Origin of the sequence: Streptomyces sp. NBC_01546 (genome assembly GCF_045208355.1) — a bacterium.
Classification (GTDB): domain Bacteria; phylum Actinomycetota; class Actinomycetes; order Streptomycetales; family Streptomycetaceae; genus Streptomyces.
The window spans coordinates 6,452,171-6,509,841 of sequence record NZ_CP109379.1; the positions used below are offsets into that span (position 1 = coordinate 6,452,171).

Here is a 57,671-nt window from a genome sequence, read left to right on the forward strand (position 1 = left end):
GTGATCAGCTCGAGGAGCTCCACGGTGCCCAGTCCCTGCTTGGCGCCCTCGGCGGCGGGGGCCGCCATCAGGACGGGGTGGAAGGTGCCGCGGGCCACGGCGCGCTCCAGGTCGTCGACGAGGGTCTTGATGTCGATGTCCTCGCCGCCGAGGTACCGGTCCATGAGGCTCTCGTCCTCGCTCTCGGCGATGATCCCCTCGATGAGGCGGGATCGGGCGCCGGAGATGAGGGCGAGCTCGGCGGGGTCCGGATCGCGCTCGGCGCGCTCGCCGGAGGAGTACTCGTAGACGCGCTGGGAGAGCAGGCCGAGGAGGCCGGTCACGGGGGCGTGGCCGTCGGGGCCGGCGGGGCCGTGCAGGGGGAGGTAGAGCGGGATGACGGCGTCGGGGTCGTCGGCGCCGAAGATCTCGCCGCAGATGTTGGCCATCTGGGTGTAGTCGGCGCGGGCGGCCTCCAGGTGGGTGACGACGATGGCGCGCGGCATGCCGACGGCCTCGCACTCGTCCCAGACCATGCGGGTCGCGCCGTCGATGCCGTCGGAGGCCGAGACGACGAAAAGGGCCGCGTCCGCGGCGCGCAGACCGGCCCTGAGCTCTCCGACGAAGTCGGCGTATCCGGGGGTGTCCAAGATGTTGATCTTGATTCCGCCCCATTCGACGGGGACGAGGGACAGCTGGACGGAACGTTGTCGGCGGTGCTCGATCTCGTCGTAGTCGGAGACCGTGGCACCGTCCTCGACCCGGCCGGCCCGGTTGACCGCTCCGGCGGTCAGGGCGAGGGCTTCGACCAGCGTGGTCTTGCCCGATCCGCTGTGGCCGACCAGCACGACGTTCCGTACGGAGGAGGGGCGGTCGGCCGTCAGTGCCCTGCCGGCGGCTCCGGCTTGGTGTGAGGTGGCTCCCATGATTCTCGTGCCTCCCGGTGGTGACGGTGAGGAGGGTGGATTCGTTCGAGGAAGCTGATTCCTTCTAGGAGGGCTGCTTTCCTCGAAGAGGGCTGCATTCTTCTAGGAGGGCTGCATGCTTCGAGGGAAAAAGCGGGGCTATTCGAGCTTTGCACTGGTGTCACACCGCGTCCATACGTCGTACCGGTGGCGTACGGGGAGGGGTGCGCGAGGGGGTCCGTGACGTGAAGCACGTCTTACGCGGCACGAACCGGTGGGTGCGCGGCGTGCGGGGGGCGGCGCGCTGGCTACGATGGGCCAGCCGGTGGCCGTGGTGGCCGTGCGGCCCAGCGACCCTCCGGGAAGGCCATGCTGAACAAGTACGCGCGTGCATTCTTCACGCGTGTTCTCACGCCATTCGCCGCTTTTCTGCTCCGGCGGGGGGTGAGCCCGGACGCGGTCACCCTGATCGGCACGGCCGGAGTGGTGGCGGGAGCGCTGGTCTTCTTCCCCCGGGGAGAGTTCTTCTGGGGCACGATCACCATCACCCTCTTCGTCTTCTCCGACCTGGTGGACGGGAACATGGCCCGCCAGGCCGGCGTCTCCAGCCGGTGGGGGGCCTTCCTCGACTCCACCCTCGACCGGGTGGCGGACGCGGCGATCTTCGGCGGACTCGCGCTCTGGTACGCGGGCTCCGGCAACGACAACGCGCTGTGCGCGGTGACGATCTTCTGCCTGGCCAGCGGCCAGGTGGTCTCCTACACGAAGGCGCGCGGCGAGTCGATCGGGCTGCCGGTGGCCGTCAACGGCCTGATCGAACGTGCCGAGCGGCTGGTGATCTCGCTGGTCGCGGCCGGCCTGTCCGGGCTGCAGACCTTCGGCGTGCCGTCCTGGATCGGGGTGCTGCTGCCGATCGCGCTGTGGATCGTGGCGATCGGCTCGCTGGTCACGCTGATCCAGCGGGTGGTCACCGTACGCCGTGAGTCGGCCGAGGCGGACGCCGCCGCGGCCGCCGCCGAGGGCGGGACTGCCTGATGGGCGCAGCGCAGGACAAGCTGGTCGACGGGCTGTACGGGCTCGGCTGGGCCGGGGTCAAGAAGCTGCCCGAGCCGGCCGCGGTGGCCCTGGGCCGGCGGATCGCGGACTTCGTGTGGAAGCGGCGCGGCAAGAGCGTGCTGCGGCTGGAGTCGAATCTGGCCCGGGTGGTGCCGGACGCGACGCCGGAGCGGCTGCGCGAGCTGTCGCACGCGGGCATGCGCTCGTACATGCGGTACTGGATGGAGTCCTTCCGGTTGCCGGCCATGGACACGAAGCGGTTCAGCACGGACGTCGAGTTCAAGGACGAGCACCTGCTGCGCGAGGCCCTCGACTCCGGGCGCGGAGTGGTCGTGGCCCTGCCGCACCTCGCCAACTGGGACCTCGCCGGGGCCTGGGCCATCGGCCACATGGGGGCGCCGTTCACCACGGTCGCCGAGCGGCTCAAGCCCGAGACCCTCTACGACCGGTTCGTGGCCTACCGGGAGAGCCTGGGCATGGAGGTCCTGCCGCACAGCGGCGGCGCCGCCTTCGGCACGCTCGCCCGCCGCCTGCGCTCCGGCGGCCTGGTCTGCCTGGTCGCGGACCGGGACCTGTCGGCCTCCGGGGTCGAGGTGGACTTCTTCGGCTCGCCGGCGCGCATGCCGGCCGGGCCGGCGCTGCTGGCCCAGCAGACGGGGGCGGTGCTGCTCCCGGCGACCCTGCACTACGGGGACACGCCGAAGATGTACGGCCGGATCCACCCCGAGGTGGAGGTTCCCAAGGCGGGGACCCGGATCGAGAAGACCGCGGCCATGACGCAGGCCCTGGCGGACGCCTTCGCGTGGGGCATCGCCGAGCACCCGGAGGACTGGCACATGCTTCAGCGGCTGTGGCTCGACGACCTGGAGGAGCGCCCGTAGTGAAGATCGGCATCGTGTGCCCGTACTCGTGGGACGTGCCGGGCGGCGTCCAGTTCCACATCCGGGACCTGGCCGAGCACCTGATCCGCCTCGGCCACGACGTGTCGGTCCTGGCCCCGGCGGACGACGAGACCCCGCTGCCCCCGTACGTGATCTCGGCGGGCCGCGCCGTGCCGGTGCCCTACAACGGCTCCGTCGCCCGCCTGAACTTCGGCTTCCTCTCCGCCGCGCGGGTGCGGCGCTGGCTGCACGACGGCACCTTCGACGTGATCCACATCCACGAGCCGGCCTCGCCCTCGCTGGGACTGCTGTCCTGCTGGGCGGCGCAGGGCCCGATCGTGGCGACCTTCCACACCTCGAACCCGCGCTCGCGGGCGATGATCGCGGCGTACCCGATCCTCCAGCCGGCCCTGGAGAAGATCAGCGCCCGGATCGCGGTGAGCGAGTACGCCCGGCGCACGCTGGTCGAGCACCTCGGCGGGGACGCGGTGGTGATCCCTAACGGTGTCGACGTGGACTTCTTCGCCTCCGCGGAACCCAATCCCTCCTGGTCCGGCCAGACGCTGGGCTTCATCGGCCGCATCGACGAGCCGCGCAAGGGCCTGCCCGTGCTGATGGCGGCCTTCCCGAAGATCGTGGCGGCCTGCCCGGACGTACGGCTGCTCGTCGCCGGCCGCGGTGACGAGGAGGAGGCGGTGGCCTCCCTCCCGGCAGACCTCCGCTCCCGCGTCGAATTCCTCGGCATGGTCTCGGACGAGGACAAGGCCCGGCTGCTGCGCAGCGTCGACGTGTACGTCGCCCCGAACACCGGCGGCGAGAGCTTCGGCATCATCCTGGTCGAGGCCCTGTCGGCGGGCGCGGCGGTCCTGGCGTCCGACCTGGACGCCTTCGCGCAGGTCCTGGACCAGGGCGGCGCGGGCGACCTCTTCACGAACGAGAACGCCGACGCCCTCGCGACCGGCGCGATCGCCCTCCTGCGCGACCCGGCCCGCCGCGCGGAACTCAGCGCCCGCGGCTCGGCGCACGTCCGCCGCTTCGACTGGTCCACGGTCGGCGCGGACATCCTCGCGGTCTACGAAACGGTCACGGACGGCGCGGCGGCGGTCGCCACGGACGAACGCATCCCCCTCCGCACCCGCCTGGGCTTCTCGCGGGACTCGTCCGCCTGAGGGGCCGGTAAAGTCGCGGCCCGTGATCGAAACCCTTGTCTGGATTGCCCTGGCTCTCGGTGTCATCGGGGTCTACCTCAGCTGGACCGCCGGCCGGCTCGACCGGTTGCACTCGCGGATGGACGCCTCGCGGGCCGCGCTGGACGCGCAGCTCGTGCGGAGGGCCTCCGTGGTGGTGGAAGTGGCCGCCTCCGGAGTGCTCGACCCCGCGTCCTCCCTGGTGCTGTACGAGGCCGCGCACGCCGCGCGGCAGGCCGAGGAGGAGCACCGGGAGGTCGCCGAGAGCGAGCTCAGCCAGGCGCTGCGCGCGGTGTTCGCCGATGCCGACCAGGTCGAGGTGCTGAAGGCCGCGCCGGGTGGGGCCGCGGCCACCGAGGAGCTGGCGGCGGCCGTCCGCCGGGTGCCCATGGCGCGCCGGTTCCACAACGACGCCGTACGGGCCGCCCGCGCCCTGCGCAGGCACCGCAAGGTCCGCTGGTTCCGGCTGGCCGGGCACGCGCCGTTCCCGCTGGCCTTTGAAATGGACGACGAGCCTCCGGCGGATCTCGCCGAGAGGCCGGTCTAGGGCCGCAGGGGACAAGTGAAGGGGCCACAAGCTCCACATTGGCCCTTGTAGTGGACTGATCAGTGGGGTTTCCTCGGCAGAGTAGTGCCAGTAGCACCCGTCTTCCTTTCGAGTGAGGTCAATCCGTGAGCACGCTTCCCACCACCCCCCAGTCCGCTGAGTCGGCCATCGGCACCTCGCGCGTCAAGCGCGGCATGGCCGAGCAGCTCAAGGGCGGCGTGATCATGGACGTGGTCAACGCCGAGCAGGCGAAGATCGCCGAGGACGCCGGCGCCGTGGCCGTCATGGCCCTCGAGCGGGTCCCCGCCGACATCCGCAAGGACGGCGGCGTGGCGCGCATGTCGGACCCGAACATGATCGAAGAGATCATCGAGGCCGTCTCGATCCCCGTCATGGCCAAGTCCCGCATCGGCCACTTCGTCGAGGCCCAGGTCCTGCAGTCCCTCGGCGTCGACTACATCGACGAGTCCGAGGTCCTGACCCCGGCCGACGAGGTCAACCACTCCGACAAGTGGGCCTTCACCACCCCCTTCGTCTGTGGTGCCACCAACCTGGGCGAGGCCCTGCGCCGCATCGCCGAGGGCGCGGCCATGATCCGCTCGAAGGGCGAGGCCGGTACCGGCAACGTCGTCGAGGCCGTTCGCCACCTGCGCCAGATCAAGAACGAGATCGCCCGCCTGCGCGGCTACGACAACAACGAGCTGTTCGCCGCCGCCAAGGAGCTGCGCGCCCCGTACGAGCTCGTCAAGGAAGTCGCCGAGCTCGGCAAGCTCCCGGTCGTGCTGTTCTCCGCCGGTGGCGTCGCCACCCCGGCCGACGCCGCCCTGATGCGCCAGCTCGGCGCCGAGGGCGTCTTCGTCGGCTCCGGCATCTTCAAGTCGGGCGACCCGGCCAAGCGTGCCGCCGCCATCGTGAAGGCCACCACCTTCTACGACGACCCGAAGATCATCGCGGACGCGTCCCGCAACCTGGGCGAGGCCATGGTCGGCATCAACTGCGACACCCTCCCCGAGGCCGAGCGCTACGCCAACCGCGGCTGGTAATCACCTCATGACGAACACCCCCGTTATCGGCGTCCTGGCTCTCCAGGGTGATGTACGGGAGCACCTGATCGCCCTGGCCGCGGCGGACGCCGTGGCCAGGCCGGTCCGGCGTCCCGAGGAGCTCGCCGAGGTAGACGCCCTGGTGATCCCCGGCGGCGAGTCCACGACCATGTCGAAGCTCGCCGTGCTGTTCGGCATGCTCGAGCCGCTGCGCGAGCGCGTGCGGGCCGGCATGCCGGTGTACGGCACCTGCGCCGGCATGATCATGCTCGCCGACAAGCTCCTGGACGGCCGTGAGGACCAGGAGACCCTGGGCGGCATCGACATGATCGTCCGCCGCAACGCCTTCGGCCGCCAGAACGAGTCCTTCGAGGCGGAGATCGACTTCGCGGGCATAGCGGGCGGCCCGGTCCAGGGCGTCTTCATCCGCGCCCCGTGGGTCGAGTCCGTCGGCGGCGCCGCCGAGGTGCTCGCCACGTACGACGGCCACACGGTCGCCGTGCGCCAGGGCAACGTCCTCGCGACGTCGTTCCACCCCGAACTGACCGGCGACGACCGAGTCCACGCGTACTTCGTCGACATGGTGCGCGCCGGGCTGTAATCAGCTCCCGGTAGGATCGGGGACGAACACTGTTGGTGACGCGAAGGAGACAGGCAGATGTCCGGCCACTCTAAATGGGCTACGACGAAGCACAAGAAGGCCGTGGTTGACGCCAAGCGCGGCAAGCTCTTCGCGAAGCTGATCAAGAACATCGAGGTCGCGGCCCGCATGGGCGGCGCCGACATCGATGGCAACCCGACGCTCTTCGACGCCATCCAGAAGGCCAAGAAGAGCTCGGTCCCCAACAAGAACATCGACTCCGCGGTCAAGCGCGGCGGCGGCCTCGAGGCCGGCGGCGCCGACTACGAGACGATCATGTACGAGGGCTACGGTCCGAACGGTGTCGCGGTGCTCATCGAGTGCCTCACCGACAACCGCAACCGCGCCGCCTCCGACGTGCGCGTGGCCATGACCCGCAACGGCGGCTCGATGGCCGACCCGGGCTCGGTCTCGTACCTGTTCAACCGCAAGGGTGTCGTCCTCCTGCCCAAGGGCGAGCTCTCCGAGGACGACGTCCTGGAGACGGTGCTCGAGGCCGGTGCCGAAGAGGTCAACGACCTCGGCGAGAGCTTCGAGATCATCAGCGAGGCCACCGACATGGTCGCCGTCCGTACCGCTCTCCAGGACGCGGGCATCGACTACGACTCGGCCGACTCCAACTTCCTGCCGACCATGCAGGTCGAGCTGGACGAAGAGGGCGCGCGCAAGATCTTCAAGCTGATCGACGCGCTGGAGGACAGCGACGACGTGCAGAACGTCTTCGCCAACTTCGACGTCTCGGACGAGGTCATGGAGAAGGTCGACGCCTGAGCGGGGCGCTTGTATGGGACGGGCCGACAGGACACACCCTGTCGGCCCGTCGCTTTGTCAGTGGCGCCCGATAGCCTGCACGGACAGACACGGACAGGCGATCGAAAAGATCGAAAAGAGGGGGCGGCGGTGCGCGTACTGGGTGTGGACCCGGGGCTGACGCGATGCGGTATCGGCGTCGTCGAGGGTGTCGCCGGCCGCCCCCTGACCATGCTCGCGGTGGGGGTCGTACGGACCCCCGCGGACGCCGAGTTGGGCAACCGGCTCGTCGCCATCGAGCAGGGCATCGAGGAATGGCTCGACACCCACCGGCCCGAAGTCGTCGCCGTGGAACGGGTGTTCAGCCAGCACAACGTCAGCACCGTGATGGGCACCGCCCAGGCGAGCGCCGTCGCCATGCTGTGCGCGGCCCGGCGCGGGATACCGGTCGCGCTGCACACCCCGAGCGAGGTCAAGGCCGCCGTCACCGGCAGCGGCCGGGCCGACAAGGCCCAGGTCGGAGCCATGGTGACCCGGCTGCTCAGGCTGGACGCACCGCCGAAGCCCGCCGACGCCGCCGATGCCCTCGCCCTCGCCATCTGCCACATCTGGCGGGCCCCCGCCCAGAACCGCCTCCAGCAGGCGGTCGCCCTGCACGCCTCTGGCTCGAAAGGCCGTACCCGATGATCGCCTTCGTCAGCGGCCCGGTCGCCGCGCTCGCCCCCACCCTGGCCGTGATCGAGGTCGGGGGAGTGGGCATGGCCGTGCACTGCACGCCGAACACCATCGCCGGCCTGCGGATGGGCGAGCAGGCCCGGCTGGCCACCTCGCTGGTCGTACGGGAGGACTCGCTCACCCTCTACGGCTTCGCCGACGACGACGAGCGGCAGGTCTTTGAACTGCTCCAGACCGCGAGCGGGGTCGGGCCGAGGCTGGCGCAGGCGATGCTCGGGGTGCACAGCCCGGACGCGCTGCGGACGGCTGTCTCGACGGGTGACGAGAAGGCGCTGATGGCGGTGCCGGGGATCGGCAAGAAGGGGGCGCAGAAGCTGCTCCTGGAGCTGAAGGACAAGCTGGGGGCCCCGCTGGGCGCGAGCGGCCTGGTCGGCGCGCAGCGGGCCGTGGCCGCCGGGCCCGCGCCGTGGACCGAGCAGCTGGCCGCGGCGCTGATCGGGCTCGGCTACGCGTCCCGTGACGCCGAGGAGGCCGTCTCCGCGGTGACCCCGCAGGCCGAGGCCGCCATCGCCGCCGGCGGCTCGGCCCCTGTCCCGCAGCTCCTGCGCGCCGCGCTCCAGTCCCTGAACCGAGCCCGCTGACCCGCCCGCGCGGCGCCGCTGCCGGGGGCCGGCCCCCGGACCACCGTACGAACCGAGAAGGCAGACTGACACCGTGAACTGGGACGACGAGAGCGACCGCATTGTCGCGCCGGCAGCCGACGGGGAGGACACCGCCGTCGAGGCGGCGCTGCGTCCCAAGGACCTCGGCGAGTTCGTCGGTCAGGAGAAGGTCCGCCAGCAGCTGGACCTCGTCCTCAAGGCGGCCCGCCAGCGCGGCGCGACCGCCGACCACGTCCTGCTCTCCGGCGCCCCCGGCCTCGGCAAGACCACCCTGTCGATGATCATCGCGGCCGAGATGGGCGCGCCCATCCGCATCACCTCCGGCCCCGCCATCCAGCACGCCGGAGACCTCGCCGCGATCCTCTCCTCCCTCCAGGAGGGCGAGGTCCTCTTCCTCGACGAGATCCACCGCATGTCCCGGCCCGCCGAGGAAATGCTCTACATGGCCATGGAGGACTTCCGCGTCGACGTGATCGTCGGCAAGGGGCCCGGGGCCACGGCGATCCCGCTGGAGCTGCCCCCGTTCACCCTCGTCGGGGCGACCACACGGGCCGGACTGCTGCCGCCCCCGCTGCGCGACCGCTTCGGGTTCACCGGGCACATGGAGTTCTACGCCCCCGAGGAGCTGGAGCGCGTCATCCACCGCTCCGCCCGCCTCCTCGACGTCGAGATCGACGTCGACGGCGCCGCCGAGATCGCCGGCCGCTCCCGCGGCACCCCGCGCATCGCCAACCGCCTGCTGCGCCGGGTCCGCGACTACGCCCAGGTCCGCGCCGACGGTGTGATCAACCGTGAGGTGGCCGGTACCGCCCTCCAGGTGTACGAGGTGGACGCGCGCGGGCTCGACCGGCTGGACCGGGCCGTCCTGGAGGCGCTGCTCAAGCTCTTCGGCGGCGGGCCCGTGGGCCTCTCCACGCTCGCCGTCGCCGTCGGCGAGGAGCGGGAAACCGTGGAGGAGGTCGCGGAGCCGTTCCTCGTCCGCGAAGGGCTGCTCGCACGCACCCCGCGGGGGCGCGTCGCGACGCCTGCCGCCTGGGCCCACCTGGGGCTCGTGCCGCCCCAGCAGCACGGGAGCGGATCAAGCGGACAACAGGGCTTGTTCAGGGCCTGACGGCGCGGACGTTCGCACCCTCAGGAACCCCGGTGCCATGCTGGGCGTTGTTCCATCGGTGCGGACTCGCCTAGACTCCGCCGATGCCGCCCTTTCAGGTCGGCATGCCCACCCCCGTAGAAAAGGCCGCCGTCCGCGTGCGGTCGTGCGAAGGATCTCCGTCCCGTGAATATCGTGACACTCCTCCCGTTCATCGTGCTCATCGGGGCGATGTTCCTGATGACCCGCTCCGCGAAGAAGAAGCAGCAGGCGGCCGCGCAGATGCGCGACCACATGACGCCCGGCACCGGGGTCCGCACCATCGGCGGCATGTACGCCACGGTGAAGGAGATCGGCGACGACACCGTCACCCTTGAGGTGGCTCCCGGCGTCCACGCGATCTTCGCGAAGAACTCCATCGGCGCCGTCCTCGACGACGCGGAATACAACCGCATCGTCCACGGCGCGACCGATGATCTGACCATCGACACGCCGGTCGTCCCCGACGACGCCTCCTCCCTCACCGAGAAGGACGCGGACGAGACCCCGAAGCTGGACCTCGGCAAGAAGGACGAGCCGAAGGACGAGCCCAAGGGCGACGAGCCCAAGGACGGCAAGGCGGACGGCGAGCCCGGCGCGAAGTAGCGCACGGGCCGGGGACCGCGAGGGCGCCTGATCGGCGGCCGTCGCGGTCCCGGTCAGTGACCCACTTCTGCGGGGGGCAGGGGTCCCCACCACACATTTCGTGGCCGTCCGTGCGCTGACCCGGCGCAGGCGGTTGGACAGGGAGAAACGACAAGGTGGCAGCACCGAAGAAGGGCCGGCGGCCCACGGGGGCTCAGGGGAGGCCGGGGCGCGCCCTGGCGATCATCCTGATCGCGATGGTGGCGCTCACCGCGGGGATGTTCCTCTCCAAGCAGACGACTCCCCGGCTCGGCATCGACCTCGCCGGCGGCACGAGCATCACGCTCAAGGCCAAGAGCGAGCCCGGCAAGCCGGACGCGATCAACGAGACCAACATGAACACGGCGGTCGGCATCATCGAGCGCCGTGTCAACGGTCTCGGCGTGCAGGAGGCCGAGGTCCAGACGCAGGGCCGCGACCACATCATCGTGAACATCCCCAAGGGGACGAACGAGCAGCAGGCGCGCGAGCAGGTCGGTACCACCGCCCAGCTGTACTTCCGCCCGGTCCTCGCCTTCGCCGACGGCACCCCCGCCGCTCCCGAGGGCACCCAGAGCCCGAGCCCCTCCGCGAGCGGCTCGCAGGCCCCCAAGGCCGGGGACGGCAAGTCCCCGTCGGCCACCCCGTCGTCCAGCGCCACTTCCCAGGGCCGTGCGCTCAGCGAGGCCCTCAAGGCCCCGAACGCCCCCACTCCCACCCCCTCGGGTAGCGAGTCGAAGAAGGCAGACGACAACAAGGCCACCGCGACCCCGTCGGGCTCCCCGTCGGGCGCGCCGTCGCCGTCCACGCCCCCGTCGGCCGAGGAGACCGCGGCCGCCGGCCTGCAGGACGCCTTCGCGAAGCTGGACTGCTCCAACGAGGAGCAGCGCGCCGCCGCCGGCAAGGGCGTCAAGCCCACGGACCCGATGGTCGCCTGTGGCCAGCGCGGCACCGCCTGGGGCAAGTGGATCCTCGGCCCGGCCCAGGTCGACGGCCAGGACGTGAAGGACGCCAAGGGCGTCATCGACCCGCAGCGCGGTGCCTGGATCGTCACGATGCAGTTCACCGACAAGGGCGCCGATAAGTTCGCCAAGATCACCGGTGAGCTCGCCACCAAGCAGATGCCGCAGAACCAGTTCGCGATCGTGCTCGACGGCCAGGTCATCTCCGACCCGTCCGTCAGCCAGGCGCTGACCGGCGGCAACGCCGAGATCTCCGGCGGCTTCACCCAGCAGTCCGCGCAGGACCTGGGCAACATGCTCTCGTACGGCGCCCTGCCGCTCTCCTTCAGCGAGGACAGCGTCACCACCGTCACGGCCGCCCTCGGCGGTGAGCAGCTGAAGGCCGGCCTGATCGCCGGTGCCATCGGCCTGCTGCTCGTGGTGATCTACCTGCTGGTGTACTACCGGGGCCTGGCGTTCGTCGCCATCGTCAGCCTCCTGGTCTCCGCGATCCTCACCTACACGATCATGGCGCTGCTCGGCAAGGGCATCGGGTTCGCGCTGAACCTGCCCGCCGTCTGCGGTGCGATCGTCGCGATCGGCATCACGGCGGACTCGTTCATCGTGTACTTCGAACGCATCCGGGACGAGATCCGCGAGGGCCGCACCCTGCGTCCGGCCGTCGAGCGTGCCTGGCCGCGGGCCCGGCGCACCATCCTGGTCTCCGACTTCGTGTCGTTCCTGGCGGCCGCGGTGCTGTTCATCGTCACCGTCGGCAAGGTGCAGGGCTTCGCCTTCACGCTGGGTCTCACCACCCTGCTCGACGTGGTCGTGGTGTTCCTCTTCACCAAGCCGATCATGACGCTGCTGGCGCGTACGAAGTTCTTCGCCAGCGGTCACCCGTGGTCCGGGCTGGACCCGAAGCGGCTCGGTGCCAAGCCGCCGCTGCGCCGGTCCCGCCGTACCGCCGCACCCGCCCCCGTCGACGCAAAGGAGGCGTGAGAGATGTCGAAGCTGGGAGATCTCGGCGCCAGGCTGTACCGCGGTGAGGTCGGCTACGACTTCGTCGGCAAGCGCTTCATCTGGTACGGCGTTTCCATCCTGATCACCATCACGGCGATCGCGGCCCTGGCCATTCAGGGCCTCAACATGGGCATCGAGTTCAAGGGCGGTGCCGTCTTCACCACTCCGAAGACGGCCGTCTCGATCGCCAAGGCCACGGAGGACGCGGAGAAGGCCTCGGGCCACGACGCGATCGTCCAAGAGCTCGGCACCGGCGGCCTGCGGATCCAGATCTCCGGTCTGGACACCGACTCCGCGACCGACGTGAAGAAGCAGCTCGCCACCGACCTCAAGGTCACCGAGGCCGACATCAACGCGGACCTGGTCGGCCCCAGCTGGGGTGAGCAGATCGCCAACAAGGCCTGGACCGGCCTCGGCATCTTCATGGTCCTCGTGGTGATCTACCTGGCCATCGCCTTCGAGTGGCGGATGGCGGTCGCGGCACTGATCGCCCTGATCCACGACCTCACGATCACCGTCGGCATCTACGCGCTGGTCGGCTTCGAGGTCACCCCGGGTACGGTCATCGGTCTGCTGACGATCCTCGGTTACTCGCTCTACGACACCGTCGTCGTCTTCGACGGTCTCAAGGAGGGGTCGAAGGACATCACCAAGCAGACCCGCTGGACGTACAGCGAGGTCGCCAACCGCAGCATCAACGGCACGCTGGTCCGCTCGATCAACACCACGGTCGTGGCGCTGCTCCCGGTCGCGGCCCTGCTCTTCATCGGCGGCGGCCTCCTGGACGCCGGCATGCTGAACGACATCTCGCTGTCGCTGTTCGTCGGCCTCGCGGCCGGTGCGTACTCCTCGATCTTCATCGCGACCCCGCTGGTCGTGGACCTCAAGGAGCGCGAGCCGGCGATGAAGGCCCTGAAGAAGCGGGTGCTCGCGAAGCGGGCGGCCGCGGCGGCGAAGGGCGAGTCCGCGGACGAGGGCTACGAGTCCGGGGACGAGCCGCAGGTCGTGGCGCAGGGCCGACAGGGACGGCGCCGGTGACCGAGCTGCTCTCCGCGGACGTTCGCGAGCTGCTGCTCGGCCGGATCAAGGACGTGGCGGACTACCCGAAGCCGGGCGTGATGTTCAAGGACATCACCCCGCTGCTGGCGGACCCGAAGGCGTTCGCGGCGCTGACGGACGCGCTGGTGGAGCTGGCCGGGCAGTACGGCGCGACGAAGATCGTCGGGCTGGAGGCGCGCGGGTTCATCCTGGCGGCTCCGGTGGCCGTACAGGCCGGGATCGGCTTCGTGCCGGTGCGCAAGGCCGGGAAGCTGCCGGGGGCGACGCTGGCGCAGTCCTACGAGCTGGAGTACGGCACCGCGGAGATCGAGGTCCACGCGGAGGATCTGTCGGCCGGCGACCGGGTCATGGTCATCGACGACGTGCTGGCCACCGGTGGCACCGCCGAGGCGTCGCTCTCGCTGATCCGGCGGGCCGGCGCGGAGGTCGCCGGGGTGGCGGTCCTGATGGAGCTGTCCTTCCTGCCCGGTCGGGCGAAGCTGGCCGGTGCGCTGGGTGAGGCTCCGCTGGATGCGCTGATCGTGGTCTGACGTTCTCGCTTGCCGAGCGGCGGGTATCCGGGACATCCCGGGTACCCGCCGTTTCGCGTGTGCGGCGCCGCTGCCGGGAGTCCGGCCTGCGGCCCAGCCGGAAGGAGGCTCGGCGAACGAGGGAGCGGAACCCTCGCTACGATGGGTTATCCGGACCGGACACGGGCACCGGATCCTCCCCCGGACTCCGTCTGGGGGGACCCCCGTGAGGAGCGCTCTTGCCAGACGAGGTCCAGCCACTCTCCGCCGCGCAGCCAGACCCGCAGGCCGAGCAGGCCGCGGCGCCCGCCGCCACGCCCCCGCCGGCCCCGCCGGTCAAGCCCGCGCCGGCGAAGTCGGCCGGGTCCTCCAACCGGGTGCGCGCCCGGCTCGCCCGGCTCGGCGTCCAGCGCACCAACCCGTACAACCCGGTACTGGAGCCCCTGCTCCGCATAGTCCGCAGCAACGACCCGAAGATCGAGACGGCGACGCTGCGCCAGCTGGAACAGGCCTACCAGGTCGCCGAGCGCTGGCACCGCGGCCAGAAGCGCAAGAGCGGTGACCCGTACATCACCCACCCGCTCGCGGTGACCACCATCCTCGCCGAGCTCGGCATGGACCCCGCCACCCTGATGGCCGGTCTGCTCCACGACACCGTCGAGGACACCGAGTACGGCCTCGAAGACCTGCGCCGCGACTTCGGCGACGCCGTGGCCCTCCTCGTCGACGGCGTCACCAAGCTCGACCGGGTCAAGTTCGGCGAGGCCGCCCAGGCCGAGACCGTCCGCAAGATGGTCGTGGCGATGGCCAAGGACCCCCGGGTCCTCGTGATCAAGCTCGCCGACCGCCTGCACAACATGCGCACCATGCGCTACCTCAAGCGGGAGAAGCAGGAGAAGAAGGCCCGCGAGACCCTCGAGATCTACGCCCCGCTGGCGCACCGGCTGGGCATGAACACGATCAAGTGGGAGCTCGAGGACCTCGCCTTCGCGATCCTCTACCCCAAGATGTACGACGAGATCGTGCGGCTCGTCGCCGAGCGCGCCCCCAAGCGCGACGAGTACCTCGCCGTCGTCACCGACGAGGTGCAGACCGACCTGCGCGCCGCGCGCATCAAGGCCACCGTCACCGGCCGGCCCAAGCACTACTACAGCGTCTACCAGAAGATGATCGTCCGCGGCCGTGACTTCGCGGAGATCTACGACCTGGTGGGCATCCGCGTCCTCGTCGACACCGTACGGGACTGCTACGCGGCCCTGGGCACGGTGCACGCGCGATGGAATCCGGTCCCCGGCCGGTTCAAGGACTACATCGCGATGCCCAAGTTCAACATGTACCAGTCGCTCCACACGACGGTCATCGGGCCCAGCGGCAAGCCGGTCGAGCTCCAGATCCGCACCTTCGACATGCACCGCCGTGCCGAGTACGGGATCGCCGCCCACTGGAAGTACAAGCAGCAGACCGTCGCCGGCACCTCCAAGGTCCGCACCGACGTCCCGCAGGCCGCCAAGGGCAGCGCCGGCCAGGACACGGTCAACGACATGGCCTGGCTGCGCCAGCTGCTGGACTGGCAGAAGGAGACCGAGGACCCAGGCGAGTTCCTCGACTCGCTGCGCTTCGACCTCTCCCGCAACGAGGTCTTCGTCTTCACGCCCAAGGGCGACGTCATAGCGCTGCCCGCCGGGGCCACGCCCGTGGACTTCGCGTACGCCGTCCACACCGAGGTCGGCCACCGGACCATAGGGGCCCGGGTCAACGGCCGCCTCGTCCCGCTGGAGTCCACGCTCGACAACGGCGACCTGGTCGAGGTCTTCACCTCCAAGGCGGAGGGTGCCGGACCGTCCCGCGACTGGCTCGGCTTCGTCAAGTCCCCGCGCGCCCGCAACAAGATCCGCGCCTGGTTCTCCAAGGAGCGCCGCGACGAGGCCATCGAGCACGGCAAGGACGCCATCGCGCGGGCCATGCGCAAGCAGAACCTGCCGATCCAGCGCATCCTGACCGGCGACTCCCTCGTCACCCTCGCGCACGAGATGCGCTACCCCGACATCTCCTCCCTGTACGCGGCGATCGGCGAGGGCCACGTGGCCGCGCAGGGCGTCGTACAGAAGCTGGTGCAGGCCCTCGGCGGCGAGGAAGCGGCCAACGAGGACATCGAGGAGAGCGTCCCGCCCTCCCGGACCCGGGGCACGCGCCGCAAGAACGCCGACCCGGGCGTGGTCGTCAAGGGCGTCGACGACGTGTGGGTCAAGCTGGCCCGCTGCTGCACCCCGGTGCCGGGGGACCCGATCGTCGGCTTCGTCACGCGCGGCAGTGGCGTATCGGTTCACCGGGCGGACTGCGTCAACGTGGACTCCCTCTCCCAGGAGCCCGAGCGGATGCTGGAGGTCGAGTGGGCACCCACCCAGTCCTCGGTCTTCCTGGTCGCCATCCAGGTCGAGGCCCTGGACCGGTCCCGCCTGCTGTCGGACGTCACCCGCGTCCTGTCCGACCAGCACGTCAACATCCTCTCGGCCGCAGTCCAGACCTCCCGCGACCGCGTGGCCACCTCCCGCTTCACCTTCGAGATGGGCGACCCCAAGCACCTGGGCCACGTCCTGAAGGCCGTTCGGGGTGTGGAGGGCGTCTACGACGTCTACCGTGTGACTTCGGCCCGCCGGCCGTAGCCACACGCACGAGGGCCCCGGTACGCATCCGCGTACCGGGGCCCTCGTGCGTGCACAGTGGCCAGTTCTCAGCCGCCGAACTCCTCCAGACCCTTCAGGGCCTGGTCCAGCAGGGCCTGACGGCCCTCCAGCTCGCGCGAGAGCTTGTCGGCCTTCGCGTTGTTGCCCGCGGCGCGCGCCGCGTCGATCTGCTCACGCAGCTTGTCGACCGCCGCCTGGAGCTGGCCCGTCAGACCGGCCGCACGCGCCCGAGCCTCCGGGTTCGTACGACGCCACTCGCCCTCCTCGGCCTCCTGGATGGCCCGCTCCACCGTGTGCATCCGGCCCTCGACCTTCGGCCGGGCGTCCCGCGGCACGTGGCCGATGGCCTCCCAGCGCTCGTTCAGGGTGCGGAACGCGGCACGGGCCGCCTTCAGGTCCGTGATCGGGACGAGCTTCTCGGCCTCGTCGGCCAGCTCCTCCTTCAGCTTCAGGTTCTCCCCCTGCTCGGCGTCGCGCTCCGCGAACACCTCGCTGCGCGCCGCGAAGAACACGTCCTGCGCACCGCGGAAACGGTTCCACAGGTCGTCCTCGGACTCGCGCTGAGCCCGGCCCGCCGCCTTCCAGTCCGCCATCAGGTCGCGGTAGCGGGCGGCCGTCGGACCCCAGTCGGTCGACTTCGACAGCGACTCGGCCTCGGCGACCAGCTTCTCCTTGACCTTGCGGGCATCCTCGCGCTGCGCGTCCAGCGAGGCGAAGTGCGCCTTGCGGCGCTTGGAGAACGCGGAGCGGGCGTGCGAGAAGCGGTGCCACAGCTCGTCGTCCGACTTGCGGTCCAGCCGGGGCAGACCCTTCCAGATGTCCACCAGGGCACGCAGCCGCTCGCCCGCGCTGCGCCACTGGTCGCTCTGCGCCAGCTGCTCGGCCTCGACGACCAGCGCGTCCTTGGCCGCGCGGGCCTCGTCGGTCTGCTTGGCCTTCTGGGCCTTGCGCTCCTCGCGCCGCGACTCGACGGTCTCGACCAGCTTGTCCAGCCGTACGCGCAGAGCGTCGAGGTCACCCACGGCATGGTGCTCGTCGACCTGCGTACGCAGGTGGTCGATCGCGGTCTGCGCGTCCTTGGCGGACAGATCGGTGGTCCGCACCCGCTTTTCGAGGAGGCCGATTTCGACCACCAGGCCCTCGTACTTGCGCTCGAAATAGGCCAGGGCCTCCTCAGGGGTGCCCGCCTGCCACGAACCGACGACTTTCTCGCCATCGGCAGTACGCACGTACACGGTGCCCGTCTCGTCGACTCGGCCCCACGGGTCGCTGCTCACAGCGCCTCCTCCACCTGATGCCTTGCGAGGGGTTCACCCCCTGGGCATCGTCCACAGTTTCCTGGGGCGGGCCGCGCCCGCCCTGCACAACGCCAACATAGGCGACCGCCGGGCCGGCTGTCCGCATCCCGCACGACGGAATATCGACGTACGGGCGGGATGCGGGCCGCAGGGCCCGGGGCGGCTGCTTCCGGTCAGTTCTGGGTGACGGTGCCCTTCTCGATCTTCACTTCGTTCTTCGGGGCCCCGTCCTGGCCGCCGTCGGCCGTACCGACCTTGGCGATGTCCTCCAGGACCTTCAGGCCCGCCGCGTCGATCTTGCCGAACGGGGTGTACGAAGGCGCCAGCGGGCTGTCCTTGTAGACCAGGAAGAACTGGCTGCCGCCCGAGCCGGGCTGGCCGGTGTTGGCCATCGCGACCGTGCCGGCCGGGTAGACCACCTGGCCCTGCTCGTTCGCCTTGCCCAGCGAGTCCAGGTTCTCGTCCGGGATCGTGTAGCCGGGGCCGCCCATGCCGGTGCCCTCCGGGTCGCCGCACTGGAGCACGAAGATCCCGCCCGACGTCAGCCGGTGGCACTTGGTGTTGTCGAAGTAGCCCTTGTCGGCGAGCGACTTGAAGGAGTTCACGGTCTGCGGGGTCTTCGCCGCGTCCATCGCGAAGTTGATGTCGCCCGCGCTGGTCTTCAGGGCGAAGGTGTACTTCGCCTTCTGGTCGATGGCCATCTCGGGCGACGGGGACTGCTTCGGCGACGGCGAGGCCGACGGGTTCGCGGCCGGGTCGGCCGCCTGGTCCTTCTTGTCCTTGTCGAACACGCCGCCCACGATGAGGCCGACCAGCGTCGCGACCACCACGGCCACCGCCGCGCCGATCATCGCCCCCCGTCGGCGCGTCTTCTGCCGGGCCTCGGCCCGGCGCTTCTGCTGGCGCTCGTACTTCTCCCTGGCGAGCTGTCGCCGCCGCTGATCGCTCGTGACCACCGGGTCGTCTCCTTGTGCGTCTCTGGTACCACTGTCCGGGCTGGGTTAGGCCGTACCGTATATGGGTTCGCTGTGTGATGAGGGGCGCCGGTAGGCTCTGAGCAGCAGCATTCCGATCTGCAGCCTCCCGCCGGACGACGATTGAGGACGAACGTGCTGATTGCCGGGTTCCCCGCCGGGGCCTGGGGGACCAACTGTTACCTGGTCGCCCCCGCCGCCGGTGAGGAGTGCGTGATCATCGACCCGGGCCACCAGGCCGTCCAGGGTGTCGAGGAGACGCTGAAGAAGCATCGGCTCAAGCCCGTCGCCGTCGTGCTGACCCATGGCCACATCGATCATGTGGCCTCGGTCGTCCCGGTGTGCGGAGCACACGACGTACCGGCCTGGATCCACCCCGAAGACCGCTACATGATGAGCGACCCGGAGAAGGCCCTCGGCCGCTCCATCGGGATGCCGCTCATGGGCGAGCTGACCGTGGGCGAGCCGGACGACGTCCGCGAGCTGACCGACGGCGCCGCCCTGAAGCTGGCCGGAATGGACTTCTCCGTGGCGCACGCGCCGGGGCATACCAAGGGGTCGGTGACCTTCCGGATGCCGGAGTCCCCGGACGTTCCGTCCGTGTTCTTCTCCGGTGATCTGCTCTTCGCCGGCTCCATCGGACGCACCGACCTGCCCGGCGGCTCCCACGCCGAGATGCTCGAGTCGCTGGGCCGTGTGTGCCTGCCGCTCGACGACTCGACCGTGGTGCTGTCCGGCCACGGTCCCCAGACCACCATCGGCCGCGAGCGCGCGACCAACCCGTATCTGCGGGAGGTCGCCGCGGGCCTGGCAGCGGACCCGACAGCCGCTCCACGACGAGGAATGTGACGAGAGTTTCGTGAGCACCTTCAAGGCCCCCAAGGGCACGTACGACCTGATCCCGCCGTACTCGGCCAAGTATCTGGCTGTCCGCGAGGCGATCTCCGGCCCGCTGCGCAAGTCCGGCTACGGATACATCGAGACGCCCGGTTTTGAGGACGTGGACCTCTTCGCGCGTGGTGTCGGTGAGTCCACCGACATCGTGACGAAGGAGATGTACACCCTCACGACCAAGGGCGGCGCGAACCTGGCGCTGCGCCCGGAAGGCACCGCCTCCGTGTTGCGCGCGGCGTTGGAGGCCAACCTGCACAAGGCCGGCGGCCTGCCGGTCAAGCTCTGGTACTCCGGCTCGTACTACCGCTACGAGCGCCCCCAGAAGGGCCGGTACAGGCACTTCTCGCAGGTCGGTGCAGAGGCCATCGGCGCCGAGGACCCGGCGCTGGACGCCGAGCTGATCATTCTGGCCGACCAGGCGTACCGCTCGCTGGGTCTGCGCAACTTCCGGATCCTGCTGAACTCGCTGGGCGACGCGGAATGCCGCCCGGTGTACCGGGAGGCGCTCCAGGGGTTCCTCCGGGGCCTGGACCTGGACGAGGAAACTCTGCGCAGGGCTGAGATCAACCCGCTGCGAGTGCTCGACGACAAGCGTGAGGCCGTTCAGAAGCAGCTGGTCGGCGCGCCGATGCTGCGGGACTACCTGTGTGACGCGTGCAAGGCGTACCACTCGGAGGTCCGTGAGCTGATCACTGCTGCGGGCGTGGTCTTCGAGGACGACGAGAAGCTGGTGCGCGGGCTGGACTACTACACCCGCACCACCTTCGAGTTCGTCCACGACGGTCTGGGCTCGCAGTCCGCGGTGGGCGGCGGCGGCCGCTACGACGGCCTGTCCGAGATGATCGGCGGACCGGCGCTGCCGTCGGTGGGCTGGGCGCTCGGTGTGGACCGCACGGTGCTGGCGCTCGAGGCCGAGGGCGTGGAGCTGGACATCCCGGCTGCTACCAGCGTCTTCGCGATCGCGCTGAGCGACGAGGCCCGGAAGGTGCTCTTCGGGGCTGTCACCGAGCTGCGCAAGGCGGGCGTCGCGGCCGACTTCTCGTACGGTTCGAAGGGCCTCAAGAGCCACATGAAGAACGCCAATCGGTCCGGAGCGCCGTTCACCGTCGTCGCGGGCGAGCGTGACCTTGCCGAGGGCGTCGTCCAGCTGAAGGACATGGAGTCCGGCGAGCAGACGGCCGTGCCCGTCGCCGACCTGGTCGCCACCGTGCAGGCCCGGCTGGTCTGACGGTCGGTTCCTGCCGGAAGGGCGGGACGGGGAATCCCCCGTCCCGCCCTTCCTTATCTCCATCGAACGGTGAACACACAGCCCCGTACGGCACAATGGCCGGTGCTTGTTGACCTTGCAGATGTGGAGCGGGCGGTATGACGACACGAGGTACGGACGCGGACGCCGCCCCGAAGACGATCGGGGGCAGTCGGGCGCTGGCCCTGCTGCTGGTGATCACGGGGGCCGCGGGTCTCCTCGCCGCCTGGGTGATCACGATCGACAAGTTCAAGCTGCTCGAGGACCCGAACTTCACCCCCGGCTGCAGCCTGAACCCGATCGTCTCCTGCGGCAACATCATGAAGAGCGACCAGGCCGCCGTCTTCGGCTTCCCGAACCCCATGCTCGGACTGGTCGCCTACGGCATGGTGATCTGCGTCGGCATGAGCCTGCTCGCCGGCGCCCGGTTCCGCCGCTGGTACTGGCTGACGCTGAACGCGGGAACCCTCTTCGGCGTCGTGTTCTGCGCCTGGCTGACCTACCAGTCGCTGTACAACATCAACTCGCTCTGCCTGTGGTGCTGCCTGGCCTGGGTCGCCACGATCGTGATGTTCTGGTACGTCACCTCGCACAACGTGCGCCAGGGGCTGCTGCCCGCGCCGGGCTGGCTGAAGAGCTTCTTCGACGAGTTCACCTGGGTGCTCCCGGTGCTGCACATCGGGATCATCGGGATGCTCGTCCTGACGCGCTGGTGGGACTTCTGGACCTCCTGACCGGGGGCGGCGGGACTGTCGGTGGCCTCGCATAGGCTTCCGGTGTGGAACCAGACCTGTTCACCGCCGCTGCCGAAGACCGCCAGGAGAAGGACCCCTCGACCTCTCCGCTCGCCGTCCGGATGCGCCCGCGCACCCTGGACGAGGTCGTCGGCCAGCAGCACCTGCTGAAGCCCGGATCACCGCTGCGGCGGCTGGTCGGGGAAGGGGCCGGAGGCCCCGCCGGTGCCTCCTCGGTGATCCTCTGGGGCCCACCGGGCATCGGAAAGACGACCCTCGCCTATGTGGTCAGCCAGGCCACGAAGAAACGGTTCGTGGAGCTGTCCGCCATCACGGCGGGCGTCAAAGAGGTACGGGCGGTCATCGAGGGCGCGAAGCGCGCGGCCGGCGGCTACGGCAAGGACACCGTCCTCTTCCTCGACGAGATCCACCGCTTCAGCAAGGCACAGCAGGACTCGCTGCTCCCTGCCGTCGAGAACCGCTGGGTGACGCTGATCGCGGCCACCACCGAGAACCCGTACTTCTCGATCATCTCTCCGCTGCTGTCGCGCTCCCTGCTGCTGACGCTGGAGCCGCTGACGGACGAGGACCTGAGCGCGCTGATGCGGCGGGCACTGACGGAGGAGCGGGGCCTGGGCGGGGCGGTCACCCTGCCCGCGGACGCCGAGGCGCACCTGCTGCGGATCGCCGGCGGCGACGCCCGGCGGGCGCTCACCGCGCTGGAGGCGGGGGCCGGGTCGGCCATCGCCAAGGGCGAGGAGGAGATCACCCTCCAGACGGTGGAGGAAGCGGTCGACCGCGCCGCCGTCCGGTACGACCGGGACGGCGACCAGCACTACGACGTGGCGAGCGCACTGATCAAGTCGATCCGCGGCTCGGACGTGGACGCGGCGCTGCACTATCTGGCCCGGATGATCGAGGCGGGGGAGGACCCGCGGTTCATCGCGCGACGCCTGATGATCTCGGCGAGCGAGGACATCGGCCTGGCGGACCCGACGGCCCTGCCGCTCGCGGTGGCCGCGGCCCAGGCGGTGGCGATGATCGGCTTCCCGGAGGCCGCGCTGACCCTCTCGCACGCCACGATCGCGCTGGCGCTCGCCCCGAAGTCGAACACCGCCACGACCGCGATCGGCGCGGCGCTGGCCGACGTACGGGCCGGGCTGGCGGGTACGGTCCCGTCGCACCTGCGGGACGGGCACTACAAGGGCGCGGCCAAGCTGGGGCATGCGCAGGGGTACGTGTACCCGCACGATGTGCCGGGGGGCATCGCCGCCCAGCAGTACGCGCCGGATGCGGTGCACGGGAAGCGGTACTACGAGCCGACGCGGTACGGGGCCGAGGCGCGGTACGCGGATGTGGTGGAGAAGGTCCGGGAGAGGCTCCGCGGCGGATCCTGACCTGCGGCGTAGGCTCCGATCATGGGACGCCGTGCTCCGTTCATCGCCCTGGCGGCGATGTTCCTGGTCAGTGGGTGCCATCACGACGATCCTGCGCCCGGCCGGGTTCGGGCTGGCCGGGCTGAAGGCCGAGTGGGGCAAGAACTGGGAGACGTACGAGCGGGAGAACTTCGGCAGGTACTGGTCGGACGAGACCGACGGCGTCGGCGGGCGCAACGGCGCAGATCCAGACCGACCACGTCGTCGCGCTGGGCGCCGCCTGGCGGGGCGGCGCGTACGCCTGGACCCCGCAGCGCAGGCTCGACTACGCCAACGACCTCGATGTGCTGCTCGCCGTGGACAAGCAGACCAACTACGACAAGAGCAGCAAGACGGCCGACAAGTGGAAGCCGCCCCTCAAGACGTACTGGTGCGAGTACGCCCGCCGCTACACCGGGATCAAGGCCAAGTACCGGCTGTCCGTGACCGCGCCCGAGAAGCTCGCGCTCCAGGAGATGCTCGGCACCTGCCCTCAGTGACCAGCCGCCGAGAAGAGGGTCCGCATCGCACGGCGCAGGCCGCAGATGTCCGCCACCGGTTCGGGGAAGTCGAAGCGGGCGTCGAAGGAACCGGTCGCGCCGCCCGTGAAGCGCACGCGCAGGCCGAGGCGGTCCAGGGCGAGCGGGGTGGCGGTCATGCCGTCCGCCTCCCGCGAGCCCAGCAGGCCGCACAGCTCCCCGATCCGGTCGGAGTGCGATGAGGTCAGGTGCTGGAGGAGCTCCGCCTCGTGGGCGGAGATCGGGTCCGGCTCCGCCGCGGCGAAGTCGTCCGGGTCCACGTGCTCGGCGCCCCACAGGTCGTCCACCGAGATCTCGCCGACCTCCAGGCGGAGCATCACCCATGCGGGGCGGCCGGCCATCCCCAGCAGCTCGCCCACCGGCCGGCGGTCCGCCAGCAGCGCCGCGCAGGCCGCGCGCTCGGCCCCGCGCACCTGCGTCAGCCACCCGGTCAGCCAGGCGCGGCCTCGGATACGATGTGGCACGGACACCGGCGCCACATCCGTGATCTCGATCACGGCGGTGAGGTCGTCGTCCTGGGCGTGAGCGGCTGCCCTGGCAGCCGCGGATTCCCCGGAAACAAGGAGAATCACGTCCCCGTCCGGGGTGACGGTCCGTGCGACCGGCATCCCTGTCCCGAAGTCGTCGGATCCGTGACTGTCACGAGCACCCGGCAGCGTGAGGGATACTGAGGCGTTGGACTCTACGAGGGTTCGTACGCGTTCGGCTCCGGTGAGCTGCCGAACGCCTTCCCTGGGACGCGGCTGACCTTGCCAATCGTCGTCGAAAGCAGATCCTGTTTCGTTTGGATCTGAACTTCGACGCGCACTGGGCAGGGGGATCCCATGTGGTCGAGACATTACGTCCTCCTCGCTAAGGTAAGCCTCACCTAACTTACATGGAGGTAGGTTCCACGTGAACCAGAAGCGACCCAAGGTCAAGAAGTCGCGTGCCCTCGGCATTGCGCTGACCCCGAAGGCCGTCAAGTACTTCGAGGCCCGCCCCTACCCGCCGGGCGAGCACGGCCGTGGCCGCAAGCAGAACTCGGACTACAAGGTTCGTCTGCTCGAGAAGCAGCGTCTGCGCGCTCAGTACGACATCTCTGAGCGTCAGATGGCCCGCGCGTACGACCGCGCCAAGAAGGCCGAAGGCAAGACGGGCGAGGCGCTGGTCGTCGAGCTCGAGCGTCGTCTCGACGCCCTGGTTCTGCGTTCGGGCATCGCCCGCACCATCTACCAGGCCCGCCAGATGGTCGTTCACGGCCACATCGAGGTCAACGGTGGCAAGGTCGACAAGCCGTCGTTCCGTGTCCGCCCGGACGACGTCGTGACCGTGCGCGAGCGCAGCCGCGAGAAGGTTCCGTTCCAGGTTGCCCGTGAGGGTGGCTACGCAGGCGAGGGCGAGACCCCGCGCTACCTGCAGGTCAACCTGAAGGCCCTGGCCTTCCGCCTGGACCGCGACCCGAACCGCAAGGAAATCCCGGTCATCTGCGACGAGCAGCTCGTCGTCGAGTACTACGCCCGCTGATGCAGGCATAGGCCTCACAGGCTGGTGGAAACCCGCCGTCCCCTTCGGGGGCGGCGGGTTTTTCCGTCCTCCGGACTCCCGGGCCCGCGCTGCGCCCGTACGACCACGGCCTCCCGGCTCAGCCCCCGCCCCTCGGCCGCGTACGCCGCATACCGCTCGGCGCCCAGCAGCTCACCCGCCCGCTCCTGGCACATCAGCCGCGGCGCGTTGAAGTACCCCGAGCCGAACAGCTGCAGGCCCACCCCGCCCCACATCGGCTCCGCCGCGCCCTGGAGCACCGCCGCCTCCTCCGGATCGCCCTCCGCGACCGCGACCAGCGCGAGCAGCTCCAGCGCCAGGACCAGCCCCACCAGGTCGTGGAAGGCGTGGTTGATCGCCACGCACTCGGTCAGCAGCTGCCGCGCCTCGTCCACCGCCCCCGCGTCCAGGGCCGCGTACGCGAGGACGTACAGGGCGTAGGCCTTGGTCCAGCGCTCCCCGCGCTCCTCGCAGATCTCCCGGACCTCCCGGCACAGCGCGAGCGCCGCGGCGGGCTCCCCCTGGAAGGCCAGCGTCAGTGCCAGCTCCACCTGGCACATCAGCACGTTGCTGTTCAGCTCCCCGGCCTCCCGGTACCGCTCCAGTGCCTGGCCCAGCAGCTCCCCGGCCCGCGCCATGTCGTCCGAGACCAGCGCCAGACAGCCCAGCCGGTGCACCGCGTACGCCGTCGCGAGGGGGTTTCCGCTGCGCGCCGCCGCGTCCCGGCACTCGTACAGCGCGCTCATGGAGGCCACCCCGTCCCCCTGGAGCGCCGCGACGTACCCCAGCACCCACAGCGCCTTCAGCCGCGAGTTCTCGTACTCCGCCGGCCGGTCCGAGTCCTCCAGGGCCCGGTCCAGCCAGTGCCGGCCCTCCGTGAGGCGGCCGCAGCCCGCCCAGTAGAACCACAGGGTCCCCGCCAGGTACTGGCCCAGGTGGACCTCGTCCGGCTCGTCCAGGGAGCACTCCAGCGCCAGGCGGAGGTTCGGCAGCTCCGTCTCCACCAGCGCCGCCACCTCCTCCTGGCGCGGACTGAACCAGTCCAGCTCGCACCAGGTCGCCAGGCCCACGTACCAGTCCCGGTGCCGCCGCCGCAGCCGGCCGGCGTCACCCAGCGACTCCAGCCAGCCCGCCCCGTACACCCGTACGGTCTCCAGCATTCGGTAGCGCACCCCGGCCGGCGTCTCCTCCCGGAGCAGGAGGGACTGGGCGAGGAGCTCGCCGACCAGGTCCAGCACGCTCTCCACCGGCAGGTCCGGACCCGCGCACACGTACTCGGCGGCATCTAGGTCGAAGTGTCCGGCGAACACCGACAGCCGCGCCCACAGCAGCCGCTCCGCGGCCGTGCACAGCTCGTGGCTCCAGCCGATCGCCGTACGAAGCGCCCGGTGCCGGGGGAGCGCCCCGCGAGAGCCTCCCGTCAGCAGGGCGAAGCGGTCCTCCAGCCGCGCCAGCACCTGCGCGGGGGACAGCGCCCGCAGCCGGCCCGCCGCGAGCTCCAGGGCGAGCGGGATCCCGTCGAGGCGGGCGCACAGCTCGGTCAGCTCGGCGCGGTTCGCCTCGGTCACCGCGAAGGCAGGGTCGGCGGCGCGGGCCCGGGCCGCCAGCAGGGCCAGCGCCTCCTCCGGGGCCGGCGGGGCCAGCGGGAAGGTCTGTTCCCCGTCCAGGGCCAGCGGCCGCCGGCCCGCCGCGAGCACCCGCAGGCCGGGGGAGCCGCGCAGCAGCTCCCGTACCAGCTCGGCCGCCTCGTCGACCAGCTGCTCGAAGCCGTCCAGGACCAGCAGCAGGCGCCGCCCGGCCAGGTGCTCGGCCAGTACGGTCCTGGGCGGCCGGGTGGTGTGATCGGTCAGCCCGAGCCCCTCCGAAACGGTCAGCTCGAGCAGCGACGGATCCCGTACGGTCGCCAGTTCGACCAGCCACACCCCGTCGCAGTAGCGTTCCTGCGCCTCCGCCGCGGCCGACCGGGCCGCCGCGAGCACCAGCCGGGACTTGCCCACCCCGCCCACGCCGGTCACCGTCACCAGCCGCGAGGACTCCAGGAGCCGCCCCAGCTCGGACAGTTCGGTACCCCGCCCGACGAACCCGCCCAGCTCCGAGGGAAGATTGCCCCAGGCCGTATTTTGAAGGGGTCTCTGTCGCATGGGACACGGAGGGTACTGGTCCGGAAGCTCTGCGTACAAGGCGGGCCCGGCCGACCCGGAATTCCGGTACGGCCGGGGAGCTCCGGCGCGATAGGGTCGGAAGGCCATTTGTAGGAATCAGTACGCGAGCAGTTCAAGTACAGACAGAGAGCGGTGTGACGTGTCCGGTGGAGAGGTGGCCGGGATCCTCGTGGCCGTCTTCTGGGCCATCCTGGTCTCCTTCCTCGCCGTGGCACTGGCGAGGCTGGCGCAGGTGCTCAAGGCGACCACCAAGCTGGTGGCCGACGTGACCGAACAGGCCGTCCCGCTGCTGGCAGACGCCTCCACGACCGTCCGCTCCGCGCGCACCCAGCTGGACCGGGTCGACGCCATCGCGAGCGACGTCCAGGAGGTCACCTCCAACGCCTCCGCGCTGTCCTCCACCGTGGCCTCCGCCTTCGGGGGACCGCTGGTCAAGGTCGCGGCCTTCGGCTACGGCGTCCGCAAGGCGCTCGGCCGGACGGACGAGGCGCCCGCGAAGACCACCCGACGGACCGTGATCGTCGGCCGTACCGTGCCGGCGGCCCGACGCCGGAAGCAGAAGGGCTGAGACCTCCGATGTTCCGCCGAGCCTTCTGGTTCACCGCAGGCGCCGCCGCCGGTGTGTGGGCCACCACCAAGGTCAACCGCCAGCTCAAGAAGCTGACGCCGGAAAGCCTTGCCGCCCAGGCCGCCGACAAGGCGCTGGAGGCGGGTCACCGCCTCAAGGACTTCGCCCTCGACGTCAAGGCGGGAATGACGCAGCGCGAGGACGAGCTGAACGACGCACTGGGACTCCGCCAGGATCCCGACCGGCCCGACAACGTCACCGCCCTCCCCGGGCAGCGGCGGCTGCGGGCCATCGAGAACGACCCGCACGCGTACGACAAGACCACCCACCGCCCGAACCACTCGGCGGTTACGTACAACCGGAATGAGGACCACTGATGGAGTCGGCTGAAATCCGCCGCCGCTGGCTGAGCTTCTTCGAGGAGCGCGGTCACGCCGTTGTCCCTTCGGCGTCGCTCATCGCGGACGACCCGACTCTGCTGCTGGTCAACGCGGGCATGGTCCCCTTCAAGCCGTACTTCCTCGGCGAGACCAAGCCCCCGGCCCCCCGTGCCACCAGCGTGCAGAAGTGCGTCCGTACGCCGGACATCGAAGAGGTCGGCAAGACCACCCGCCACGGCACGTTCTTCCAGATGTGCGGCAACTTCTCCTTCGGCGACTACTTCAAGGAAGGCGCCATCAAGTACGCCTGGGAGCTGCTGACCAGCTCCGTGGCGGACGGCGGCTACGGCCTCGAGCCCGAGAAGCTCTGGATCACCGTCTACCTCGACGACGACGAGGCCGAGCAGATCTGGCGCGAGAAGATCGGCGTGCCGGCCGAGCGCATCCAGCGCCTGGGCAAGAAGGACAACTTCTGGTCCATGGGCGTCCCCGGCCCCTGCGGCCCGTGCTCGGAGATCAACTACGACCGCGGCCCGGAGTTCGGCGTCGAGGGCGGCCCGGCCGTCAACGACGAGCGCTACGTGGAGATCTGGAACCTGGTCTTCATGCAGTACGAGCGCGGCGCCGGTGACGGGAAGGAAGACTTCCCGATCCTCGGCGACCTGCCGTCGAAGAACATCGACACGGGTCTGGGCCTCGAGCGTCTCGCCATGATCCTGCAGGGCGTGCAGAACATGTACGAGACCGACACCCTGCGCGTGGTCATGGACAAGGCCACCGAGCTGACCGGTGTGCAGTACGGCGCCGCGCAGGGCACCGACGTGTCCATGCGCGTGGTCGCCGACCACATCCGCACCTCCGTCATGCTCATCGGCGACGGCGTCACCCCCGGCAACGAGGGCCGCGGGTACGTGCTGCGCCGCATCATGCGCCGCGCCATCCGCAACATGCGCCTCATGGGCGCCACGGGTCCGGTCGTCCAGGACCTCGTCGACGTCGTGATCACCACGATGGGGCAGCAGTACCCGGAGCTGGTCACCGACCGCAAGCGCATCGAGACCGTCGCGCTCGCCGAAGAGGCCGCCTTCCTCAAGGCCGTCAAGGGTGGCACCAACATCCTCGACACCGCCGTGACCGAGACCAAGGCCGCCGGCGGCACGGTCCTCCCCGGCGACAAGGCGTTCCTGCTCCACGACACCTGGGGCTTCCCGATCGACCTCACCCTGGAGATGGCCGCCGAGCAGGGCCTCTCCGTGGACGAGCCCGGCTTCCGCCGCCTGATGCAGGAGCAGCGCGACCGCGCCAAGGCCGACGCCAAGGCCAAGAAGACCGGCCACGCGGACATGTCCGCCTACCGGGAGATCGCCGACGGCTCCGGCGCCACCGAGTTCACCGGCTACGCCACCACCCAGGGCGAGTCCACCATCGTCGGCCTGCTGGTCAACGGCGTCTCCGCGCCCGCCGCCTCCGAGGGCGACGAGGTCGAGGTCGTCCTCGACCGCACCCCCTTCTACGCCGAGGGCGGCGGCCAGCTCGCCGACCAGGGCCGCATCAAGCTCGACTCGGGCGCCGTCATCGTCGTCCGCGACGTGCAGCAGCCGGTCCCGGGCGTCTCCGTGCACAAGGGCTCCGTCCAGGTCGGCGAGGTGACGGTGGGCGCCAACGCGTACGCCGCCATCGACATCAACCGCCGCCGGGCCATCGCCCGCGCCCACTCCGCCACGCACCTGACGCACCAGGCGCTGCGCGACGCGCTGGGCCCGACGGCCGCCCAGGCCGGTTCCGAGAACTCGCCGGGCCGCTTCCGCTTCGACTTCGGTTCGCCGAACGCCGTCCCCGGCTCGGTCCTCACCGACGTCGAGCAGAAGATCAACGACGTGCTCTCGCGCGAGCTGGACGTCACCGCCGAGATCATGAGCATCGACGAGGCGAAGAAGCAGGGCGCCATCGCCGAGTTCGGCGAGAAGTACGGCGAGCGCGTGCGCGTCGTCACCATCGGCGACTTCTCCAAGGAGCTGTGCGGCGGCACGCACGTCGGCAACACCTCCCAGCTGGGTCTGGTGAAGCTGCTCGGCGAGTCCTCCATCGGCTCCGGCGTGCGCCGCGTCGAGGCCCTGGTGGGCGTGGACGCGTACAACTTCCTCGCCAAGGAGCACACGGTCGTCGCCCAGCTCCAGGAGCTGGTCAAGGGCCGTCCGGAGGAGCTGCCGGAGAAGATCGCCTCCATGCTCGGCAAGCTGAAGGACGCCGAGAAAGAGATCGAGAAGTTCCGCGCGGAGAAGGTCCTCCAGGCCGCCGCCGGGCTCGCCCAGAACGCCCAGGACATCCACGGTGTCGCCCTCGTCGTCGGCCAGGTGCCGGACGGCACCGGCGCCGACGACCTGCGCAAGCTGGTCCTGGACGTCCGCGGCCGCATCCCGGGTGACCGCCCGGCCGTCGTGGCCCTGTTCACCGTGGCGGGTGGCCGCCCGCTGACCGTCATCGCCACCAACGAGGCGGCCCGCGAGCGCGGTCTCAAGGCCGGCGACCTGGTCCGTACGGCCGCCAAGACCCTCGGTGGCGGCGGTGGCGGCAAGCCGGACGTCGCGCAGGGCGGCGGCCAGAACCCGGGCGCCATCCCGGAGGCCATCAGCGCCGTCGAGCGTCTCGTCGTAGAGACGGCCTGACGATGACTCTGCGCCGCGGCCGCCGGCTGGCGATCGACGTCGGGGACGCCCGGATCGGGGTCGCCTCGTGCGACCCCGATGGGGTCCTCGCCACACCGGTGGAAACGGTCCCGGGCCGGGACATCCCCTTCGCCCACCGGCGGCTGCGGCAGCTCGTCGAGGAGTACGAGCCCCTCGAAGTCGTGGTCGGCCTGCCCCGCTCGCTCAGCGGGCGGGAGGGTCCGGCCGCGGCCAAGGTGCGCGTCTTCGCGAACGAACTGGCGAAGGGCATCAAGCCGGTGACGGTCCGTCTGGTGGACGAGCGGATGACCACGGTCACCGCCGCCCAGGGCCTGCGCGCCTCCGGCAAGAACGCGAAGAAGGGCAGGTCGGTCATCGACCAGGCAGCCGCCGTGGTGATCCTTCAGAACGCTCTTGAGACCGAACGGGTATCAGGTAATCCGCCTGGCGAGTGCGTCGAAGTGGTTGTCTGATCGCGATACGGTAACGTTCCGCGCGATGAGACGGCATTCGAACAGCCGTCGCCTTCGTCTCGCGGCTCTAGGGGACCGATGACTGAGTATGGCCGGGGCCGTGGTCCCGAACCGTGGCACCCTGAGGATCCCCTGTACGGGGACCAGGGGTGGACCGGGCACCAGACCCAGCAGGGCCAGGCGCCGTACGCCGATCCGCAGCAGGGGTATCCGCAGGAGCAGCAGTACCAGCAGCAGTACCCCGAGCAGCAGCAGTACGCGCAGCAGCCGCAGTACGAGCAGCAGTACCCGCAGCAAGGGCAGTACCCGCAGCAGGGGCAGTTTCAGCAGCAGGAGCAGTACCAGCAGCAGCAGGGGCAGTACCCGCAGCAGTACGCGCAGCAGCAGGCCTATGCCCCGCAGGCCCCCCAGCAGCCGATGTACGACTCCCAGGGCTGGGACACCGGCACGGGCCAGTACGCGGTTCCCGCGTCGGCCGACCCGTACGCGGGCGCGGACCCGTACGCCCAGCAGGCCGTCGCGAGCTACCCGGGCGAGGCCCCTGACCTGTACGCCACGCCGGAAGCCTTCCCTCCGCCGCAGCCCCCCGGCCGGCGTCACCTGGAGCCGGAACCGGTCGAGGAGGAGGAGCCCGAGAGCGGCTTCTTCGCCGGCGGCGGTCGCGACGGCGACGGTGACGGCGAAGGCGACGAGCCCGGCGGCGGTCGCAGGGGCGGCCGCTCGAAGGGCGGTGAGCCCAAGAAGCGCAGCGGCGCCGCGTGTCTGATCGCCACGCTGGTGATCGTGGGCGTGCTCGGCGGTGGCGGCTACTACGGCTACAGCTACCTCAAGGACAGGTTCGCCACGGCCGAGGACTACGCGGGCGAGGGCACCGGCGAGACGGTCGACGTCGAGATCCCCAAGGGCTCCACCCTGGCCACGATGGGCAACATCCTCAAGAAGCACGGCATCGTGGCGAGCGTGGAGGCGTTCACGACCGCCGCCGACGTCAACCCCAAGGGCAAGTCCATTCAGCCGGGCGTCTACCCGATGAAGAAGAAGATGTCGGGTGCGGCCGCCGTCGCGCTGATGATCGACCCCAGCAAGCTGAACGTCATCACCATCACCGAGGGCATGCGCAACGCCAAGGTGTACGAGGCGATCGACAAGAAGCTGGGCAAGCCGGACGGCACCACCAAGGACATTGCCCTGCGCGATGCCAAGAACCTCGGACTGCCGGCCTGGGCCGGCAACAATCCGAAGCTCATGGACCCGCTCGAGGGCTTCCTGTACCCGGCGCGCTACGACCTCGGCAAGGACAGCACCCCCGAGTCCCTGCTCAAGCAGATGGTCAAGAACGCGTCCGACAAGTACTCGGAGCTGGGCGTCGAGGGCAAGGCCAAGGAGCTCGGCCTGGAGAACCCGCTCCAGGTGGTCACGGTCGCCAGCCTCGTCAACGCCGAGGGCAAGAACCACGACGACTTCCGGAAGATGTCCGAGGTCGTCTACAACCGCCTGAAGAAGACCAACGACGTCACGAACCGGAAGATCCAGTTCGACTCGACGTACAACTACGCCAAGGGCCAGAGCGAGATCAACTTCAACCTCAAGGAAGCCCAGGCGTTCAACAACCCCTACAACACGCACTTCATCACGGGACTGCCCGTCGGCCCGATCGGGAACCCGGGCATGGACGCGCTGACCGCTACGCTCAACCCGGACCACGGCGGATGGATGTTCTTCGTGTCGGTCGACGGCAACACGACGACCTTCACCCAGACCTACGAAGAGCACCTCAAGCTCGTCGACGAGTTCCAGGAACGGCAGAAGCAGAAGAACGGCGGGTAGCAGGACATGTCAGGGATACGGGCCGCGGTGCTGGGTTCGCCCATCGAGCACTCCCTCTCGCCGGTGCTGCACCGCGCCGCTTACCGGGAGCTCGGCCTCGCCGACTGGTCGTACGACCGCTTCGAGATCGACGAGGCCGCGCTCCCGGGGTTCATCGCCGGACTCGGCCCCGAGTGGGCCGGGCTGTCGCTGACGATGCCGCTGAAGCGGGCGGTCATCCCGCTGCTCGACGGCATCAGCAACACGGCCGCCTCCGTCGAGGCGGTCAACACGGTGGTCTTCACGAAGGACGGCCGCCGGCTCGGCGACAACACCGACATCCCCGGCATCGTCGCCGCGCTCGACGAGCGCGGCATCGACAAGGTGCCGTCCGCGGCCATCCTCGGCGCCGGGGCCACCGCCTCCTCGGCGCTGGCCGCCCTCTCGCGGATCTGCACCGGCGAGGTCACGGCGTACGTGCGTTCGCAGGCCCGCGCCGACGAGATGCGGCAGTGGGGCGCGCGGCTCGGGGTCACCGTCCGCACGGCCGACTGGTCCGAGGCGGCCGAGGCGCTTGCCGCGCCGCTGGTCATCGCGACCACCCCGGCCGGGGCCACCGACGAACTGGCCGCCGCGGTACCCGCCGCCCCCGGCACGCTCTTCGACGTCCTCTACGACCCCTGGCCGACCGCCCTCGCGGCGTCCTGGTCGCAGCGGGGCGGCACGGTCATCGGCGGCCTGGACCTCCTGGTCCACCAGGCCGTGCTCCAGGTCGAGCAGATGACGGGACGGACCCCCGGCCCGCTCGCCGCCATACGGGCCGCCGGAGAGCGGGCGCTCGCCGCCCGTTAGGCTTTCCGCCTTCGCAGTTGATCATGGGGGCGGCATGGACCAGACCGGAACCGACCAGATACTCGCGTCGAAGTGGGACCTGCCCTTCGTCGTCATCGCCACGCTCAGAGTGGCCTTCGGCGACCTGCCGCTGTGGGCGAAGCTCACCGTGTGCGGAATCGTCGGCTCCCTCGCCGTGTGGACCGTGGTCACCTGGCTCCGCGAGCGCCGTCGCAGGGCCACCTGACGGTCAAGCCGTCCGATAGCTGGACTCGAGGCCGGTTTGCGTGCCCGGACATGGGAGGATCGGGTGAGGCGGGTCCGGGCCGCGCACCAGGGCGCGCCGTGTTGTACCAGGCGCGAGCATGAGGAGCATCGTTGAGCAGGTTGCGTTGGCTGACCGCCGGGGAGTCTCACGGACCGGCACTGGTGGCGACGCTGGAGGGCCTTCCCGCCGGCGTCCCCGTCACCACCGAGCTGGTGGCCGACCACCTGGCCCGGCGCCGGCTCGGCTACGGCCGCGGCGCCCGGATGAAGTTCGAGCAGGACGAGATCACCTTCCTCGGCGGCGTCCGCCACGGTCTGTCCCAGGGTTCCCCGATCGCGGTCATGATCGGCAACACCGAGTGGCCCAAGTGGGAGACCGTCATGTCGGCCGACCCGGTCGACCCCTCGCTGCTGAAGGAAACCGGCCGCAACGCGCCGCTGACCCGGCCCCGCCCCGGTCACGCCGACCTCGCCGGCATGCAGAAGTACGGCTTCGACGAAGCCCGCCCGATCCTGGAGCGCGCCAGCGCCCGCGAGACCGCGGCCCGGGTGGCCCTCGGCGCCGTCGCCAGGTCCTTCATCAAGGAAGTCGCGGGCATCGAGATCGTCTCGCACGTGGTGGAGCTGGCCGCGGCCAAGGCCCCGTACGGCGTCTACCCGACCCCCGCCGACGTCGACAAGCTCGACGCCGACCCGGTGCGCTGCCTCGACGCCGACGCGAGCAAGGCGATGGTCGCGGAGATCGACCAGGCCCACAAGGACGGCGACACCCTCGGCGGCGTCGTCGAGGTGCTCGCGTACGGAGTCCCGGTCGGCCTCGGCTCGCACGTCCACTGGGACCGCCGTCTCGACGCCCGCCTCGCCGCCGCCCTGATGGGCATCCAGGCCATCAAGGGCGTCGAGGTCGGCGACGGCTTCGAGCTGGCCCGCGTGCCCGGCTCGCAGGCGCACGACGAGATCGTCTCCACCCCCGAGGGCCTCAAGCGCACCTCCGGCCGCTCCGGCGGTACCGAGGGCGGTCTGACCACCGGCGAACTGCTGCGCGTACGGGCCGCCATGAAGCCCATCGCGACCGTGCCGCGCGCGCTCGCGACCGTGGACGTGGCGACCGGTGAGGCGACGGTGGCCCACCACCAGCGCTCCGACGTGTGCGCCGTGCCGGCCGCCGGAATCGTGGCCGAGGCCATGGTCGCCCTCGTGCTGGCCGACGCCGTGGTCGAGAAGTTCGGCGGCGACTCGGTCCCCGAGACCCGCCGCAACGTCCGGTCGTACCTCGACAACCTGCAGATCCGGTGACGGGCGGACCGAACGGACCGGTCGTCGTACTCGTCGGCCCGATGGGCTCCGGCAAGTCGACGGTCGGCGGTCTGCTCTCCGAGCGGCTCGGGATCCCCTACCGGGACACCGACGCGGACATCGTCGCCGCCGAGGGCCGGGAGATCTCCGACATCTTCATCGACGAGGGCGAACCGCACTTCCGTGAGCTGGAGCGCCAGGCGGTCGCCGCCGCCCTCGCCGAGCACACCGGAGTCCTCGCCCTCGGCGGCGGCGCGGTCCTCGACGAGAGCACGCGCGCGCTGCTCATCGGCCTGCCCGTGGCCTACCTCTCGATGGACGTCGAGGAAGCCGTCCGGCGCGTGGGCCTCGGCGCCGCGCGCCCGCTGCTGGCCGTCAACCCGCGCCGCCAGTGGCGCGAGCAGATGGACGCCCGGCGCCCCCTGTACACCGAAGTCGCGCGCGTCGTGGTGGCCACCGACGACCGCACCCCCGAAGAGGTCGCCCAGGCGGTCCTCGACGCTCTGGAGTTGAAGGACGTATGACGGACCAGGTGACGCGGATCCAGGTCGGCGCGAGCGCCGGCTACGACGCGTACGAGGTGCTGGTCGGGCACCAGCTGCTCGGCGAGCTGGGCGGCCTGATCGGCAGCAAGGCCCAGCGGGTCGCCGTGATCCACCCCGAGGCCCTGGCCTCGACAGGTGAAGCACTGCGCGACGACCTCGCCGGGCAGGGCTACGAGGCGGTCGCCATCCAGGTGCCGAACGCCGAGGAGGCCAAGACGGCCGAGGTGGCCGCGTACTGCTGGAAGGCGCTCGGCCAGTCCGGCTTCACCCGCACCGACGTCATCATCGGCGTCGGCGGGGGAGCCACCACCGATCTCGCGGGCTTCGTCGCGGCCACCTGGCTGCGCGGGGTGCGCTGGATCGCCGTGCCGACCACCGTCCTCGCGATGGTCGACGCGGCCGTCGGCGGCAAGACCGGCATCAACACCGCCGAGGGCAAGAACCTCGTCGGCGCGTTCCACCCGCCGGCCGGCGTGCTCTGCGACCTGGCGGCGCTGGACTCGCTGCCGGTCAACGACTACGTCAGCGGCCTCGCCGAGGTCATCAAGGCCGGATTCATCTCCGACCCGGTGATCCTCGACCTGATCGAGGCGGACCCGCAGGCGGCCCGCACGCCCGCCGGCCCGCACACCGCCGAACTGATCGTGCGCTCCATCCAGGTCAAGGCCGACGTGGTCTCCGGCGACCTCAAGGAGTCGGGCCAGCGCGAGATGCTCAACTACGGCCACACCCTCGCGCACGCCATCGAGAAGAACGAGCGCTACAAGTGGCGGCACGGCGCGGCCGTGTCCGTCGGCATGGTCTTCGCGGCCGAGCTCGGCCGGCTCGCGGGCCGCCTCGACGACGCCACGGCCGACCGGCACAAGGAGGTCCTCGCCTCGGTGGGCCTGCCGCTGTCCTACCGCGGCGACCAGTGGCCCAAGCTGCTCCAGACCATGCAGGTCGACAAGAAGTCGCGCGGCAACCTGCTGCGCTTCATCGTCCTCGACTCCCTGGCCAAGCCGACCGTGCTGGAGGGCCCCGACCCGGCCCACCTGATCGCCGCCTACGGCGAGGTCTCCGCGTGAGCCGCCGGGTGCTCGTGCTGAACGGCCCGAACCTGGGCCGGCTCGGCTCGCGCGAGCCCGACGTGTACGGGGCCACCTCGTACGCGGGCCTGGTGGAGAGCTGCCGCACGCTGGGCGCGGAACTCGGCTTCGACGTCGAGGTCCGCGAGACCAACGACGAGGGGCAGCTGGTGCGCTGGCTGCACGAGGCCGCCGACGGGAAGATCCCCGTGGTGATCAACCCGGGTGCCTTCACGCACTACTCGTACGCCATGCGGGACGCGGCGGCGCAGCGCACCGCGCCGCTGATCGAGGTGCACATCTCGAACCCGTACGCGCGCGAGGAGTTCCGGCACACCTCGGTCATCGCCTCCGTGGCGACCGGGACCGTCGCGGGCTTCGGCATCGGGTCGTACCGGCTGGCGCTGCGCGCGCTGGCGGACGAGGTCTCCGGCTGACGTTCAGGTGACGTGACGGTGCTGGTGGACGGTGGGGTCTCCCGGGTCATATAACGTTCTCGCATCAGTCGCCGGAACGAGACGGAGTTGCACCGGATGCAGCAAGGAGTGGGGAGCGGGGGCGCGGGCTGGGGGCAGTCGGGACAGCACCCGGCAGCGCCGCCGCAGCCGCCGATACCCCCTGCGCAGGGCTGGCCGGGGACCCCGCCGCCACCGCACCCCGCGCACCCGTCCCCCATACCGCCCGTACCGCCCGTGCCGGAGGCCACCGGGCACATCCCGCTCCCGCCCGCGGTGGCGGGCACCGGGGCGGCCACCCTCGCGGTGCTGCTGATCGGCCCGGCCGGAGCGGGGAAGACCACCGTGGCCCGGCACTGGGCGAGCACCCGGCCGGTGCCCACCGCCCACGTCAGCCTGGACGACGTCCGGGAATGGGTGTGCTCGGGCTTCGCGGACCCGCAGGCGGGCTGGAACGAGCACTCCGAGGCCCAGTACCGCCTCGCCCGCCGCACCTGCGGGTTCGCCGCCCGCAACTATCTGGCGAACGGGATCTCCTGCATCCTCGACGACGCCGTGTTCCCGGACCGGCCCGTGGTCGGCCTGGGCGGCTGGAAGCGCCACGTGGGCCCCGCCCTGCTGCCCGTGGTGCTGCTGCCCGGTCTGGAGATCGTCCTGGAGCGCAACGCGGCCCGCTCCGGCAACCGCCGGCTCTCCGACGAGGAGGTCGCGCGGATCCACGGCCGGATGGCCGGCTGGTACGGCTCCGGCCTGCCGATCATCGACAACTCCCAGCTCGACGTCGAGGGCACCGCCCGCGCCCTGGACGAGGCCCTGGCACGGGCCATCACGGCGCCCCCGGCCTGGTAGCCGCAGGGGCCCCGCTCCGGCCCCGTCCGGACGCGCTCACCAAGCCGGATGCGCGTGGCGCTCGTACGCTCGAAGACATGTCAGACGTGTACGCCGCCCGCCGGGGCACGCTTCGTGACCGCTGCGCCGCCGCGGGCAACGCCGCCGCGCTGATCACGAGTCCGGCGAACGTCCGCTATCTCTCGGGGGCGTCGCCCCTGGGCGCCGTACTGCTCGTCGGACCCACCGAGGACGTGTTGTTCTGCGGCAATCCGCCCACCGGTGAGGCCGACGAGGGCCGCCTCGACGAACACCTCAAGGTGTCCGTGCTGGCGAGCCCCGGCGGAGACCCGGCCGTCGCGGCCGGTGACCTGGCGGCCGCCGTACGCGCCGACTCGCTGGCCGTGGAGGAGCACCACATCACGGTGGCCCGGCACCGCGCGCTGCGCTCCGTGGCGCCCAAGCTCCGCCTCTGCGACCTCGGCAGCGCTGTGGAGCAGCAGCGCCTCGTCAAGGACGAGGAGGAGATCGCCTGCCTGCGGATCGCTGCGGAGATCGCCGACCAGGCCCTCGGCGAACTGCTGGAGTCCATCCTCGTCGGGCGCACCGAACGCCACCTCGCCCTGGAACTGGAGCGGCGGCTCGTCGACCACGGGGCGGACGGGCCCGCCTTCCCGACCTCCGTCGGGACCGGCCCGCATTCCGGCCGCTCCCGGCACCGGCCCTCCGACCGGCGGGTGGAGGAGGGCGACTTCCTCACCGTCTGCCTCGGCGCGGGCTACCGCGGCTACCGCTGCGAGATCGGCCGCACCTTCGTGATCGGCACCACCCCCGCGGACTGGCAGATCCAGCTCTACGACCTGGTCTTCGCCGCGCAGCGGGCCGGGCGGGAGGCCCTCGTACCGGGCGCCGCGTACCGGGACGTGGACCACGCGGCGCGCTCCGTACTGGACTCCGCGGGACACGGTGAGGCCCTCGCGCCGTCGACCGGACACGGCGTGGGTCTCGAAATCGACGAGGACCCGCAGCTTGCACCTACGGCAATGGGTAAACTGGACGCTTGCGTGCCGGTCACCGTCGAACCGGGGGTTCACCTCCCGGGCCGGGGAGGTGTCCGGATCGATGACACGCTCGTCGTGCGCCCCGAGGCGGACGGCGGTCCCGAGCTACTCACCATTACGACCAAGGAGCTGCTCGCGCTCTAGCCCGTTGCCCGGGCTGTGCGCGCACCCGTGGTCTTCCAGTGCAGGAGATTCCGCAACCGTGGCTTCCACGAACGACCTCAAGAACGGCATGGTGCTCAAGCTCGACGGTGACCAGCTCTGGTCCGTCGTCGAGTTCCAGCACGTCAAGCCCGGCAAGGGCCCGGCCTTCGTGCGCACCAAGCTCAAGCACGTGCTCTCCGGCAAGGTCGTCGACAAGACCTTCAACGCCGGCACGAAGGTCGAGACGGCCACGATCGACCGCCGTGACATGCAGTTCTCGTACATGGACGGCGAGTACTTCGTCTTCATGGACATGAGCACCTACGACCAGCTGATGGTCGACAAGAAGGCCGTCGGCGACTCCGCCAACTTCCTGATCGAGGGCTTCACCGCCTCCGTCGCCCAGCACGAGGGCGAGGTGCTCTACGTCGAGCTGCCGGCCGCCGTCGAGCTGACGATCGAGCAGACCGACCCGGGCGTCCAGGGCGACCGCTCCACCGGCGGCACCAAGCCCGCCACGCTGGAGACCGGCCACGAGATCCAGGTCCCGCTCTTCGTCACCACCGGCGAGAAGGTCAAGGTCGACACCCGCACCAGCGCCTACCTCGGCCGGGTGAGCAGCTAACCGTGGCTGCCCGGAGCAACGCGCGCAAGCGCGCTTTCCAGATCCTGTTCGAGGCCGACCAGCGCGGGGTGCCCGTGCGCGAGGTCCTCGCGGACTGGATCCGCCATGCTCGGTCGGACGACCGGCAGCCGCCGGTCAGCGCCTTCACGATGGACCTCGTCGAGGGGTACGCCGACAAGGTGAACCGCATCGACGACCTGATCGTCACCTACGCCGTGGACTGGGAGCTCGACCGCATGCCGGTCGTGGACCGGAACATCCTGCGGCTCGGTGCGTACGAGCTGATCTGGGTGGACGAGACCCCGGACGCCGTGGCGATCGACGAGGCCGTCCAGCTGGCCAAGGAGTTCTCGACGGACGAGTCCCCCTCGTTCGTGAACGGGCTGCTGGCCCGCTTCAAGGAGCTGAAGCCGAACCTGCGCCGCGCCTGACCAGCGGCGGTTGAGTAAAGCGGAGGGCCCGCAGCGCATGCGCTGCGGGCCCTCCGCTTTACTGCCGCTTGCCCCGGCCCGGTCGGGCCGTGCCCAAACGGAACCGGCGGGTGACAGGGAGCCTTCGCAGGCTTCCCGGCACCCGCCGGTAAACGTTTCTGCTGGGACTAGATGTCCTCGTGCGCCACGGCGCGACGGGCATCCGCGTCCAGCACGCCCCAGCTGATCAGCTGCTCGGTCAGCACCGAGGGGGACTGGTCGTAGATGACGGCCAGGGTGCGCAGGTCGTCCTGGCGGATCGACAGCACCTTGCCGTTGTAGTCGCCGCGCTGGCTCTGGATCGTCGCCGCGTAGCGCTGGAGCGGGCCGGCCTTCTCGGCGGGCACGCCCGCCAGGCGCTCCAGGTCGAGGCGCAGCTTCGGCGGCGGCTCGGCCGCTCCGCCCGGAGTCGTGCCCGGCAGCAGTTCCTGCACCGGCACCCCGTAGAAGTCCGCCAGCTCGGCAAGACGCTGCACGGTTACGGCACGGTCCCCGCGCTCGTAAGAACCGACGACCACGGCCTTCCACCGGCCCTGGGACTTCTCCTCGACACCGTGGAGGGAAAGGCCCTGCTGGGTGCGGATGGCGCGGAGCTTGGCCCCGAGCTGTTTGGCGTATTCGCTGGACATAACGCTCCCGGACGCTGTGACGCTGTGACTACATGAACACTGCGACTACGTAACCTCATGCGGCTCCGCCGCGCGGCTGGTAACTCACTGTGAGGTTACGCAGCGTTACTTGGGTGCGTCAAGCCGAATGGTCTCCATCGCCCCCTTAAGAGCGGCCCCAGAGGCCTCGTGAGGGCCTCTGGGTCACAGCCCCGGTGCGGTTCACCGGCCACCCCCTGGTACCGTGGGACACGTACATCAGACGTCCTTTAAGGTCCGTCCCGTGAGGCGGAGAAGGAGGTCCTTTTCATGGACGCTCAGAACACGGCTCGCCTTGCCGAGCCCACCGATGACTCCGACGCCATGCGCCCCGTGCTGGAGGCGCAGGACATCGCCCGGGTCCTGACCCGCATCGCCCACGAGATCGTCGAACGCGCCAAGGGCGCCGACGACGTGGTGCTCCTCGGCATCCCCACCCGCGGTGTGTACCTCGCCCGCCGGCTGGCCGCCAAGCTCGAAGAGATCACCGGCACGAAGATCCCGGTCGGCTCCCTCGACATCACGATGTACCGCGACGACCTGCGCATGAAGCCCGCCCGCGCGATCGGCCGCACCGAGATCCCCGGCGACGACCTCGACGGCCGCCTCGTCGTCCTCGTCGACGACGTGCTCTTCTCCGGCCGCACCATCCGTGCCGCCCTCGACGCCCTCGGCGACCTCGGCCGCCCCCGTGCCGTGCAGCTCGCCGTCCTCGTCGACCGCGGCCACCGCGAGCTGCCGATCCGCGCCGACTACGTCGGCAAGAACCTCCCCACGTCGCTGCGGGAGACCGTCAAGGTCCAGCTCCAGGAGGAGGACGGCCGTGACGCCGTGCTGCTCGGCCAGCGGACCGCCCAGGCAGCCGGGCAGTAGTCCGTACGAGTGAACCGGGCCTCCGCGGGGGTCCGCGCCGAAGTCTGCCCTGCCTGACCTCCAGCCTGCCTGCCCTCCTGACCTACGGAGCCATCCAGATGAAGCGCCACCTCATCTCGGCCGCCGATCTCACGCGCGACGACGCCGTCCTGATCCTCGACACCGCCGAGGAGATGGCCCGCGTCGCGGACCGGCCGATCAAGAAGCTGCCCACCCTGCGCGGCCTCACCGTCGTCAACCTCTTCTTCGAGGACTCGACCCGGACCCGGATCTCCTTCGAGGCGGCCGCCAAGCGGCTCTCCGCCGACGTCATCAACTTCTCCGCCAAGGGCTCCTCGGTTTCCAAGGGCGAATCCCTGAAGGACACCGCCCTGACCCTCGAGGCCATGGGCGCCGACGCCGTCGTCATCCGCCACCACGCCTCCGGCGCCCCCTACCGGCTCGCGACCTCCGGCTGGATCGACTCCGCCGTGGTCAACGCCGGCGACGGCACCCACGAGCACCCCACCCAGGCCCTGCTGGACGCCTTCACCATGCGCCGCCGCCTGGTCGGCCGCGACGCCGGCCTCGGCAAGGACCTGAACGGCCGCCGCATCACCATCGTCGGCGACGTCCTGCACAGCCGGGTCGCCCGCTCCAACGTCCAGCTGCTCCACACCCTCGGCGCCCAGGTCACCGTGGTGGCCCCGCCGACGCTGGTCCCGATCGGCGTCGAGAGCTGGCCGTGCGAGGTCTCGTACAACCTGGACGAGGTGCTGCCGAAGTCCGATGCGGTGATGATGCTGCGTGTGCAGCGCGAACGCATGAACGCCGCCTTCTTCCCGACCGAGCGCGAGTACTCCCGCCGGTACGGGCTCGACGGCGACCGCATGGCGAAGATGCCCGAGCACGCCATCGTGATGCACCCCGGCCCGATGAACCGCGGCATGGAGATCACCGCCGGGGTCGCCGACTCAGACCGCTGCACGGCCGTCGAGCAGGTCGCCAACGGCGTCTCCACCCGGATGGCCGTCCTGTACCTCCTGCTGGGCGGATCCGAGCCCGCCGTCACCACCACGCCCGCCGCCGCCCGTACCGAGGAGAGCAAGTAACCATGAGCAAGATCCTGATCCGTGGCGCGAAGGTACTCGGTGGCGAGGCGAAGGACGTCCTGATCGACGGCGAGACCATCGCCGAGGTCGGTACGAACCTGTCGGCCGAGGGCGCCACCGTCATCGAGGCCGAGGGCCAGGTCCTCCTCCCCGGCCTCGTCGACCTGCACACCCACCTGCGCGAGCCCGGCCGCGAGGACTCCGAGACCGTCCTGACCGGTACCCGCGCCGCCGCCTCCGGCGGCTTCACCGCCGTCTTCGCCATGGCGAACACCTTCCCGGTCGCCGACACCGCCGGCGTCGTCGAGCAGGTCTGGCGCCTGGGCAAGGAGTCCGGCTACTGCGACGTGCAGCCCATCGGCGCCGTCACCGTCGGCCTGGAGGGCAAGCAGCTCTCCGAGCTGGGCGCCATGCACGACTCCGCCGCCCGCGTCACCGTCTTCTCCGACGACGGCAAGTGCGTCGACGACGCCGTGATCATGCGCCGCGCCCTGGAGTACGTGAAGGCCTTCGGCGGCGTCGTCGCCCAGCACGCCCAGGAGCCCCGCCTGACCGAGGGCGCCCAGATGAACGAGGGCGTCGTCTCCGCCGAGCTGGGCCTCGGCGGCTGGCCGGCCGTCGCCGAGGAGTCGATCATCGCCCGCGACGTCCTCCTCGCCGAGCACGTCGGCTCCCGCGTGCACATCTGCCACCTCTCCACCGCCGGCTCCGTCGAGATCGTCCGCTGGGCGAAGTCCCGCGGCATCGACGTCACCGCCGAGGTCACCCCGCACCACCTGCTCCTCACCGACGAGCTCGTCCGCTCGTACAACGCGGTCTACAAGGTCAACCCGCCGCTGCGTACCGAGAAGGACGTGCTGGCCCTGCGCGAGGCGCTCGCCGACGGCACGATCGACATCGTCGCCACCGACCACGCCCCGCACCCGCACGAGGACAAGGACTGCGAGTGGGCCGCCGCCGCCATGGGCATGGTCGGCCTGGAGACCGCGCTCTCCGTCGTCCAGCAGACGATGGTGGAGACCGGACTGCTCGACTGGGCGGGTGTCGCGGAGCGGATGTCCTTCGCCCCGGCCCGCATCGGCGGCCTGGAGAACCACGGCCGTCCCGTCTCGGCAGGTGAACCCGCGAACCTGACCTTGGTCGATACCTCGTACCGTGGTGTCGTGGACCCCGCACACTTCGCCTCCCGCAGCCGCAACACGCCTTACGAGGGCCGTGAGCTGCCGGGTCGCGTCACCCACACCTTCCTGCGGGGCCGGGCAACGGTCGTGGACGGGACGCTGGCGTGACACCTGCAGTAATCCAACTGGCCGCCGAGGCCGCCGAACGTCAGTCGGCGGAGGTGACCTCTTTCGGCGCCCGCATCGCGTGGGTGATCGGGCTGGTCGTCTTCATCGCGTTCGTGTACTGGCTGATGCGGCAGGGCTGGAAATGGCGCGGCGCCCTGCAGAACGACCTGCCGGAGCTGCCCGCCGCCCCCGACGGTCTCCCCGAGCACCGGCTGGCCCTGACCGGCCGGTACCACGGGTCCACCACCGCCGGGCAGTGGCTCGACCGGATAGTCGCCCACGGGCTGGGTCTGCGCAGCCGGGTCGAGCTCACGCTCACCGACGCGGGCCTCGACGTGGTCCGTCCGGGGGCCAACGACTTCTTCGTACCGGCCGCGCAGCTGCGCGGCGCCCGCCTCGACAAGGGAATCGCGGGCAAGGTACTCACCGAGGGCGGTCTGCTCGTCGTCACCTGGGCGCACGGTGACAAGCTGATCGACTCCGGATTCCGCTCCGACCGCGCGGCCGAGCACGCCGCCTGGGTCGAGGCGATCAACCTCATGAACTCATCCGACTCATCCATCACGACGGAAGGCGCCGAACGATGACGACCTCCACCAGGGGAGCAGCCAAAGCTCCCGCCGTACTTGTCCTGGAGGACGGTCGGATCTTCCGCGGCCGCGCCTACGGCGCCCACGGGGAGACCTTCGGCGAGGCCGTGTTCTCCACCGGCATGACCGGCTACCAGGAGACCCTCACCGACCCGTCGTACCACCGCCAGGTCGTCGTGATGACCGCCCCGCACGTGGGCAACACCGGCGTCAACGACGAGGACCCCGAGTCCTCCCGCATCTGGGTGTCCGGGTACGTCGTACGCGACCCCGCCCGCGTCCCCTCCAACTGGCGCTCCCGGCGCTCGCTGGACGAGGAGCTGGTCAAGCAGGGCGTCGTCGGGATCTCCGGCATCGACACCCGCGCCCTGACCCGCCACCTGCGCGAGCGCGGCGCCATGCGCGTCGGCATCTTCTCCGGCAACGCGATCGCCGACGACGGCATGCTGCTCGCCAAGGTCCGCCAGGCCCCCGAGATGAGCGGCGCCGACCTCTCCGCCGAGGTCGCCACCAAGGAGACGTACGTCGTCCCCGCCATCGGCGAGAAGAAGTTCACCGTGGCCGCCGTCGACCTCGGCATCAAGGGCATGACCCCGCACCGGATGGCCGAGCGCGGCATCGAGGTGCACGTGCTGCCCGCCACCGCCACCCTCGAGGACGTGTACGCGGTCAACCCGGACGGCGTGTTCTTCTCCAACGGCCCGGGCGACCCGGCCACCGCCGACCACGCGGTCTCCGTCATGCAGGGCGTCCTGGAGCGCAAGACCCCGCTCTTCGGCATCTGCTTCGGAAACCAGATCCTGGGCCGCGCGCTCGGCTTCGGCACCTACAAGCTGAAGTACGGCCACCGCGGCATCAACCAGCCCGTCCAGGACCGCACCACCGGCAAGGTCGAGATCACCGCGCACAACCACGGCTTCGCCGTCGACGCGCCCCTCGACAAGGTCTCCGAGACCCCCTACGGCCGCGCCGAGGTCTCGCACGTCTGCCTCAACGACAACGTGGTGGAAGGCCTCCAGCTGCTCGACCAGCCGGCCTTCAGCGTCCAGTACCACCCCGAGGCGGCCGCCGGCCCGCACGATGCCGCGTACCTCTTCGACCGCTTCACGTCTCTGATGAACACCGCCCCGATGGAGGCCGAGCGTGCCTAAGCGCACCGATATCCAGTCCGTCCTGGTCATCGGCTCCGGTCCGATCGTCATCGGCCAGGCCGCCGAGTTCGACTACTCCGGCACCCAGGCCTGCCGCATCCTCAAGGCCGAGGGCCTGCGGGTCATCCTGGTGAACTCCAACCCCGCGACGATCATGACCGACCCGGAGATCGCCGACGCCACGTACGTCGAGCCGATCACCCCCGAGTTCGTCGAGAAGATCATCGCGAAGGAGCGCCCCGACGCGCTGCTCCCCACCCTCGGCGGCCAGACCGCGCTGAACACCGCCATCTCCATGCACGAGCAGGGTGTGCTGGAGAAGTACGGCGTCGAGCTCATCGGCGCCAACGTCGAGGCGATCAACAAGGGCGAGGACCGCGACCTCTTCAAGGGCGTCGTCGAGGCCGTCAAGGCCAAGATCGGGTACGGCGAGTCCGCCCGCTCGGTCATCTGCCACACGATGGACGAGGTCATCGCGGGCGTCGACACCCTCGGCGGCTACCCCGTCGTCGTGCGCCCCTCCTTCACCATGGGCGGCGCCGGCTCCGGCTTCGCCCACGACGAGGAAGAGCTGCGCCGCATCGCCGGCCAGGGCCTCACGCTCTCCCCGACCACCGAGGTGCTCCTGGAGGAGTCCATCCTCGGCTGGAAGGAGTACGAGCTGGAGCTGATGCGCGACACCAAGGACAACGTGGTCGTCGTCTGCTCCATCGAGAACTTCGACCCGATGGGCGTCCACACCGGTGACTCCATCACCGTCGCCCCGGCGATGACGCTCACCGACCGCGAGTACCAGCGGCTGCGCGACATCGGCATCGCGATCATCCGCGAGGTCGGCGTCGACACCGGCGGCTGCAACATCCAGTTCGCGATCGACCCGGTCGACGGCCGCGTCATCGTGATCGAGATGAACCCGCGCGTCTCCCGCTCCTCGGCGCTCGCCTCGAAGGCGACCGGCTTCCCGATCGCCAAGATCGCCGCCAAGCTGGCCATCGGCTACACGCTCGACGAGGTCCCCAACGACATCACCGAGAAGACGCCGGCCTCCTTCGAGCCGTCCCTCGACTACGTCGTGGTCAAGGCCCCGCGCTTCGCCTTCGAGAAGTTCCCGCTCGCCGACGCCACCCTCACCACCACCATGAAGTCGGTGGGCGAGGCCATGGCCATCGGCCGCAACTTCACCGAGGCCCTCCAGAAGGCCCTGCGCTCCCTGGAGAAGAAGGGCTCGCAGTTCACCTTCGTCGGCGAGCCCGGCGACAAGGCCGAGCTGCTGGCCACCGCGGTCCGCCCGACCGACGGCCGCATCAACACCGTCATGCAGGCCATCCGCGCCGGCGCCACCCAGGAAGAGGTCTTCGAGTCCACGAAGATCGACCCCTGGTTCGTCGACCAGCTCTTCCTCATCAAGGAGATCGCGGACGACCTGGCCGCCGCCGACAAGCTCCACCCCGAGCTGCTCGCGGAGGCCAAGCGCCACGGCTTCTCCGACGCCCAGATCGCCGAGATCCGCGGCCTGCGCGAGGACGTCGTCCGCGAGGTCCGCCACGCGCTCGGCGTCCGCCCGGTCTACAAGACGGTCGACACCTGCGCCGCCGAGTTCGCCGCGAAGACCCCGTACTTCTACTCCTCGTACGACGAGGAGAGCGAGGTCGCCCCGCGCGAGAAGCCCGCGGTCATCATCCTGGGCTCCGGCCCGAACCGCATCGGCCAGGGCATCGAGTTCGACTACTCCTGCGTCCACGCCTCCTTCGCGCTCAGCGACGCGGGCTACGAGACCGTGATGGTCAACTGCAACCCGGAGACCGTCTCCACCGACTACGACACCTCCGACCGCCTGTACTTCGAGCCGCTGACGCTCGAGGACGTGCTGGAGATCGTCCACGCCGAGTCGCTGGCCGGCCCCATCGCCGGTGTCATCGTCCAGCTCGGCGGCCAGACCCCGCTGGGTCTCGCCCAGGCGCTCAAGGACAACGGCGTACCGGTCGTCGGCACCTCGCCCGAGGCCATCCACGCCGCCGAGGACCGCGGCGCCTTCGGCCAGGTCCTCGCCGACGCCGGCCTGCCCGCCCCCAAGCACGGCACCGCCACCACCTTCACGGGTGCGAAGGCCATCGCCGACGAGATCGGCTACCCGGTCCTCGTCCGCCCGTCGTACGTGCTCGGCGGCCGCGGCATGGAGATCGTCTACGACGAGGCGCGCCTCGAGTCGTACATCGCCGAATCCACCGAGATCTCCCCGACCCGCCCCGTGCTGGTCGACCGCTTCCTCGACGACGCCATCGAGATCGACGTCGACGCCCTCTACGACGGCACCGAGCTCTACCTCGGCGGCGTCATGGAGCACATCGAGGAAGCCGGCATCCACTCCGGCGACTCGGCCTGCGCCCTGCCCCCGATCACCCTCGGCGGCTACGACATCAAGCGCCTGCGCGCCTCCACCGAGGCGATCGCGAAGGGCGTCGGGGTCCGCGGCCTGATCAACATCCAGTTCGCGATGGCCGGCGACATCCTCTACGTCCTGGAGGCCAACCCGCGCGCCTCCCGGACCGTCCCCTTCACCTCGAAGGCGACCGCCGTCCCGCTCGCGAAGGCCGCCGCCCGCATCTCGCTCGGCACCACCATCGCCGAGCTGCGCGCCGAGGGCCTGCTGCCGAAGACCGGCGACGGCGGCACCCTGCCGCTGGACGCGCCGATCTCCGTCAAGGAGGCCGTCATGCCGTGGTCGCGCTTCCGCGACATCCACGGCCGCGGCGTGGACACCGTCCTCGGCCCGGAGATGCGCTCCACCGGCGAGGTCATGGGCATCGACTCCGTCTTCGGCACGGCGTACGCCAAGTCGCAGGCCGGCGCCTACGGCCCGCTGCCCACCAAGGGCCGCGCGTTCATCTCCGTCGCCAACCGCGACAAGCGCTCGATGATCTTCCCGGCGCGCGAGCTCGTCGCCCACGGCTTCGAGCTGCTCGCCACCTCCGGCACCGCCGAGGTGCTGCGCCGCAACGGCATCAACGCCACCGTGGTGCGCAAGCTCAGCGAGGGCGAGGGCCCGAACGGCGAGAAGACCATCGTCCAGCTGATCCACGACGGCCAGGTCGACCTGATCGTCAACACCCCGTACGGCACGGGCGGCCGCCTCGACGGCTACGAGATCCGCACGGCGGCCGTGGCGCGCAGCGTCCCGTGCCTGACCACGGTCCAGGCGCTCGCCGCGGCCGTCCAGGGCATCGACGCGCTCAACCACGGCGACGTGGGCGTCCGCTCCCTCCAGGAGCACGCGGAGCACCTGACCGCGGCCCGCGACTAGCAGCCCGTACGAAAGGGGGGCACCGGCACAGCGACCGGTGTCCCCCCTTTCATGAGCGCATAAGGGATATTTCGGACGATGTACAAACTGTTCTTCAACCTCGTCTTCAAGCGGATGGACCCGGAGCAGGCCCACTACCTGGCCTTCCGCTGGATCCGCCTGGCCGCCCGCACCCCCGTGCTGCGCACCTTCGTCGCGGCCGCCCTGGCCCCGCGCTACGAGGAGCTCCGCACCGAGGCCCTCGGCCTGCGCATGCACGGCCCCTTCGGCCTCGCCGCGGGCTTCGACAAGAACGCGGTCGCCATCGACGGGATGTCGATGCTCGGCTTCGACCACATCGAGATCGGTACCGTCACCGCCGAGGCGCAGCCGGGCAACCCCAAGAAGCGGCTGTTCCGGCTGGTGCCGGACCGCGCGCTGATCAACCGGATGGGCTTCAACAACGAGGGCTCGGCGGCCGTGGCGGCCCGCCTGGCCGCCCGTACGGCGGTCTTCAACACAGTCGTCGGCGTCAACATCGGCAAGACCAAGGTCGTGCCCGAGGGGGAGGCCGTGGCGGACTACGTCGCCTCGACCGAGCGCCTCGCCCGGCACGCCGACTACCTCGTCGTGAACGTCTCCTCGCCCAACACCCCCGGGCTGCGCAACCTCCAGGCGACCGAGTCGCTGCGCCCGCTGCTGTCGGCCGTACGCGAGGCCGCCGACCGGGTGGTGACGGACCGCAGGGTCCCGCTGCTGGTCAAGATCGCCCCGGACCTGGCCGACGAGGACGTCGACGCGGTCGCGGACCTGGCCCTGGAGCTCGGCCTGGACGGCATCATCGCGACGAACACCACCATCGCCCGCGAGGGCCTCGGGCTGACGTCCTCGCCCGAGCTGGTCAAGGAGACCGGCGGCCTGTCCGGCGCCCCGGTCAAGGCGCGCTCCCTGGAGGTCCTGCGCCGCCTGTACGCCCGTGTGGGGGACCGGCTGGTCCTCGTCGGCGTCGGGGGCATCGAGACCGCCGAGGACGCCTGGCAGCGGATCCTGGCCGGCGCGACGCTGGTGCAGGGCTACAGCGCCTTCATCTACGAGGGCCCGTTCTACGCCCGCGCCATCCACAAGGGCCTGGCGGCGCGCCTGGCCAACAGCCCGTACGCGACGCTTGCCGAAGCGGTGGGCGCCGAGACCCGAAAGGCCGCGAAGTGAGCACTGTGACCCCGTTCGGCACCCGCCTCCGCGAGGCGATGGACTCCCGCGGCCCGCTGTGCGTGGGCATCGACCCGCACGCGGCGCTGCTGGCGCAGTGGGGCCTGGACGACGACGTCGCGGGCCTGGAGCGGTTCTCCCGTACGGTCGTCGAGGCGCTGGCGGACTCGGTGGCGGTCTTCAAGCCGCAGGCGGCCTTCTTCGAGCGGTTCGGGTCGCGGGGTGTCGCGGTGCTGGAGCAGACGGTCGCGGACGCCCGTTCCGCGGGCGCGCTGGTCGTGATGGACGCGAAGCGGGGCGACATCGGCTCGACGATGGCGGCGTACGCCTCGGCCTTCCTTGACCCGGCCTCCCCGCTCTTCTCCGACGCGCTGACGGTGTCCCCGTACCTGGGCTACGGCTCGCTGGAGCCCGCGGTGGCGCTGGCGCGGGAGTCGGGGGCGGGGCTCTTCGTGCTGGCCCTGACCTCGAACCCGGAAGGGGCGGAGGTCCAGCGGGCGGTGCGGTCGGACGGCCGGTCGGTCGGGGCGACGATGCTGGCGCACCTGGCGGAGGAGAACAAGGGCGCCGAGCCCATGGGCTCCTTCGGGGCCGTGGTCGGCGCCACGCTGGGCGACCTGTCCTCCTTCGACCTGGACATCAACGGTCCGCTGCTGGCCCCCGGCATCGGCGCGCAGGGCGCGACGGCGGCCGACCTGCCGGCGGTCTTCGGCGCGGCCGTGCGCAACGTCGTCCCGAACGTGTCGCGGGGCGTCCTGAAGCACGGCCCGGACATCGCGGCCCTCCGCGCCAGCGCGGCCGCTTTCGCGGACGAAATCCGCGCGGCCGTCTCCGCTTAGCGCCCGCACGGTCGCCGCGGCACGCGGATTCGGCGCGTTCAAGGAGGCCGTCGGACGGGCTCATCGGAAGGTTTGACGAAATTCGAACGTCCTTCACCGGACAAAACAGGGGTATTTTGTCCGTGATGTACGGTTCAGTGGAGGCTGACCAGGACTTTTCGTCCGTTCTCGCTGACTGGAGCGGCCATGCCCGCTAGTCTCCGATCAGAGTGAACGAGCAGCGAACGAGTAATACCGCTGTTCGGGAGCTCGCCTGGTGTGGTGCCCTTGGGCTCCCCACCGGTCCGTATCCGACAGTTCGACATCCGAGGTGACGTAGGCGTGGCTCTTCCGCCCCTTACCCCTGAACAGCGCGCAGCCGCGCTCGAAAAGGCCGCCGCGGCTCGCCGGGAGCGGGCCGAGGTGAAGAATCGACTCAAGCACTCCGGCGCCTCCCTCCAGGAGGTCATCAAGACGGGCCAGGAGAACGACGTCATCGGCAAGATGAAGGTCTCCGCCCTGCTGGAGTCCCTGCCTGGCGTGGGCAAGGTGCGCGCCAAGCAGATCATGGAGCGCCTCGGCATCTCCGAGTCCCGGCGTGTCCGAGGTCTCGGTTCCAACCAGATCGCTTCTCTGGAGCGTGAGTTCGGCACCCCTGCCGGCTGACGCGTCGCCCGGAGTTCTTCCGGCGTTCTCATGCAGTCCCGGGAACCTGGATAATCGCTCTATGGCAGCAGAGGTTCGTCCGCGGCTGACCGTGCTCTCCGGCCCTTCGGGGGTCGGCAAGAGCACGGTCGTCGCGCATATGCGCAAGGTCCACCCGGAGGTATGGCTCTCGGTGTCGGCCACCACCCGCAAGCCGCGGCCCGGTGAGCGACACGGAGTCCATTACTTCTTCGTCAACGACGACGAGTTCGACAAGCTGATCGCCAATGGCGAGCTGCTGGAGTGGGCCGAATTCGCGGGCAACCGCTACGGCACACCCCGCGGCGCGGTACTGGAACGCCTGGACAACGGCGAGCCGGTACTGCTGGAGATCGACCTCCAGGGCGCACGGCTCGTCCGCGAGTCCATGCCCGACGCCCAGCTGGTCTTCCTGGCCCCGCCGAGCTGGGACGAACTGGTCCGCCGGCTGACCGGCCGGGGCACCGAATCGGCCGAGGTCATCGAGCGCAGGCTCGAGACGGCGAAGATCGAACTCGCTGCCGAATCCGAGTTCGACACCACCCTCGTCAACACCTCCGTCGAGGACGTAGCCCGTGAGCTGCTAGCCTTGATGAACGTTGTCTGATCGTCGATCGATGTTTCTGAGTCGATCAGTACCCGATCGCTTCGATCTTTTTCCCATCTTCGGAAGGTAGAGCGTGTCCTCTTCCATTACTGCGCCCGAGGGCATCATCAACCCGCCGATCGACGAGCTGCTCGAGGCCACGGACTCGAAGTACAGCCTCGTGATCTACGCGGCCAAGCGCGCGCGTCAGATCAACGCGTACTACTCGCAGCTCGGTGAGGGCCTGCTCGAGTACGTCGGCCCGCTGGTGGACACCCACGTCCACGAGAAGCCGCTTTCGATCGCGCTGCGCGAGATCAACGCGGGTCTGCTGACCTCCGAGGCCATCGAGGCCCCGGCTCAGTAAGGCACCGAGAATTCCTTTCACCACGGGCCCGGCAGAACATCTGCCGGGCCTGTGGTGTGTCATGGGTAGGTACGAGGATCAGAGCCGAAGGGGAGTGTGCGGTGGGTAAGCCGAAGGTCGTGCTGGGGGTGAGCGGCGGAATCGCCGCCTACAAGGCGTGCGAGCTGCTGCGCCGGCTGACCGAGTCCGGGCACGAGGTACGGGTGGTGCCCACGGCGGCCTCCCTGAACTTCGTCGGCGAGGCCACCTGGGCCGCGCTGTCCGGGAACCCCGCCTCCACCGAGGTGTGGGAGACCGTCCACGAGGTGCCGCACGTGCGCATCGGACAGTCCGCCGACCTCGTCGTGGTCGCCCCGGCCACCGCCGACATGCTGGCCAAGGCCGCCCACGGGCTGGCCGACGACCTGCTCACGAACACCCTGCTCACGGCCCGCTGCCCGGTGGTCTTCGCCCCCGCCATGCACACCGAGATGTGGGAGCACCCGGCCACCCAGGAGAACGTCGCCACGCTGCGGCGGCGCGGGGCCGTCGTCATCGAGCCCGCCGTGGGCCGGCTGACCGGCAAGGACACCGGCAAGGGCCGGCTGCCCGACCCCGAGGAGATCTTCGAGGTGTGCCGGGCCGTCCTGGCGCGCGGGGTGGCCGAGCCGGACCTCGCCGGACGACACGTGGTGATCAGCGCGGGCGGCACCCGCGAACCCCTGGACCCGGTCCGCTTCCTCGGCAACCGCTCCTCCGGCAAGCAGGGCTACGCCCTCGCCCGCACCGCCGTCGCGCGCGGTGCCCGGGTCACCCTCGTCGCGGCCAACACCGCGCTGGCCGACCCGGCCGGGGTGGACGTCGTACGCGTGGGGACGGCCGTCCAGCTGCGCGAGGCGGTCCTCAAGGCGGCCGCGGACGCCGACGTCGTGGTGATGGCCGCGGCAGTGGCCGATTTCCGGCCCGCCGAGTACGCGGGCGGGAAGATCAAGAAGAAGGACGGGCAGGAGCCCGCGCCGGTCGCCCTCGTGCGCAACCCCGACGTCCTCGCGGAGGTCTCGGCCGACCGGGCCCGGGTGGGGCAGGTCGTCGTGGGATTCGCCGCCGAGACCGACGACGTCCTCGCCAACGGCCGTGCCAAGCTCCGGCGCAAGGGGTGCGACCTCCTGGTCGTGAATGAGGTCGGCGAGAGCAAGACCTTCGGTTCGGAGGAGAACGAGGCAGTGATCCTGGCCTCGGACGGATCCGAGACGCCCGTCCCCCATGGTCCGAAGGAAGCCCTCGCCGACGTGGTGTGGGATCAGGTCGCGGCGCGCCTTCCGGCGCGACGCGCCTGACGGAGTCCCTTCTCCTTGCCACATCCGTGCGCCAGAATGGAGTGCCGCAGGTCACACGGCTCCCATAAGGCGAGACGGGTGGACCGGTGAACGGTGGCAACCGATAAACTGCATTCGGAACGTGATCAGGCGCAGCCTCTGGTGTGGTTCCAACAAATGATCAGCCAGCAGCCGCTGCAACCCCAGGGAGCGTTGTGTCCCGTCGTCTGTTCACCTCGGAGTCCGTCACCGAGGGCCACCCTGACAAGATCGCTGACCAGATCAGCGACACGATCCTCGACGCGCTCCTCACCGAGGACCCGACCTCCCGCGTCGCCGTCGAGACCCTCATCACGACCGGTCTCGTGCACATCGCCGGCGAGGTGACGACGAAGGCGTACGCGCCGATCGCGCAGCTCGTCCGCGACAAGATCCTCGAGATCGGTTACGACTCCTCGAAGAAGGGCTTCGACGGCGCCTCCTGTGGCGTCTCGGTGTCCATCGGTGCGCAGTCCCCGGACATCGCGCAGGGTGTCGACACCGCCTACGAGAAGCGTGTCGAGGGCGACGAGGACGAGCTGGACAAGCAGGGTGCCGGCGACCAGGGCCTGATGTTCGGCTACGCCTGCGACGAGACCCCCGAGCTGATGCCGCTCCCGATCCACCTGGCGCACCGGCTCTCCAAGCGGCTGTCCGAGGTCCGCAAGAACGGGACCATCCCGTACCTGCGCCCCGACGGCAAGACCCAGGTCACCATCGAGTACGACGGGGACAAGGCCGTCCGCCTGGACACCGTGGTCGTCTCCTCGCAGCACGCCTCGGACATCGACCTGGACTCGCTGCTCGCTCCCGACATCCGCGAGTTCGTCGTCGAGCACGTGCTGGCCCAGCTCGTCGAGGACGGCATCAAGCTGGACACCGAGGGCTACCGGCTGCTGGTGAACCCGACCGGCCGCTTCGAGATCGGCGGCCCGATGGGCGACGCGGGCCTGACCGGCCGCAAGATCATCATCGACACGTACGGCGGCATGGCCCGCCACGGCGGCGGGGCCTTCTCCGGCAAGGACCCGTCCAAGGTCGACCGCTCCGCCGCCTACGCCATGCGCTGGGTGGCGAAGAACGTGGTCGCCGCCGGTCTGGCCTCGCGCTGCGAGGTCCAGGTCGCGTACGCGATCGGCAAGGCCGAGCCCGTCGGCCTGTTCGTCGAGACCTTCGGCACCGCCAAGGTGGAGACGCAGAAGATCGAGGACGCCATCGGCGAGGTCTTCGACCTCCGCCCGGCCGCGATCATCCGCGACCTCGACCTGCTGCGCCCGATCTACGCCCAGACCGCCGCCTACGGCCACTTCGGCCGCGAGCTGCCGGACTTCACCTGGGAGCGCACCGACCGCGTCGACGCGCTGCGCGCGGCCGCCGGTCTCTGAGCACCACCGTTCGTGACGAGCGGCCCCGGACCTCGCGGTCCGGGGCCGCTCGCACGTCCGGCTGTCAGTGCGGTTTGGTAAGAATGCTGGTGTGAGCAGCGCGAACGATCCCCCGCCGGAGCAGCTGGCGCTGATCCGGGAGATGGTCGCCGAGGCGAAGGCCAAGGCGCCCAAGGCGAAGCCCCGCACCTGGCGCGGGGCCGCCGTCGCCGAGGAACTTCCCGTTGCCCGCGTCCTCGTGAACAAGGGCGTGCTCCACCTCGACCGGCTCTTCGACTACGCCGTCCCCGCCGAACTCTCCGAGTCCGCCCAGCCCGGCGTCCGCGTCCGGGTCCGCTTCGGCGCCGGCTCCCACCGGGTGCACGGCGGCCGCCGGGAGGGCGGCGGGCTCATCGACGGCTTCATCGTCGAGCGGCGCGCCGAGTCCGACTACAACGGAGCCCTCGCCGCCCTCGCCCAGGTCGTCTCGCCCGAGGTGGTGCTCGGCCCGCGGATGCTGGCCCTGGCCCGGGCCGTCGCCGACCGGTACGCCGGCAGCCTGGCCGACGTACTCCAGCTCGCCCTGCCTCCGCGCAACGCCCGCGCCGAGGCCAAGCCCTCACCGGAGCCGCTGCCCCCGCCCGCCGCGCCCGAGCCCGGCGGCTGGCAGCGGTACGGGTCCGGGCCCGCCTTCCTGCGCGCCCTGTCCACCGGCGCCGCCCCGCGCGCCGTCTGGACCGCCCTGCCCGGCCCCGGCTGGGCCGAGGAGCTGGCCCGCGCCATCGCCGCCACCCTCGCCTCCGGGCGCGGGGCGCTCGCCGTGGTCCCCGACGGGCGCACCGCCGCCCGCCTGGACACGGCGCTCACCGCTCTGCTCGGCGAAGGGCGGCACGCGCTGCTGACCGCCGAGTCCGGGCCGGAGAAGCGCTACCGCGAGTGGCTCGCCGTGAGCCGGGGCTCGGTGCGGGCCGTCGTCGGCACCCGGGCGGCGATGTTCGCCCCCGTACGCGACCTCGGGCTGGTCGCCGTCTGGGACGACGGGGACTCCAGCCACAGCGACGACCGCGCCCCCTTCCCGCACGTCCGCGAGGTACTGGAACTGCGCGCGGTCACCGACGGCTGCGGGTTCCTGGCCGGGAGCACGAGCTGCACCGTGGAGGCCGCCCAGCTCGTCGAGTCCGGGTGGGCGCGGCCGCTGGTCGCGGACCGGGAGACGGTGCGCCAGTACGCCCCGCGGATCCGGACGGTGGGCGACGAACTGCTGGCCCGCGACGGGGCGGCCCGGGCCGCGCGCCTGCCGAGCCTGGCGTGGGAGACCGTACGGGAGGGGCTCAAGACCGGGCCCGTACTGGTCCAGGTGCCGCGGCGGGGCTACGTGCCCCGGCTGGCGTGCGAGCGGTGCCGTACGCCGGCCCGCTGCACGGTCTGCGCCGGGCCGCTGGAGGCCCCCGACGAGCGGGACCTCCAGTGCGGCTGGTGCGGGCGGCCCGAGCCGTCCTGGCACTGCGAGGAGTGCGGGTCGTTCCGGCTGCGGGCCCAGGTGGTCGGCGCGCGGCGGACGGCCGAGGAACTGGGGCGGGCCTTCCCGGCCGTGCCCGTACGGACGTCCGGGCGCGACCACGTCCTGGACGAGGTGCCGGACCGGCCGGCGCTGGTGGTGTGCACCCCCGGGGCGGAGCCGGTCGCGGCGGGCGCCGGGTACGCGGCGGCGTTGCTGCTCGACGGCTGGGCCATGCTGACCCGGCCCGACCTGCGGGCCGGGGAGGACGCGCTGCGGCGCTGGATCGCCGCCGCCTCGCTGGTACGGGGGGAGGGGCAGGTCGTCG

56 protein-coding genes (2 of these 56 running past the window's edge) are annotated in these 57,671 nt (G+C 70.7%); 50 read left to right on the forward strand and 6 right to left on the reverse strand.

The genetic code is table 11. The features are described from left to right. Nucleotides 1–905, reverse strand: partial view of an elongation factor G-like protein EF-G2 gene (locus tag OHA89_RS29600; protein WP_266610759.1) — the start only. 1,291 nt of this gene lie to the left of the window's left edge; only the first 905 of its 2,196 coding nucleotides appear in the window; the start codon lies at nt 903–905; the stop codon falls past the left edge of the window. Nucleotides 906–1,253: 348 nt separating this feature from the next. Between OHA89_RS29600 and pgsA the strand changes: the two genes are divergently transcribed. The 15 genes from pgsA to OHA89_RS29675 all read left to right on the forward strand — a co-directional run bounded on the left by pgsA (nt 1,254) and on the right by OHA89_RS29675 (nt 16,273). Further along, nucleotides 1,254–1,919 (forward strand): phosphatidylinositol phosphate synthase, encoded by a 666-nt coding sequence (gene pgsA, locus OHA89_RS29605; RefSeq protein WP_266610761.1) that lies wholly within the window; start codon nt 1,254–1,256, stop codon nt 1,917–1,919. Beyond that, nucleotides 1,919–2,821, forward strand: coding sequence for a phosphatidylinositol mannoside acyltransferase (locus OHA89_RS29610; RefSeq protein ID WP_266610762.1), 903 nt, complete (start codon nt 1,919–1,921; stop codon nt 2,819–2,821). The genes pgsA and OHA89_RS29610 overlap by 1 nt, the downstream gene beginning before the upstream one ends. Then, entirely contained in the window at nt 2,821–3,990 is a 1,170-nt protein-coding gene (locus OHA89_RS29615) for a glycosyltransferase family 4 protein (protein WP_257557167.1), read from the forward strand. Before OHA89_RS29610 ends, OHA89_RS29615 begins: the two co-directional genes overlap by 1 nt. Nucleotides 3,991–4,012: 22 nt before the next feature. Then, entirely contained in the window at nt 4,013–4,555 is a 543-nt protein-coding gene (locus tag OHA89_RS29620) for a hypothetical protein (protein ID WP_215144363.1), read from the forward strand. 125 nt (nt 4,556–4,680) lie between these two features. Beyond that, on the forward strand, nt 4,681–5,598 hold the full coding sequence (gene pdxS / locus OHA89_RS29625) for a pyridoxal 5'-phosphate synthase lyase subunit PdxS (protein ID WP_215144360.1): 918 nt from the start codon (nt 4,681–4,683) through the stop codon (nt 5,596–5,598). A 7-nt stretch (nt 5,599–5,605) separates the two neighbouring features. Beyond that, entirely contained in the window at nt 5,606–6,199 is a 594-nt protein-coding gene (gene pdxT / locus OHA89_RS29630) for a pyridoxal 5'-phosphate synthase glutaminase subunit PdxT (RefSeq protein ID WP_215144358.1), read from the forward strand. Nucleotides 6,200–6,256: 57 nt separating this feature from the next. Then, nucleotides 6,257–7,009 carry a YebC/PmpR family DNA-binding transcriptional regulator gene (locus tag OHA89_RS29635; RefSeq protein ID WP_215144356.1) on the forward strand — a complete coding sequence of 251 codons (753 nt, stop codon included), beginning with the start codon at nt 6,257–6,259 and terminating at the stop codon, nt 7,007–7,009. A 129-nt stretch (nt 7,010–7,138) separates the two neighbouring features. Continuing rightward, nucleotides 7,139–7,675, forward strand: coding sequence for a crossover junction endodeoxyribonuclease RuvC (ruvC, locus tag OHA89_RS29640; RefSeq protein ID WP_215144354.1), 537 nt, complete (start codon nt 7,139–7,141; stop codon nt 7,673–7,675). Continuing rightward, nucleotides 7,672–8,304 carry a Holliday junction branch migration protein RuvA gene (ruvA, locus tag OHA89_RS29645; RefSeq protein WP_257557170.1) on the forward strand — a complete coding sequence of 211 codons (633 nt, stop codon included), beginning with the start codon at nt 7,672–7,674 and terminating at the stop codon, nt 8,302–8,304. Before ruvC ends, ruvA begins: the two co-directional genes overlap by 4 nt. 73 nt (nt 8,305–8,377) lie before the next feature. Then, on the forward strand, nt 8,378–9,436 hold the full coding sequence (gene ruvB / locus OHA89_RS29650) for a Holliday junction branch migration DNA helicase RuvB (RefSeq protein ID WP_215144343.1): 1,059 nt from the start codon (nt 8,378–8,380) through the stop codon (nt 9,434–9,436). A 165-nt stretch (nt 9,437–9,601) separates the two neighbouring features. After that, complete coding sequence (yajC, locus tag OHA89_RS29655) at nt 9,602–10,060, forward strand: preprotein translocase subunit YajC (protein WP_266610766.1); 459 nt, start codon at nt 9,602–9,604, stop codon at nt 10,058–10,060. A gap of 155 nt (nt 10,061–10,215) precedes the next feature. Beyond that, nucleotides 10,216–12,021, forward strand: coding sequence for a protein translocase subunit SecD (secD, locus tag OHA89_RS29660; RefSeq protein ID WP_406367482.1), 1,806 nt, complete (start codon nt 10,216–10,218; stop codon nt 12,019–12,021). 3 nt (nt 12,022–12,024) lie between these two features. Then, nucleotides 12,025–13,080 (forward strand): protein translocase subunit SecF, encoded by a 1,056-nt coding sequence (gene secF, locus OHA89_RS29665; RefSeq protein WP_215144337.1) that lies wholly within the window; start codon nt 12,025–12,027, stop codon nt 13,078–13,080. Continuing rightward, nucleotides 13,077–13,631 carry an adenine phosphoribosyltransferase gene (locus OHA89_RS29670; protein WP_374199269.1) on the forward strand — a complete coding sequence of 185 codons (555 nt, stop codon included), beginning with the start codon at nt 13,077–13,079 and terminating at the stop codon, nt 13,629–13,631. The genes secF and OHA89_RS29670 overlap by 4 nt, the downstream gene beginning before the upstream one ends. A gap of 218 nt (nt 13,632–13,849) precedes the next feature. Beyond that, nucleotides 13,850–16,273: a bifunctional (p)ppGpp synthetase/guanosine-3',5'-bis(diphosphate) 3'-pyrophosphohydrolase gene (locus OHA89_RS29675; RefSeq protein WP_257557175.1), complete on the forward strand. Its 2,424-nt coding sequence runs from the start codon at nt 13,850–13,852 to the stop codon at nt 16,271–16,273. A 68-nt stretch (nt 16,274–16,341) separates the two neighbouring features. Here OHA89_RS29675 and OHA89_RS29680 read toward each other — a convergent pair whose 3' ends face one another. Both OHA89_RS29680 and OHA89_RS29685 read right to left on the reverse strand, forming a co-directional pair. After that, nucleotides 16,342–17,571 (reverse strand): DUF349 domain-containing protein, encoded by a 1,230-nt coding sequence (locus tag OHA89_RS29680; RefSeq protein WP_215144333.1) that lies wholly within the window; start codon nt 17,569–17,571, stop codon nt 16,342–16,344. Between the two features lie 194 nt (nt 17,572–17,765). Continuing rightward, complete coding sequence (locus OHA89_RS29685; protein WP_257557176.1) at nt 17,766–18,548, reverse strand: peptidylprolyl isomerase; 783 nt, start codon at nt 18,546–18,548, stop codon at nt 17,766–17,768. A 153-nt stretch (nt 18,549–18,701) separates the two neighbouring features. Between OHA89_RS29685 and OHA89_RS29690 the strand changes: the two genes are divergently transcribed. The 5 genes from OHA89_RS29690 (at nt 18,702) to OHA89_RS29710 (ending at nt 23,355) form a co-directional block, all read left to right on the forward strand. Next, nucleotides 18,702–19,415 (forward strand): MBL fold metallo-hydrolase, encoded by a 714-nt coding sequence (locus OHA89_RS29690; protein WP_266610772.1) that lies wholly within the window; start codon nt 18,702–18,704, stop codon nt 19,413–19,415. 10 nt (nt 19,416–19,425) lie between these two features. Then, complete coding sequence (hisS, locus tag OHA89_RS29695) at nt 19,426–20,688, forward strand: histidine--tRNA ligase (protein WP_215144329.1); 1,263 nt, start codon at nt 19,426–19,428, stop codon at nt 20,686–20,688. 137 nt (nt 20,689–20,825) lie between these two features. Then, nucleotides 20,826–21,440 carry a vitamin K epoxide reductase family protein gene (locus OHA89_RS29700; RefSeq protein ID WP_215144328.1) on the forward strand — a complete coding sequence of 205 codons (615 nt, stop codon included), beginning with the start codon at nt 20,826–20,828 and terminating at the stop codon, nt 21,438–21,440. 44 nt (nt 21,441–21,484) lie between these two features. After that, nucleotides 21,485–22,837: a replication-associated recombination protein A gene (locus tag OHA89_RS29705; protein WP_406367485.1), complete on the forward strand. Its 1,353-nt coding sequence runs from the start codon at nt 21,485–21,487 to the stop codon at nt 22,835–22,837. A gap of 248 nt (nt 22,838–23,085) precedes the next feature. After that, nucleotides 23,086–23,355 carry a DUF1524 domain-containing protein gene (locus tag OHA89_RS29710; RefSeq protein ID WP_406368632.1) on the forward strand — a complete coding sequence of 90 codons (270 nt, stop codon included), beginning with the start codon at nt 23,086–23,088 and terminating at the stop codon, nt 23,353–23,355. Here OHA89_RS29710 and OHA89_RS29715 read toward each other — a convergent pair. Further along, nucleotides 23,349–24,002, reverse strand: coding sequence for a DUF2470 domain-containing protein (locus OHA89_RS29715; RefSeq protein WP_406367487.1), 654 nt, complete (start codon nt 24,000–24,002; stop codon nt 23,349–23,351). The two genes, OHA89_RS29710 and OHA89_RS29715, sit on opposite strands and share 7 nt — an antisense overlap. A 286-nt stretch (nt 24,003–24,288) precedes the next feature. Between OHA89_RS29715 and rpsD the strand changes: the two genes are divergently transcribed. Further along, a complete protein-coding gene (rpsD, locus tag OHA89_RS29720; RefSeq protein WP_150520470.1) occupies nt 24,289–24,900 on the forward strand; it encodes a 30S ribosomal protein S4 in 612 nt (203 codons plus the stop codon). Nucleotides 24,901–24,914: 14 nt separating this feature from the next. On the opposite strand, the gene OHA89_RS29725 is transcribed toward rpsD, so the two are convergent. Then, on the reverse strand, nt 24,915–27,059 hold the full coding sequence (locus tag OHA89_RS29725; protein WP_266610777.1) for an AAA family ATPase: 2,145 nt from the start codon (nt 27,057–27,059) through the stop codon (nt 24,915–24,917). Between the two features lie 160 nt (nt 27,060–27,219). Here OHA89_RS29725 and OHA89_RS29730 point away from each other — a divergent pair, with 160 nt between their 5' ends. From OHA89_RS29730 to nusB, 15 genes are all read left to right on the forward strand, one after another. Beyond that, the gene (locus OHA89_RS29730) at nt 27,220–27,648 is read left to right on the forward strand and encodes a DUF948 domain-containing protein (protein WP_215144320.1); all 429 of its coding nucleotides are present in this window, start codon (nt 27,220–27,222) and stop codon (nt 27,646–27,648) included. A gap of 8 nt (nt 27,649–27,656) precedes the next feature. After that, nucleotides 27,657–28,025 (forward strand): DUF6167 family protein, encoded by a 369-nt coding sequence (locus tag OHA89_RS29735; RefSeq protein ID WP_215144318.1) that lies wholly within the window; start codon nt 27,657–27,659, stop codon nt 28,023–28,025. Further along, nucleotides 28,025–30,694 (forward strand): alanine--tRNA ligase, encoded by a 2,670-nt coding sequence (alaS, locus tag OHA89_RS29740; protein ID WP_266610780.1) that lies wholly within the window; start codon nt 28,025–28,027, stop codon nt 30,692–30,694. The genes OHA89_RS29735 and alaS overlap by 1 nt, the downstream gene beginning before the upstream one ends. Before the next feature lie 2 nt (nt 30,695–30,696). Then, entirely contained in the window at nt 30,697–31,167 is a 471-nt protein-coding gene (gene ruvX, locus OHA89_RS29745; protein ID WP_030387206.1) for a Holliday junction resolvase RuvX, read from the forward strand. Between the two features lie 78 nt (nt 31,168–31,245). Further along, nucleotides 31,246–32,994, forward strand: a complete 1,749-nt coding sequence (mltG, locus tag OHA89_RS29750) for an endolytic transglycosylase MltG (protein WP_406367489.1) — start codon at nt 31,246–31,248, stop codon at nt 32,992–32,994. Nucleotides 32,995–33,000: 6 nt separating this feature from the next. Next, entirely contained in the window at nt 33,001–33,825 is an 825-nt protein-coding gene (locus OHA89_RS29755; protein WP_266610784.1) for a shikimate dehydrogenase, read from the forward strand. Between the two features lie 34 nt (nt 33,826–33,859). Then, nucleotides 33,860–34,051: a hypothetical protein gene (locus OHA89_RS29760; protein ID WP_406367491.1), complete on the forward strand. Its 192-nt coding sequence runs from the start codon at nt 33,860–33,862 to the stop codon at nt 34,049–34,051. A 131-nt stretch (nt 34,052–34,182) separates the two neighbouring features. Next, nucleotides 34,183–35,367 (forward strand): chorismate synthase, encoded by a 1,185-nt coding sequence (gene aroC / locus OHA89_RS29765; protein WP_215144308.1) that lies wholly within the window; start codon nt 34,183–34,185, stop codon nt 35,365–35,367. A 41-nt stretch (nt 35,368–35,408) separates the two neighbouring features. Continuing rightward, entirely contained in the window at nt 35,409–35,891 is a 483-nt protein-coding gene (locus OHA89_RS29770) for a shikimate kinase (RefSeq protein WP_406368634.1), read from the forward strand. Further along, nucleotides 35,888–36,979: a 3-dehydroquinate synthase gene (gene aroB / locus OHA89_RS29775; RefSeq protein WP_215144306.1), complete on the forward strand. Its 1,092-nt coding sequence runs from the start codon at nt 35,888–35,890 to the stop codon at nt 36,977–36,979. Before OHA89_RS29770 ends, aroB begins: the two co-directional genes overlap by 4 nt. Continuing rightward, nucleotides 36,976–37,416, forward strand: coding sequence for a type II 3-dehydroquinate dehydratase (aroQ, locus tag OHA89_RS29780; protein WP_215144304.1), 441 nt, complete (start codon nt 36,976–36,978; stop codon nt 37,414–37,416). Before aroB ends, aroQ begins: the two co-directional genes overlap by 4 nt. A 96-nt stretch (nt 37,417–37,512) precedes the next feature. Further along, the gene (locus OHA89_RS29785; protein ID WP_215144301.1) at nt 37,513–38,283 is read left to right on the forward strand and encodes an AAA family ATPase; all 771 of its coding nucleotides are present in this window, start codon (nt 37,513–37,515) and stop codon (nt 38,281–38,283) included. A gap of 77 nt (nt 38,284–38,360) precedes the next feature. After that, nucleotides 38,361–39,467 (forward strand): aminopeptidase P family protein, encoded by a 1,107-nt coding sequence (locus OHA89_RS29790; protein ID WP_215144299.1) that lies wholly within the window; start codon nt 38,361–38,363, stop codon nt 39,465–39,467. Between the two features lie 58 nt (nt 39,468–39,525). Further along, nucleotides 39,526–40,092: an elongation factor P gene (efp, locus tag OHA89_RS29795; RefSeq protein WP_215144297.1), complete on the forward strand. Its 567-nt coding sequence runs from the start codon at nt 39,526–39,528 to the stop codon at nt 40,090–40,092. A gap of 2 nt (nt 40,093–40,094) precedes the next feature. Further along, complete coding sequence (gene nusB, locus OHA89_RS29800) at nt 40,095–40,523, forward strand: transcription antitermination factor NusB (protein ID WP_215144295.1); 429 nt, start codon at nt 40,095–40,097, stop codon at nt 40,521–40,523. 167 nt (nt 40,524–40,690) lie between these two features. Here the strand turns inward: nusB and bldD are convergent, their stop codons facing one another. After that, nucleotides 40,691–41,191, reverse strand: coding sequence for a transcriptional regulator BldD (gene bldD, locus OHA89_RS29805; protein WP_007263032.1), 501 nt, complete (start codon nt 41,189–41,191; stop codon nt 40,691–40,693). A 288-nt stretch (nt 41,192–41,479) separates the two neighbouring features. On the opposite strand from bldD, the gene pyrR reads away from it, so the two are divergent. The 14 genes from pyrR to OHA89_RS29875 all read left to right on the forward strand — a co-directional run. Continuing rightward, nucleotides 41,480–42,082, forward strand: a complete 603-nt coding sequence (gene pyrR / locus OHA89_RS29810) for a bifunctional pyr operon transcriptional regulator/uracil phosphoribosyltransferase PyrR (RefSeq protein WP_215144293.1) — start codon at nt 41,480–41,482, stop codon at nt 42,080–42,082. Nucleotides 42,083–42,180: 98 nt separating this feature from the next. After that, nucleotides 42,181–43,173, forward strand: coding sequence for an aspartate carbamoyltransferase catalytic subunit (locus tag OHA89_RS29815; RefSeq protein ID WP_215144291.1), 993 nt, complete (start codon nt 42,181–42,183; stop codon nt 43,171–43,173). A 2-nt stretch (nt 43,174–43,175) separates the two neighbouring features. After that, entirely contained in the window at nt 43,176–44,462 is a 1,287-nt protein-coding gene (locus tag OHA89_RS29820; RefSeq protein ID WP_215144289.1) for a dihydroorotase, read from the forward strand. Further along, on the forward strand, nt 44,459–45,049 hold the full coding sequence (locus OHA89_RS29825; RefSeq protein WP_215144288.1) for a hypothetical protein: 591 nt from the start codon (nt 44,459–44,461) through the stop codon (nt 45,047–45,049). The genes OHA89_RS29820 and OHA89_RS29825 overlap by 4 nt, the downstream gene beginning before the upstream one ends. After that, nucleotides 45,046–46,203 carry a glutamine-hydrolyzing carbamoyl-phosphate synthase small subunit gene (gene carA, locus OHA89_RS29830; RefSeq protein WP_215144286.1) on the forward strand — a complete coding sequence of 386 codons (1,158 nt, stop codon included), beginning with the start codon at nt 45,046–45,048 and terminating at the stop codon, nt 46,201–46,203. Before OHA89_RS29825 ends, carA begins: the two co-directional genes overlap by 4 nt. Continuing rightward, the gene (gene carB / locus OHA89_RS29835) at nt 46,196–49,504 is read left to right on the forward strand and encodes a carbamoyl-phosphate synthase large subunit (RefSeq protein WP_266610795.1); all 3,309 of its coding nucleotides are present in this window, start codon (nt 46,196–46,198) and stop codon (nt 49,502–49,504) included. Before carA ends, carB begins: the two co-directional genes overlap by 8 nt. A 78-nt stretch (nt 49,505–49,582) precedes the next feature. Further along, on the forward strand, nt 49,583–50,692 hold the full coding sequence (locus OHA89_RS29840) for a quinone-dependent dihydroorotate dehydrogenase (protein WP_266610797.1): 1,110 nt from the start codon (nt 49,583–49,585) through the stop codon (nt 50,690–50,692). Then, nucleotides 50,689–51,531 (forward strand): orotidine-5'-phosphate decarboxylase, encoded by an 843-nt coding sequence (gene pyrF, locus OHA89_RS29845; RefSeq protein ID WP_215144280.1) that lies wholly within the window; start codon nt 50,689–50,691, stop codon nt 51,529–51,531. The genes OHA89_RS29840 and pyrF overlap by 4 nt, the downstream gene beginning before the upstream one ends. Nucleotides 51,532–51,852: 321 nt before the next feature. Further along, nucleotides 51,853–52,176 carry an integration host factor gene (locus tag OHA89_RS29850; protein WP_008740406.1) on the forward strand — a complete coding sequence of 108 codons (324 nt, stop codon included), beginning with the start codon at nt 51,853–51,855 and terminating at the stop codon, nt 52,174–52,176. Nucleotides 52,177–52,237: 61 nt separating this feature from the next. After that, entirely contained in the window at nt 52,238–52,801 is a 564-nt protein-coding gene (gene gmk, locus OHA89_RS29855; RefSeq protein WP_215144278.1) for a guanylate kinase, read from the forward strand. A gap of 73 nt (nt 52,802–52,874) precedes the next feature. After that, on the forward strand, nt 52,875–53,147 hold the full coding sequence (gene rpoZ / locus OHA89_RS29860) for a DNA-directed RNA polymerase subunit omega (RefSeq protein WP_004948662.1): 273 nt from the start codon (nt 52,875–52,877) through the stop codon (nt 53,145–53,147). 101 nt (nt 53,148–53,248) lie between these two features. Next, nucleotides 53,249–54,463 (forward strand): bifunctional phosphopantothenoylcysteine decarboxylase/phosphopantothenate--cysteine ligase CoaBC, encoded by a 1,215-nt coding sequence (coaBC, locus tag OHA89_RS29865; RefSeq protein ID WP_257557208.1) that lies wholly within the window; start codon nt 53,249–53,251, stop codon nt 54,461–54,463. Nucleotides 54,464–54,657: 194 nt separating this feature from the next. Beyond that, a complete protein-coding gene (metK, locus tag OHA89_RS29870; protein WP_406367499.1) occupies nt 54,658–55,866 on the forward strand; it encodes a methionine adenosyltransferase in 1,209 nt (402 codons plus the stop codon). Nucleotides 55,867–56,008: 142 nt separating this feature from the next. After that, nucleotides 56,009–57,671, forward strand: the 5' portion of a protein-coding gene (locus OHA89_RS29875; RefSeq protein ID WP_266612501.1) for a primosomal protein N'. The gene runs 386 nt beyond the window's last position; the window shows 1,663 of its 2,049 coding nt (coding positions 1–1,663); the start codon lies at nt 56,009–56,011; its stop codon lies beyond the right edge, outside the window.

Coding starts and splice junctions, on each gene's coding strand:
- OHA89_RS29770 (WP_406368634.1), top strand. CDS start 35,409: ATGGGCTCCGGCAAGTCGACGGTCGGCGGTCTGCTCTCCGAGCGGCTC.
- OHA89_RS29785 (WP_215144301.1), top strand. CDS start 37,513: ATGCAGCAAGGAGTGGGGAGCGGGGGCGCGGGCTGGGGGCAGTCGGGA.
- OHA89_RS29700 (WP_215144328.1), top strand. CDS start 20,826: ATGACGACACGAGGTACGGACGCGGACGCCGCCCCGAAGACGATCGGG.
- pgsA (WP_266610761.1), top strand. CDS start 1,254: ATGCTGAACAAGTACGCGCGTGCATTCTTCACGCGTGTTCTCACGCCA.
- OHA89_RS29815 (WP_215144291.1), top strand. CDS start 42,181: ATGAAGCGCCACCTCATCTCGGCCGCCGATCTCACGCGCGACGACGCC.
- mltG (WP_406367489.1), top strand. CDS start 31,246: ATGACTGAGTATGGCCGGGGCCGTGGTCCCGAACCGTGGCACCCTGAG.
- ruvX (WP_030387206.1), top strand. CDS start 30,697: ATGACTCTGCGCCGCGGCCGCCGGCTGGCGATCGACGTCGGGGACGCC.
- OHA89_RS29715 (WP_406367487.1), bottom strand. CDS start 24,002: ATGCCGGTCGCACGGACCGTCACCCCGGACGGGGACGTGATTCTCCTT.
- OHA89_RS29820 (WP_215144289.1), top strand. CDS start 43,176: ATGAGCAAGATCCTGATCCGTGGCGCGAAGGTACTCGGTGGCGAGGCG.
- aroB (WP_215144306.1), top strand. CDS start 35,888: ATGACGGACCAGGTGACGCGGATCCAGGTCGGCGCGAGCGCCGGCTAC.
- bldD (WP_007263032.1), bottom strand. CDS start 41,191: ATGTCCAGCGAATACGCCAAACAGCTCGGGGCCAAGCTCCGCGCCATC.
- alaS (WP_266610780.1), top strand. CDS start 28,025: ATGGAGTCGGCTGAAATCCGCCGCCGCTGGCTGAGCTTCTTCGAGGAG.
- pyrR (WP_215144293.1), top strand. CDS start 41,480: ATGGACGCTCAGAACACGGCTCGCCTTGCCGAGCCCACCGATGACTCC.
- ruvA (WP_257557170.1), top strand. CDS start 7,672: ATGATCGCCTTCGTCAGCGGCCCGGTCGCCGCGCTCGCCCCCACCCTG.
- secF (WP_215144337.1), top strand. CDS start 12,025: ATGTCGAAGCTGGGAGATCTCGGCGCCAGGCTGTACCGCGGTGAGGTC.
- carA (WP_215144286.1), top strand. CDS start 45,046: ATGACGACCTCCACCAGGGGAGCAGCCAAAGCTCCCGCCGTACTTGTC.
- OHA89_RS29755 (WP_266610784.1), top strand. CDS start 33,001: ATGTCAGGGATACGGGCCGCGGTGCTGGGTTCGCCCATCGAGCACTCC.
- OHA89_RS29635 (WP_215144356.1), top strand. CDS start 6,257: ATGTCCGGCCACTCTAAATGGGCTACGACGAAGCACAAGAAGGCCGTG.
- OHA89_RS29725 (WP_266610777.1), bottom strand. CDS start 27,059: ATGCGACAGAGACCCCTTCAAAATACGGCCTGGGGCAATCTTCCCTCG.
- OHA89_RS29790 (WP_215144299.1), top strand. CDS start 38,361: ATGTCAGACGTGTACGCCGCCCGCCGGGGCACGCTTCGTGACCGCTGC.
- gmk (WP_215144278.1), top strand. CDS start 52,238: ATGGCAGCAGAGGTTCGTCCGCGGCTGACCGTGCTCTCCGGCCCTTCG.
- OHA89_RS29760 (WP_406367491.1), top strand. CDS start 33,860: ATGGACCAGACCGGAACCGACCAGATACTCGCGTCGAAGTGGGACCTG.
- OHA89_RS29735 (WP_215144318.1), top strand. CDS start 27,657: ATGTTCCGCCGAGCCTTCTGGTTCACCGCAGGCGCCGCCGCCGGTGTG.
- OHA89_RS29610 (WP_266610762.1), top strand. CDS start 1,919: ATGGGCGCAGCGCAGGACAAGCTGGTCGACGGGCTGTACGGGCTCGGC.
- OHA89_RS29840 (WP_266610797.1), top strand. CDS start 49,583: ATGTACAAACTGTTCTTCAACCTCGTCTTCAAGCGGATGGACCCGGAG.
- pdxT (WP_215144358.1), top strand. CDS start 5,606: ATGACGAACACCCCCGTTATCGGCGTCCTGGCTCTCCAGGGTGATGTA.